At 60.8% G+C, this 56,696-nt stretch carries 53 protein-coding genes and 2 tRNA genes (1 of these 55 running past the window's edge); 25 read left to right on the top strand and 30 right to left on the bottom strand.

The window, feature by feature from the left end; all coding sequences use genetic code 11:
- Both RDL77_RS03830 and RDL77_RS03825 read left to right on the top strand, forming a co-directional pair.
- Positions 1–418 carry the 3' end of a LysR family transcriptional regulator gene (locus RDL77_RS03830; protein ID WP_288191860.1) on the top strand. The gene continues 467 nt to the left of window position 1, outside the view, so only the last 418 of its 885 coding nucleotides appear in the window; the start codon falls outside the window, past its left edge; the stop codon is at positions 416–418.
- Positions 419–486: 68 nt separating this feature from the next.
- On the top strand, positions 487–1,476 hold the full coding sequence (locus tag RDL77_RS03825) for a Gfo/Idh/MocA family protein (RefSeq protein ID WP_288191859.1): 990 nt from the start codon (positions 487–489) through the stop codon (positions 1,474–1,476).
- 1 nt (position 1,477) lies between these two features.
- Here the strand turns inward: RDL77_RS03825 and RDL77_RS03820 are convergent, their stop codons facing one another.
- Positions 1,478–2,638 carry a zinc metalloprotease HtpX gene (locus tag RDL77_RS03820; protein ID WP_223613997.1) on the bottom strand — a complete coding sequence of 387 codons (1,161 nt, stop codon included), beginning with the start codon at positions 2,636–2,638 and terminating at the stop codon, positions 1,478–1,480.
- A 226-nt stretch (positions 2,639–2,864) separates the two neighbouring features.
- On the opposite strand from RDL77_RS03820, the gene dnaK reads away from it, so the two are divergent.
- The 8 genes from dnaK to RDL77_RS03780 all read left to right on the top strand — a co-directional run bounded on the left by dnaK (position 2,865) and on the right by RDL77_RS03780 (position 11,513).
- Positions 2,865–4,781, top strand: coding sequence for a molecular chaperone DnaK (gene dnaK / locus RDL77_RS03815; protein ID WP_223613998.1), 1,917 nt, complete (start codon positions 2,865–2,867; stop codon positions 4,779–4,781).
- Positions 4,782–5,533: 752 nt separating this feature from the next.
- Positions 5,534–6,664 (top strand): molecular chaperone DnaJ, encoded by a 1,131-nt coding sequence (gene dnaJ / locus RDL77_RS03810; RefSeq protein ID WP_223613999.1) that lies wholly within the window; start codon positions 5,534–5,536, stop codon positions 6,662–6,664.
- 84 nt (positions 6,665–6,748) lie between these two features.
- Positions 6,749–7,342 carry a phospholipid N-methyltransferase PmtA gene (pmtA, locus tag RDL77_RS03805; protein WP_288191858.1) on the top strand — a complete coding sequence of 198 codons (594 nt, stop codon included), beginning with the start codon at positions 6,749–6,751 and terminating at the stop codon, positions 7,340–7,342.
- 36 nt (positions 7,343–7,378) lie between these two features.
- Positions 7,379–7,960: an NADPH-dependent FMN reductase gene (locus tag RDL77_RS03800; protein ID WP_223614000.1), complete on the top strand. Its 582-nt coding sequence runs from the start codon at positions 7,379–7,381 to the stop codon at positions 7,958–7,960.
- Between the two features lie 97 nt (positions 7,961–8,057).
- On the top strand, positions 8,058–8,753 hold the full coding sequence (pyrF, locus tag RDL77_RS03795; RefSeq protein WP_288191946.1) for an orotidine-5'-phosphate decarboxylase: 696 nt from the start codon (positions 8,058–8,060) through the stop codon (positions 8,751–8,753).
- A gap of 55 nt (positions 8,754–8,808) precedes the next feature.
- The gene (locus RDL77_RS03790; protein ID WP_288191857.1) at positions 8,809–9,096 is read left to right on the top strand and encodes a DUF1330 domain-containing protein; all 288 of its coding nucleotides are present in this window, start codon (positions 8,809–8,811) and stop codon (positions 9,094–9,096) included.
- A 193-nt stretch (positions 9,097–9,289) separates the two neighbouring features.
- A complete protein-coding gene (locus RDL77_RS03785) occupies positions 9,290–10,567 on the top strand; it encodes a polyhydroxyalkanoate depolymerase (protein WP_288191856.1) in 1,278 nt (425 codons plus the stop codon).
- A gap of 322 nt (positions 10,568–10,889) precedes the next feature.
- Positions 10,890–11,513 carry a transglutaminase-like cysteine peptidase gene (locus RDL77_RS03780; RefSeq protein ID WP_223614003.1) on the top strand — a complete coding sequence of 208 codons (624 nt, stop codon included), beginning with the start codon at positions 10,890–10,892 and terminating at the stop codon, positions 11,511–11,513.
- A 63-nt stretch (positions 11,514–11,576) separates the two neighbouring features.
- Here RDL77_RS03780 and RDL77_RS03775 read toward each other — a convergent pair whose 3' ends face one another.
- Both RDL77_RS03775 and RDL77_RS03770 read right to left on the bottom strand, forming a co-directional pair.
- Positions 11,577–13,109 (bottom strand): YifB family Mg chelatase-like AAA ATPase, encoded by a 1,533-nt coding sequence (locus tag RDL77_RS03775; RefSeq protein WP_288191855.1) that lies wholly within the window; start codon positions 13,107–13,109, stop codon positions 11,577–11,579.
- A gap of 148 nt (positions 13,110–13,257) precedes the next feature.
- Entirely contained in the window at positions 13,258–14,139 is an 882-nt protein-coding gene (locus tag RDL77_RS03770) for an MBL fold metallo-hydrolase (protein ID WP_288191945.1), read from the bottom strand.
- A gap of 145 nt (positions 14,140–14,284) precedes the next feature.
- Between RDL77_RS03770 and RDL77_RS03765 the strand changes: the two genes are divergently transcribed.
- Positions 14,285–15,184 (top strand): LysR substrate-binding domain-containing protein, encoded by a 900-nt coding sequence (locus RDL77_RS03765; RefSeq protein ID WP_288191854.1) that lies wholly within the window; start codon positions 14,285–14,287, stop codon positions 15,182–15,184.
- Here the strand turns inward: RDL77_RS03765 and gshB are convergent.
- From gshB to RDL77_RS03745, 4 genes are all read right to left on the bottom strand, one after another.
- Positions 15,181–16,122, bottom strand: a complete 942-nt coding sequence (gene gshB, locus RDL77_RS03760; RefSeq protein WP_288191853.1) for a glutathione synthase — start codon at positions 16,120–16,122, stop codon at positions 15,181–15,183. The two genes, RDL77_RS03765 and gshB, sit on opposite strands and share 4 nt — an antisense overlap.
- Before the next feature lie 155 nt (positions 16,123–16,277).
- Complete coding sequence (locus tag RDL77_RS03755) at positions 16,278–16,595, bottom strand: septal ring lytic transglycosylase RlpA family protein (protein WP_199537995.1); 318 nt, start codon at positions 16,593–16,595, stop codon at positions 16,278–16,280.
- A 473-nt stretch (positions 16,596–17,068) separates the two neighbouring features.
- Positions 17,069–18,259: a mannonate dehydratase gene (gene uxuA / locus RDL77_RS03750; RefSeq protein WP_288191852.1), complete on the bottom strand. Its 1,191-nt coding sequence runs from the start codon at positions 18,257–18,259 to the stop codon at positions 17,069–17,071.
- Positions 18,260–18,293: 34 nt separating this feature from the next.
- Positions 18,294–19,070 carry a GntR family transcriptional regulator gene (locus tag RDL77_RS03745; protein WP_308526363.1) on the bottom strand — a complete coding sequence of 259 codons (777 nt, stop codon included), beginning with the start codon at positions 19,068–19,070 and terminating at the stop codon, positions 18,294–18,296.
- A gap of 302 nt (positions 19,071–19,372) precedes the next feature.
- Between RDL77_RS03745 and uxaC the strand changes: the two genes are divergently transcribed.
- The 6 genes from uxaC to RDL77_RS03715 all read left to right on the top strand — a co-directional run bounded on the left by uxaC (position 19,373) and on the right by RDL77_RS03715 (position 26,463).
- Positions 19,373–20,773: a glucuronate isomerase gene (uxaC, locus tag RDL77_RS03740; protein WP_288191851.1), complete on the top strand. Its 1,401-nt coding sequence runs from the start codon at positions 19,373–19,375 to the stop codon at positions 20,771–20,773.
- 23 nt (positions 20,774–20,796) lie between these two features.
- Positions 20,797–22,305 (top strand): mannitol dehydrogenase family protein, encoded by a 1,509-nt coding sequence (locus RDL77_RS03735; protein ID WP_288191850.1) that lies wholly within the window; start codon positions 20,797–20,799, stop codon positions 22,303–22,305.
- Positions 22,306–22,396: 91 nt separating this feature from the next.
- Positions 22,397–23,575, top strand: a complete 1,179-nt coding sequence (locus RDL77_RS03730; RefSeq protein ID WP_223614147.1) for an ABC transporter substrate-binding protein — start codon at positions 22,397–22,399, stop codon at positions 23,573–23,575.
- 61 nt (positions 23,576–23,636) lie between these two features.
- On the top strand, positions 23,637–24,704 hold the full coding sequence (locus tag RDL77_RS03725; protein ID WP_223614010.1) for an ABC transporter ATP-binding protein: 1,068 nt from the start codon (positions 23,637–23,639) through the stop codon (positions 24,702–24,704).
- A gap of 8 nt (positions 24,705–24,712) precedes the next feature.
- Positions 24,713–25,615, top strand: coding sequence for an ABC transporter permease (locus tag RDL77_RS03720; protein WP_223614011.1), 903 nt, complete (start codon positions 24,713–24,715; stop codon positions 25,613–25,615).
- Positions 25,616–25,617: 2 nt separating this feature from the next.
- Positions 25,618–26,463, top strand: coding sequence for an ABC transporter permease (locus tag RDL77_RS03715; RefSeq protein WP_288191849.1), 846 nt, complete (start codon positions 25,618–25,620; stop codon positions 26,461–26,463).
- Positions 26,464–26,509: 46 nt separating this feature from the next.
- Here the strand turns inward: RDL77_RS03715 and RDL77_RS03710 are convergent, their stop codons facing one another.
- The 10 genes from RDL77_RS03710 to mepA form a co-directional block, all read right to left on the bottom strand.
- Complete coding sequence (locus RDL77_RS03710; RefSeq protein WP_288191848.1) at positions 26,510–28,036, bottom strand: UxaA family hydrolase; 1,527 nt, start codon at positions 28,034–28,036, stop codon at positions 26,510–26,512.
- Positions 28,037–28,119: 83 nt separating this feature from the next.
- Positions 28,120–28,299 carry a hypothetical protein gene (locus RDL77_RS03705; RefSeq protein WP_288191847.1) on the bottom strand — a complete coding sequence of 60 codons (180 nt, stop codon included), beginning with the start codon at positions 28,297–28,299 and terminating at the stop codon, positions 28,120–28,122.
- Positions 28,300–28,408: 109 nt separating this feature from the next.
- Positions 28,409–29,503 carry an agmatine/peptidylarginine deiminase gene (locus RDL77_RS03700; protein WP_288191846.1) on the bottom strand — a complete coding sequence of 365 codons (1,095 nt, stop codon included), beginning with the start codon at positions 29,501–29,503 and terminating at the stop codon, positions 28,409–28,411.
- 193 nt (positions 29,504–29,696) lie between these two features.
- A tRNA-Leu gene (locus tag RDL77_RS03695) sits at positions 29,697–29,781 on the bottom strand.
- A 192-nt stretch (positions 29,782–29,973) separates the two neighbouring features.
- Complete coding sequence (locus tag RDL77_RS03690; protein ID WP_223614016.1) at positions 29,974–30,594, bottom strand: 2,3-bisphosphoglycerate-dependent phosphoglycerate mutase; 621 nt, start codon at positions 30,592–30,594, stop codon at positions 29,974–29,976.
- A 27-nt stretch (positions 30,595–30,621) separates the two neighbouring features.
- Positions 30,622–31,446, bottom strand: a complete 825-nt coding sequence (dapB, locus tag RDL77_RS03685) for a 4-hydroxy-tetrahydrodipicolinate reductase (RefSeq protein ID WP_223614017.1) — start codon at positions 31,444–31,446, stop codon at positions 30,622–30,624.
- Positions 31,443–33,275, bottom strand: a complete 1,833-nt coding sequence (locus RDL77_RS03680) for an ABC transporter ATP-binding protein (protein WP_288191845.1) — start codon at positions 33,273–33,275, stop codon at positions 31,443–31,445. The genes dapB and RDL77_RS03680 overlap by 4 nt, the downstream gene beginning before the upstream one ends.
- Before the next feature lie 165 nt (positions 33,276–33,440).
- Positions 33,441–34,469 (bottom strand): glucokinase, encoded by a 1,029-nt coding sequence (locus RDL77_RS03675; RefSeq protein WP_105734066.1) that lies wholly within the window; start codon positions 34,467–34,469, stop codon positions 33,441–33,443.
- A 44-nt stretch (positions 34,470–34,513) separates the two neighbouring features.
- Positions 34,514–34,906, bottom strand: coding sequence for a methylglyoxal synthase (locus tag RDL77_RS03670; protein ID WP_223614019.1), 393 nt, complete (start codon positions 34,904–34,906; stop codon positions 34,514–34,516).
- 154 nt (positions 34,907–35,060) lie between these two features.
- A complete protein-coding gene (gene mepA, locus RDL77_RS03665; RefSeq protein ID WP_288191944.1) occupies positions 35,061–36,050 on the bottom strand; it encodes a penicillin-insensitive murein endopeptidase in 990 nt (329 codons plus the stop codon).
- Between the two features lie 157 nt (positions 36,051–36,207).
- On the opposite strand from mepA, the gene RDL77_RS03660 reads away from it, so the two are divergent.
- On the top strand, positions 36,208–37,248 hold the full coding sequence (locus RDL77_RS03660; RefSeq protein ID WP_288191844.1) for a zinc-dependent alcohol dehydrogenase family protein: 1,041 nt from the start codon (positions 36,208–36,210) through the stop codon (positions 37,246–37,248).
- A 7-nt stretch (positions 37,249–37,255) separates the two neighbouring features.
- Here the strand turns inward: RDL77_RS03660 and RDL77_RS03655 are convergent, their stop codons facing one another.
- Genes RDL77_RS03655 through RDL77_RS03645 form a run of 3 tightly spaced genes read right to left on the bottom strand, consistent with a single transcriptional unit; the run spans position 37,256 to position 39,995 of the window.
- Complete coding sequence (locus RDL77_RS03655) at positions 37,256–38,125, bottom strand: SDR family oxidoreductase (protein WP_223614149.1); 870 nt, start codon at positions 38,123–38,125, stop codon at positions 37,256–37,258.
- The gene (gene queG, locus RDL77_RS03650) at positions 38,125–39,303 is read right to left on the bottom strand and encodes a tRNA epoxyqueuosine(34) reductase QueG (protein ID WP_288191843.1); all 1,179 of its coding nucleotides are present in this window, start codon (positions 39,301–39,303) and stop codon (positions 38,125–38,127) included. Before queG ends, RDL77_RS03655 begins: the two co-directional genes overlap by 1 nt.
- A complete protein-coding gene (locus RDL77_RS03645; protein WP_223614022.1) occupies positions 39,303–39,995 on the bottom strand; it encodes a glutathione S-transferase family protein in 693 nt (230 codons plus the stop codon). Before RDL77_RS03645 ends, queG begins: the two co-directional genes overlap by 1 nt.
- A gap of 161 nt (positions 39,996–40,156) precedes the next feature.
- On the opposite strand from RDL77_RS03645, the gene RDL77_RS03640 reads away from it, so the two are divergent.
- Positions 40,157–40,963, top strand: coding sequence for an undecaprenyl-diphosphate phosphatase (locus tag RDL77_RS03640; protein WP_223614023.1), 807 nt, complete (start codon positions 40,157–40,159; stop codon positions 40,961–40,963).
- Between the two features lie 56 nt (positions 40,964–41,019).
- On the opposite strand, the gene RDL77_RS03635 is transcribed toward RDL77_RS03640, so the two are convergent.
- From RDL77_RS03635 to RDL77_RS03620, 4 genes are all read right to left on the bottom strand, one after another.
- On the bottom strand, positions 41,020–41,988 hold the full coding sequence (locus RDL77_RS03635; protein ID WP_223614024.1) for a complex I NDUFA9 subunit family protein: 969 nt from the start codon (positions 41,986–41,988) through the stop codon (positions 41,020–41,022).
- A gap of 134 nt (positions 41,989–42,122) precedes the next feature.
- On the bottom strand, positions 42,123–43,391 hold the full coding sequence (locus RDL77_RS03630; protein WP_288191842.1) for a D-tagatose-bisphosphate aldolase, class II, non-catalytic subunit: 1,269 nt from the start codon (positions 43,389–43,391) through the stop codon (positions 42,123–42,125).
- A gap of 1 nt (position 43,392) precedes the next feature.
- Complete coding sequence (locus RDL77_RS03625; protein ID WP_288191841.1) at positions 43,393–44,379, bottom strand: sugar kinase; 987 nt, start codon at positions 44,377–44,379, stop codon at positions 43,393–43,395.
- 113 nt (positions 44,380–44,492) lie between these two features.
- Positions 44,493–45,539 (bottom strand): LacI family DNA-binding transcriptional regulator, encoded by a 1,047-nt coding sequence (locus RDL77_RS03620; RefSeq protein WP_288191840.1) that lies wholly within the window; start codon positions 45,537–45,539, stop codon positions 44,493–44,495.
- Positions 45,540–45,972: 433 nt separating this feature from the next.
- Between RDL77_RS03620 and RDL77_RS03615 the strand changes: the two genes are divergently transcribed.
- From RDL77_RS03615 to RDL77_RS03605, 3 genes are all read left to right on the top strand, one after another.
- On the top strand, positions 45,973–47,256 hold the full coding sequence (locus RDL77_RS03615; protein ID WP_288191943.1) for a sugar ABC transporter substrate-binding protein: 1,284 nt from the start codon (positions 45,973–45,975) through the stop codon (positions 47,254–47,256).
- Between the two features lie 80 nt (positions 47,257–47,336).
- Entirely contained in the window at positions 47,337–48,335 is a 999-nt protein-coding gene (locus RDL77_RS03610) for a zinc-dependent alcohol dehydrogenase family protein (RefSeq protein WP_288191839.1), read from the top strand.
- An 85-nt stretch (positions 48,336–48,420) separates the two neighbouring features.
- The gene (locus RDL77_RS03605) at positions 48,421–49,008 is read left to right on the top strand and encodes a hypothetical protein (RefSeq protein ID WP_288191838.1); all 588 of its coding nucleotides are present in this window, start codon (positions 48,421–48,423) and stop codon (positions 49,006–49,008) included.
- Positions 49,009–49,078: 70 nt separating this feature from the next.
- Here the strand turns inward: RDL77_RS03605 and rpsA are convergent, their stop codons facing one another.
- The 4 genes from rpsA to aroA form a co-directional block, all read right to left on the bottom strand.
- Positions 49,079–50,779 carry a 30S ribosomal protein S1 gene (gene rpsA / locus RDL77_RS03600; RefSeq protein WP_091879198.1) on the bottom strand — a complete coding sequence of 567 codons (1,701 nt, stop codon included), beginning with the start codon at positions 50,777–50,779 and terminating at the stop codon, positions 49,079–49,081.
- 126 nt (positions 50,780–50,905) lie between these two features.
- Positions 50,906–51,562, bottom strand: a complete 657-nt coding sequence (cmk, locus tag RDL77_RS03595) for a (d)CMP kinase (protein WP_288191942.1) — start codon at positions 51,560–51,562, stop codon at positions 50,906–50,908.
- Between the two features lie 385 nt (positions 51,563–51,947).
- On the bottom strand, positions 51,948–52,304 hold the full coding sequence (locus RDL77_RS03590; protein WP_223614029.1) for a hypothetical protein: 357 nt from the start codon (positions 52,302–52,304) through the stop codon (positions 51,948–51,950).
- Positions 52,305–52,309: 5 nt separating this feature from the next.
- The gene (gene aroA / locus RDL77_RS03585; RefSeq protein WP_288191837.1) at positions 52,310–53,665 is read right to left on the bottom strand and encodes a 3-phosphoshikimate 1-carboxyvinyltransferase; all 1,356 of its coding nucleotides are present in this window, start codon (positions 53,663–53,665) and stop codon (positions 52,310–52,312) included.
- Positions 53,666–53,917: 252 nt separating this feature from the next.
- Between aroA and RDL77_RS03580 the strand changes: the two genes are divergently transcribed.
- Together RDL77_RS03580 and RDL77_RS03575 are read left to right on the top strand one after the other, a co-directional pair.
- Positions 53,918–54,307, top strand: coding sequence for a TIGR02300 family protein (locus RDL77_RS03580; RefSeq protein ID WP_105734052.1), 390 nt, complete (start codon positions 53,918–53,920; stop codon positions 54,305–54,307).
- A gap of 164 nt (positions 54,308–54,471) precedes the next feature.
- A tRNA-Ala gene (locus RDL77_RS03575) sits at positions 54,472–54,547 on the top strand.
- Between the two features lie 47 nt (positions 54,548–54,594).
- Here the strand turns inward: RDL77_RS03575 and RDL77_RS03570 are convergent.
- Complete coding sequence (locus RDL77_RS03570) at positions 54,595–55,368, bottom strand: NIPSNAP family protein (RefSeq protein WP_288191836.1); 774 nt, start codon at positions 55,366–55,368, stop codon at positions 54,595–54,597.
- Positions 55,369–55,475: 107 nt separating this feature from the next.
- Here RDL77_RS03570 and RDL77_RS03565 point away from each other — a divergent pair, with 107 nt between their 5' ends.
- A complete protein-coding gene (locus RDL77_RS03565; RefSeq protein WP_288191835.1) occupies positions 55,476–56,081 on the top strand; it encodes a TetR/AcrR family transcriptional regulator in 606 nt (201 codons plus the stop codon).
- Positions 56,082–56,103: 22 nt separating this feature from the next.
- Here RDL77_RS03565 and RDL77_RS03560 read toward each other — a convergent pair whose 3' ends face one another.
- Entirely contained in the window at positions 56,104–56,475 is a 372-nt protein-coding gene (locus RDL77_RS03560) for a hypothetical protein (protein ID WP_288191941.1), read from the bottom strand.
- Positions 56,476–56,696 lie beyond the last annotated feature (221 nt).

Genomic DNA, 56,696 nt, shown 5'->3' with positions numbered 1-56,696 from the left:
TGCGGTGCGCATGAGCGATCCGATCCGGGCGAACATCGTTGCAGCGCCGGACTACTTTGACAGGCACCCGATACCGCTGCACCCGGATGATCTTGCCGGTCATCTCTGTATCCGCCGCCGTTTTGCCAGCGGGCAGGTCTATCGCTGGGAGTTCGAGAAGGATGGCGAGGAAATCGTCATCGACGTGAACGGCCCGCTGATTCTCGGCGACGACCGGCTGGTCATCCAGGCAGCGCTGGACGGCGCCGGCGTGGCCTTCCTGCTGGAACATATGGCGCCGGAAGCCATTGCCGACGGGCGTTTGCTCCGTGTGCTCGATGACTGGTGTGCCCCGTTCCCCGGGGTCTATCTCTATTATCCGAGTCGCCGCCAGATGCGCCCGGCCCTGCGTGCCTTCATCGATTTTTTCAAAGTCTGAGCCTGGCGCTGCTTTCCATTCCGATTGGGCTTGTCTAGGTTGCACCACGACAAAGAGGAGAAGTCATCATGTTCCGTTGGGGTGTTCTGTCGACAGCGAAAATCGGGGTCACGGCGGTCATCCCCGCCATATGCGATGCGGAGAACTCCGTCCTGTCGGGTATCGCCAGCCGCGACCTCTTGAAAGCGCGGGCCGTCGCCGGGCGATTCGGCGCGCCGCATGCTTTCGGCTCCTATGAGGCCATGCTGGCATCAGCCGATATTGACGGCGTCTACATACCGCTTCCCACCTCGCAGCATGTGGAGTGGTCGTTGAAAGCCGCCGAAGCGGGCAAGCATGTGCTGTGCGAAAAGCCGATTTCGCTGCATGCCAGCGAAATCGCAGCCTTGCAGCGTGCCCGCGACACCCATGGCGTGCTCATCGCCGAAGCGTTCATGGTGACCTATCATCCGCAATGGTTGAAGGTGCGTGATCTGATCGCCGGCGGTGCCATCGGCCGGCTGCGCCAGGTGCAGGGTGCCTTCAGCTATTTCAACAGGGATGCGGGCAATATGCGCAACCAGCTGTCGCTCGGCGGCGGCGCGCTGCCGGATATCGGTGTCTATCCAACGGTTGTCACCCGTTTCGTCACCGGCAAGGAGCCCGTCAGGGTTTCGGCCAATGTCGAGCGCGATGCGGATTTCGGCACGGACTGCTATGCCAGCGTGCGCGCCGATTTCGATGGTTTCGAGCTGTCCTTCTATGTTGCCACACAGCTTGCCGCGCGCCAGTCCATGGTCTTCCACGGCGATGAAGGGTTTATCGAGGTGCATGGACCGTTCAACACCGGCAAGTATGACCATGCCCGCGTCACGCTGCATGACAAGACCCACACGGGTGCCACCGAATGGAGTTTCGGCGACGTGAACCATTATCGTCTGCAGATCGAGGCCTTTGCCCGCGCCGCGAAGGGCGAAGACGCGGCCGTGTTTTCGTTGGAAAGCTCGGTGCTCAACCAGAAGCTGATCGATGCGATCTATCGCGCCGGGGAAACCGGCAATTGGGAAGCAGTTTCCTAGTTCACCAATACACGCCGCCGCGTGCCACATGCACGTGCGGGTCGCCATCCGGGGTATTGAGGCTTCGCGGGCAGGCTTCGCACTCGGCTTCCGGGCCGGATACCACCGGCCTGCCGGACTGGGTGTTGAGCAGCGACAGGATTTCCAGATTGCTGGAATTCCAGCGCCCGTGCTGGCGGCCGATCTGCGGAACCGGTGAAGGGCGCGTGCGGATCCGGTCCTGCGGCTTGACCATGAGCGTCGCGAGGATGTCGTCCGGCAGTGCTTCGCCGCGGGCAACCACGCCCGATGCATCCTTCAGGGCCTTCAGTCGCGCCACGCGGGTCTCCGTCAACGGATGCGTGCGCAGGATCGACGGATCGGGAATGCGTCCGCCCGGCAGGATGAGATTTTCCCACAGCCTGCCCTGGGCCTTTTCCAGTTTCGTCAGGGCCTGGGCCAGCCCGTCCGGGTCGCCCGTCAGCAGGGATGCACCGAGATCGGCATCGAACTCCCGGGTGCGCGACAACGCCATCTGCAGCAGGCCGCCGATGGTCGGTGCAACCAAAAGCACGAGGACACCCAGCCACGGCACCTGCGCATGCGCGCCGCTGGCCAGGAATGTGATGTTGAAGAGCAGCGATACCATGCCGATCGTCGACATCAGCGAGGTGAAGCGCGACACCGTGTCGGCCAGTGCCATGACCTTCAGGTCCTCATTGCGGATATGGCTGATTTCATGCGCCAGCACGCCGGTGAGTTCGCGCGCCGTCAGCACCCGAATCAGCTGGTCCGTCACCGCGACCACGGAATTGTCTTTCCGGCCGACCGCAAAGGCATTCATCATCCGGGAAGGGATGACGTGGAGTTCGGGCGGGCGCGGCAGGCCGGCCCGGCGGGATAGTTCCTCGACGATGGCAAGCCCTTGCGGGAACTCAGCGCGCGTTACAGCCCTTGCTTTATACATTTTGAGTACCATCTGAGGACTGATGCGCCGTATGGCGACAAGGCTTATTGCGCCGAAAACAAAGGCGTAGATAATGCCGACGGGCCCCGCCAGCGTAAAAGCGCAGACGACGAGCAATGCCAGGCTTCCGGCAAGAAGCAGCCATGTATGCAGCGTATTGATCAGCTGGCTGCGCCGGTGTTCGGGAAGGTTGAAGTGGAGTGCATCATCGGTCATAGGCGATATATGGCGCTAAAAAGCCGGTTTGCCGAGTCTTTTAAGGCAATTAGGCGTGTAAATGCCGCAGCTTCTGACTTGCATGGTAATTTCAGCCTTCTTATATAGCCCACAACACGCAAGTTCGGCTCGCTGTGGTCGTCTTGTATTGTTTAACCCCCCTAGGGGCTGCTGAATGGAATGCTCGGCAGAGGTCCCGGCAGCCTGCTGAATGGAGAGAAGTATAATGGCTAAAGTTATCGGTATCGATTTGGGTACGACCAATTCCTGCGTCTCCGTCATGGACGGAAAGAACGCGAAGGTCATTGAAAATGCGGAAGGTGCGCGCACGACGCCTTCGATCATCGCTTTCACGGATAGCGATGAGCGCCTTGCTGGCCAGCCGGCCAAGCGCCAGGCTGTCACCAATCCGGAAGGAACTGTCTTTGCGGTCAAGCGTCTGATCGGACGCCGTTTTGACGATCCGACCGTTGAAAAGGACAAGAAGCTTGTGCCCTACCACATTGTCAAAGGCGACAATGGCGACGCATGGGTGGAAGTTCACAACCAGAAATATTCGCCTTCGCAGATTTCCGCGATGATTCTGCAGAAGATGAAGGAAACGGCGGAAGCCTATCTCGGTGAAAAGGTCGAGAAGGCCGTCATCACCGTTCCTGCCTACTTCAACGATGCCCAGCGTCAGGCCACCAAGGATGCCGGCAAGATCGCCGGTCTGGAAGTCCTGCGCATCATCAACGAGCCGACCGCAGCTGCCCTGGCCTATGGCCTCGACAAGAAGGAAGGCAAGACTATTGCCGTCTACGATCTGGGCGGCGGCACGTTCGACGTTTCCGTTCTGGAAATCGGCGACGGCGTTTTCGAAGTGAAGTCGACCAATGGCGATACGTTCCTTGGCGGTGAAGACTTCGACATGCGCCTGGTCGAATATTTTGCGGCCGAGTTCAAGAAGGAACAGGGCATCGACCTGAAGAACGACAAGCTTGCCCTGCAGCGCCTCAAGGAAGCTGCGGAAAAGGCCAAGATCGAACTGTCGTCGGCCCAGCAGACCGAAATCAACCTGCCATTCATCACGGCCGATGCCTCTGGTCCGAAGCACCTGACCATGAAGCTGTCGCGCGCCAAGTTCGAGAGCCTGGTTGACGATCTGGTCCAGCGTACTGTCGAGCCCTGCAAGGCAGCGCTCAAGGATGCGGGCCTGAAGGCCGGTGAAATCGATGAAGTGGTTCTCGTCGGCGGCATGACCCGTATGCCGAAGATCCAGGAAGTCGTGAAGGCCTTCTTCGGCAAGGAACCCCACAAGGGCGTGAACCCTGATGAAGTTGTCGCCATGGGCGCAGCCATTCAGGCCGGCGTTCTGCAGGGCGACGTCAAGGACGTCCTCCTGCTCGACGTTACACCGTTGTCCCTCGGCATCGAAACACTCGGCGGCGTGTTCACCCGTCTGATCGACCGCAACACGACGATCCCGACGAAGAAGTCGCAGACCTTCTCCACGGCCGAGGACAACCAGTCCGCCGTGACGATCCGCGTCTTCCAGGGCGAGCGTGAAATGGCTGCCGACAACAAGGCGCTTGGCCAGTTCGACCTCGTGGGCATTCCGCCGGCACCGCGCGGCGTTCCGCAGATCGAAGTCGGTTTCGACATCGATGCCAACGGTATCGTCAACGTTTCGGCCAAGGACAAGGGTACGGGCAAGGAACACCAGATCCGCATCCAGGCATCCGGCGGTCTTTCCGATGCCGATATCGAAAAGATGGTCAAGGACGCCGAAGCCAATGCCGAGGCGGACAAGAAGCGCCGCGAGGCGGTCGAGTCAAAGAACCAGGCGGAAGCCCTGATCCATTCGACGGAAAAGTCGCTGAAGGATTACGGCGACAAGGTTTCGGCCGAGGACAAGCAGGCAATCGAAACGGCTCTGGCCGAATTGAAGACTGCGGCCGAAGGGGATGACGCCGAAGCCATCAAGGCCAAGACACAGACCCTCGCCGAAGTCTCGATGAAGCTCGGCCAGGCCATGTATGAAGCAGCTCAGGCTGCCGAAGGCGAAGGTGAAAAGACCGAAGCCGCGGCCAAGGGCCACGAGGATGTTGTCGACGCCGATTTCGAGGAAATCGACGAAAACGGCAAGAAGAAGTCTGCATAATCCGCAGCACACAATGTGATGAAAAGCCCGGCAGAAATGCCGGGCTTTTTGTTTGTGCTAGCGGCAATGTCGTGCCTGCAAGGCAAAGTCGCATGGTGTGCCTGTCGAACCACGCACCACAGCTCAGCCAGGTCTTCATCGGAAAAAATCACACCAACTTATCCAACAGCTCCCAACCCACGTTATTCTCAACGTGTCCTTTCCGGCGGGAATGCTTCCGGAAACTTTCGAAAGTCGGGAAAGGATCGGCGCTTCGGCCTCGCGGGGAGGAAAACCTGTCGGGCCGGGGAGGTTTCACCTCTCTGCCTCTATTCCTCGCGAGGGAACGGGCAGAACAGGGCAAAAACCTCAAAATCGCCGGAGCGGGTGGTCCTTGGATCGCAAGCATAGCATACCGCATACCCCAAGACCCGCGTTCCAGGGACCGCCCGTCTTTCCCTCTTTCAACAGCCAGACGCAATTGCGGGCGTGGCAACGGGGAAGGCCGGTTATGAGCAATGACACAGGTCAACACAGGCGGATAATCGCGGTGCGCCAGCCCTTCAGACGGCGGCGGATCGGGTCATTTTGGTTTTCTCACGTGCATAAAAGCGTGGAAGGATTGCCACACAAACGCAATAATGCGCAAATATGCGCCAAGTGGAACGAATCAATCCAAGTAGACTATGGCATTCGGGGCGCTGAACACCTAAATACCGGTCTAAAACGAGCCTCTGCGTGAGGCTCTCTGATTTCATGGAACGAGTGTTTGGATGAAGGCTGACTATTACGAAACCCTCGGCGTAGCGAGAGGCGCTGATGAGAAAGAGCTGAAAAGCGCTTTCCGTAAACTGGCGATGCAATATCACCCCGACAAGAATCCGGGCGATGAGAACGCCGAGCACAAATTCAAGGAAATCGGCGAAGCCTATGAAACCTTGAAAGACCCCAACAAGCGCGCGGCCTATGACCGGTTCGGTCACGCGGCGTTTGAAAATGGCGGCATGGGCGGAGGCGGCGGCGGTTTTGGCGGCGCCGGTGGCTTTGCCGATATTTTCGAGGATATTTTTGGCGAGATGATGGGTGGCGGGCGCCAGCGCCGCTCCGGCGGACGCGAGCGCGGTGCCGATCTTCGCTACAACATGGAAATCACGCTGGAAGAGGCCTATGCGGGCAAGACGGCGCAGATTCGCGTGCCGACATCCATCACCTGCGATGAATGTTCCGGCAGCGGCGCCAAGCCGGGCACATCCCCCGTCACCTGCAACACCTGCGGCGGTTCCGGCCGTGTCCGGGCGGCGCAAGGGTTCTTTTCCATCGAGCGGACCTGCCCGACGTGCCATGGCCGCGGCCAGACCATCAAGGATCCCTGCACGAAGTGCTCCGGTCAGGGCCGAATCACCGAGGAGCGTTCGCTCTCGGTCAACATTCCCGCTGGTATCGAAGACGGCACCCGCATCCGGCTGACCGGGGAAGGCGAAGCGGGCGTGCGCGGCGGGCCATCCGGCGATCTCTATATTTTCCTGTCGCTGAAACCGCATGAATTCTTCCAGCGCGATGGATCGGACCTTTACTGCAAGGTGCCGATTTCCATGACCACAGCGGCACTGGGCGGCCAGTTCGAGGTGGCCACGCTTGATGGTACGCAGACACGGGTCAAGATCCCCGAAGGCACGCAGAACGCCAAGCAATTCCGCCTCAAGGGCAAGGGCATGCCGGTTTTGCGCCAGCCCGCCATGGGCGATCTCTATATCCAGATTGCCATCGAGACGCCGCAGAATCTCAACAAGCGCCAGCGCGAGTTGCTGGAAGAGTTCGAGCGCGTGTCGTCCCAGGACAACAGCCCGCAATCGTCAGGCTTTTTTGCCCGCATGAAGGAATTCTTCGAGGGACTCAGCGAGTAAATTTGTTACGGATTTAAGACAACTGGCCTTGCTTCCGCCACGAGTTGCGTCATAAATTTGTCTACCTGCGACGGGAGGATGGGAATGACACGACCACTGGGAAAAAAACTCGCTGAAAAATTCGGCGAGGAGATCCGGTTTTTCAAAGGCTGGATGCATGGACCGAAGGCCGTGGGCTCGATTCTGCCGACCAGTTCCATCACCGCGCGCCGGATGGCCAGCGTCGTCAATCCGCATTCCGGATTGCCGGTACTCGAACTTGGGCCCGGTACCGGCGTGATCACGCGGGCGATTCTCAATCGCGGCGTTACGCCTGACAATCTGTTCTGCGTCGAATATTCCTCGGATTTCGCCGCGCATCTGCGCGCGGATTTCCCCGGCGTGAACATTATCGAGGGCGACGCGTTCAACCTCGACAAGACGCTCGGCGGTCACAAGGACCAGATGTTTGATTCGGTCGTTTCGGCGGTGCCGTTGCTGAATTTTCCGGTCGGCGACCGAGTGAAGATCATCGAGGACCTGCTGCGCCGCGTGCCGCATGGCCGCCCGATCGTCCAGATCACCTACGGTCCGATGTCGCCGGTTCCCGCCGGCCGCGGCAATTACAAGATCGAACACCTCGATTTCATCATCCGCAATGTCCCGCCCGCCCGCCTGTGGATTTACCGCCGCGCCTGATTTGCCTTTCATTGTCTGACCCACAGAGGGAACCCCATGCTGCCGAAGATCCTCGTTTTCGCAGGTTCGAACCGTACCGGTGCTTTCAGCGGCCAGGTCGCCGATGTCGCCACCCGGACATTGGCAGCGCTGGGCGCCGAGGTGACACGCATAGCCCTCATCGACTACCCGCTGCCGATCATGGATCAGGATCTGGAGAAGGAAAAAGGCATACCGGAGAATGCCATGAAGCTCGGGCGGCTGTTTGCCGCCCATGATGGCATTCTCATTGCGTCGCCCGAATACAATTCGTCGATCCCGCCGCTCTTGAAGAACACCATCGACTGGGTCAGCCGGATTTCGCGCGATGGCGAAAAGCCTTTGCGGCCCTATGCCGGCAAGGTCGTTGCGCTTTGTTCGTCCTCCGACGGCAATTTTGCCGGTATCCGGGGGCTCTACCACCTGCGCTCCGTGCTGATGAATGTTGGAACGCTGATCATCAGCGAACAATGTTCCGTGGCCCATGCCCATGAGGCCTTCGCCAGCGATGGCTCGTTTCACGATGAACGGACTGCACGGACCATGGAACGGGTCTGCCAATCGCTGATCGACCATGCACGGCTGGCAAAATCGCGCTGACAGACGGTTTTTACCCGTCCTTTTGCCGTTGTGATCTTTCCTATCGGGCGCTGGTGTGCCATGGGATGGCGATCAACGGAAAAGGTGGTTTGTCATGATGGAAGCGGCTTTGCGCGATCGCCTCATCGTAGGCCTCGATGTGCCTGACCTGAAGGCGGCGGGCGATATCGTCGGTACGCTCGGGGATACGGTATCCTTCTACAAAATCGGCTATCAGCTCGCCTTTGCCGGTGGCCTTGGATTTGCCTCGGAACTCGTCCAGTCCGGCAAAAAAGTCTTTCTGGACATGAAGCTCCTCGATATCGACAATACCGTCGCCAAGGGCGTCGAGAATATCGTCAAGATGGGCGTTTCCATGCTGACGCTGCATGCCTACCCCAAGGCCATGAAGGCGGCCGTGGCGGCTGCGCGCGGTTCGGACCTGTGCCTGCTCGGCGTCACGGTCCTCACCTCCATGGACCAGCAGGACATGATCGATGCCGGTTACGAGCACGATCCGCACACGCTGGTACTGATCCGTGCCGAACAGGCCCTGCATGCGGGGATGGGCGGCATCGTCTGTTCGGCGGCCGAAGCCTCCGCCGTGCGCAAGATCGTCGGGCCGGATCTTGCCGTCGTCACGCCGGGTATCCGGCCGAAGGGGGCCGACGTGGGTGACCAGAAGCGGGTGATGACGCCTGCCGATGCGCTGCGCGCCGGCGCGAGCCATCTCGTGGTTGCCCGGCCCATCGTTGCCGCCGGCGATCCCAGGGCTGCGGCACAAGCGATCCTTGCCGAAATGGCGGGCGTCTGATCAAATCCGCCGCGGTCCGGGTGAGTCACCGGACAATGCATGATGTGGAGGATGTATGGCCAAGGGATATTGGATAGCGCGCATCGATGTTCGCGATGCGGAGGGCTACAAGGGTTACATAATGACGGCAAAGCCAGCCTTCGAACGGTTCGGCGCACATTTCCTGGCGCGTGGCGGCACGTTTCATGAACTGGAAGGCACGGCGCGCGGCCGCAATGTGGTGATCGAGTTTCCATCGGTGCAGCATGCCCTCGATTGCTACAACTCAGCGGAATACCAGGCGGCCAAGCTCATCCGGCAGCAATATGCCGACGGCGAAATGGTCATTGTCGAAGGCGCCTGATCTTTACCTGTGCAGTGCGCAATTCATGTTGCGCCTGCACAGGAAATTGTGAACATCTTTCTTTTCACTAATCCGTTTGTTGCATTGCAATATCGATCAAACCGGCTAGGGTCATTCTCCCATCAAGAACATTTTCATCTTTGATGATCATGTTTGTGAGATCGCCGTTGTGTTGATATGATCGGACAGTGGAATGTTTTACCAGCTTTATGAACTCAATCATGCCGCTCTCCAGCCCTTCCGGGCCCTCGCGGATGCAACCAAGCTGTTCTACGACAATCCGCTCAATCCCTTTTCGCAGACGATTATCGGCCGATCCATTACGGCGGGCTGCGAGCTGTTCGAACGAACCACGCGCACCTACGGCAAGCCCGTTTTCAATCTTCCAACGACCGTCGTGGACGGCGAGGAAGTGGAAATCCGCGAAAAGATCGTCTGGTCAAAGCCGTTCTGCAACGTGATCCACTTCAAGCGCGCGCTGTCGTCAAAGCGTGCTGCGGACCCGAAGATTCTGGTGGTTGCGCCCATGTCCGGCCACTATGCCACGCTGCTGCGCGGCACCGTCGAAGCCCTGCTGCCCCATGCGGACGTCTACATCACCGATTGGGTCGATGCGCGCACCGTGCCGCTGACCGCAGGCCGTTTCGATCTGGATGACTACATCGATTATGTCATCGACATGTTCCACGCTCTGGGCGAAGACACCCATGTGGTGGCGGTCTGCCAGCCATCAGTCCCGGTTCTCGCCGCCGTGTCGGTCATGGAAGCCAATGGCGACCGGTTTGCGCCGTCCAGCATGACGCTGATGGGCGGACCGATCGATACACGCAAGAACCCGACCGCGGTCAATATCCTGGCCGAGGAGAAGGGCATCGACTGGTTCCGCGACAATGTCATCATGTCGGTGCCATGGCCGCATGCCGGCTTCATGCGCGACGTCTATCCCGGCTTCCTGCAGCTTTCCGGTTTCATGAGCATGAATCTTGATCGCCACATCACGGCGCACAAGGAATTCTTCATGCATCTGGTCAAGGAAGATGGCGATTCCGCCGACAAGCACCGTGAGTTCTACGACGAATATCTGGCGGTGATGGATCTGACTGCGGAATTCTACCTGCAGACGGTCGATACGGTTTTTGTCCGCCACGCCCTGCCCAAGGGTGAGATGACCCACCGGGGCAAGCTGGTCGATCCCGCGTCGATCCGCACCGTTGCGCTGCTGACGGTCGAGGGCGAGAACGATGACATTTCCGGTGTCGGGCAGACCAAGGCCGCCCAAACGCTGTGTGTGAACATCCCTGACGCCATGCGCATGCATCATCTGCAGGCCAAGGTCGGCCATTACGGCGTGTTCAACGGATCGCGTTTCCGTGCTGAAATTGCACCACGTATCGTCCAATTCGTTAACGACCATGCGCAGGCCAACCGCAAGAGCAATGTCACCCCGATCGGTAAACGCGCACGCAGCTGAACACGCTGTCCGATTATCAGACAGCCATGCCGGAAGACTGAATCTTCCGGCAGTTTTCTTTCGCGCTTCAATAAAACGCAATGAATTCAAATCGCTACTGACATGACCGCGTACCTTCCGCAGGCGGTCGGCAAGGGCGTCATCGTCCTGTGGTTGTGAGCTGCCGCCGTGTACAACCTTCAAATTTTCGTCAAAATCTAGGAAGTTCAAATTTTAACCATATATTAACAATGGCGGGATCGTGGCGCCATTGTGATTGACTCATATCCCTCCCGGCCATTAACGTTTTGTTAACGAAGGCTGGTTGGGTTCGGAGTAAGGCATGTTCGGAGCGGTAAAGATTTTGAGGTCGATGGGGGTCGCTGCGGCACTTTTCGCTGGCGCACTCATCGCAAATTCCGCCTCGGCAGCTGAAGCTTTCATGCAGACCGGCGGTCTGACATCCCAGCCGATCGGCCATTACGAATTCTGCAAGCGCCTGCCGGATGAGTGCTCGATCCGCAGCCGCAATGTTGCGCCGGCCAAGATGACGCGTGATTTCTGGGAGCTGATCGTCAACGTCAACAGCCATGTGAACCAGACGGTCAAGCCATTGACGGACATGGAAATTTACGGCGTCGAGGAATATTGGGGCTATCCCGACAAGGTCGGCAATGTCGGCGATTGCGAAGACTATGTCCTGGAAAAGCGCCGTGAACTGATGCAGGCGGGCGTTTCCCCGGCTGATCTGCTGATCACGGTTGTGCGCAAGCCCGATGGCGAAGGCCATGCGGTTCTGACGGTGCGCACCGACACTGGCGATTTCATCCTCGACAACCTTGCTGACAGCGTCAAGAACTGGTCCGAAACCGGGTACACCTACCTGAAGCGCCAGGCCACCAACAACACCGGCCGCTGGGTCAGCATCGAAGCCCCAAGCAATATTCTGGTCGGGTCGGTTCACTAAACCACCGCCAAGGCAATCAAGACATGCCGGACCACCAAGGTCCGGCATTTGCTTTTGTACATTTCACGCCGCCTCGTTGGCTGCGTCCTGTGCCATCCGGTAGGAAATAGCCTCAGCCACGTGAATGCGCCCGACGGCTTCGGCCTCGTCAAGGTCGGCCAATGTCCGCGCCACCTTGAGAATCCGGTGATAGCCGCGTGCGGAAAAGCGCATCTGTTCGGCAGCCTGCTGCAGCAGTGCCTGGCCGGGCTTGTCTGGCCGGGAAACCTCCTCGATCAACGCCGCGGGGCAATGGGCGTTCACTGTCACGGCGGGCGATCCCATTTGTTCGTAGCGGCGTCTCTGCAGGTCCCGGGCGTGGGCAACGCGCAGTGCGACCGATGCGCTGCTTTCGGCAACGGGGCGGCGGATGAGATCGGCGGCGCTGACGGCGGGAACGTCGATGCGAAGGTCGATGCGGTCAAGCAGCGGCCCCGAAATGCGGGCCTGGTAATCCTGGCGGCAGCGTGGCCCCCGGGCGCAGCGGTGTCCCGGTTCTCCGGCCATGCCGCAGCGGCAGGGGTTCATGGCGGCCACGAGCTGGATTTGCGCCGGATAGGAAATACGGTGATTGGCGCGGGCGATCACGCATTCTCCGCTTTCCAGCGGCTGGCGCAGGGAGTCGAGCACCTGGGGCGCGAATTCGGGAAATTCATCCAGAAACAGCACGCCGCGATGGGCGAGGGAGACTTCACCGGGGCGGGCGCGCATGCCGCCGCCGACCATCGCCGCCATGGAGGCGGAATGGTGCGGTGCCCGGAACGGCCGCCGGTCGGTGAGCCTGCCGCCCGGCAATTCGCCAGCGACCGAAGCAATCATCGACACCTCGAGCAATTCGTGCGGCAGCAGCGGCGGCAGGATGGACGGAAGCCGCTGCGCGAGCATGGACTTTCCCGAACCGGGAGGTCCAATCATGAGAAGGTTATGACCCCCTGCCGCCGCGACTTCGAGTGCGCGCCTGGCGCCTTCCTGTCCCCTGATATCGCTCAGATCGGGCAGATCGGTTGCATTGGTCTGCAGGCACGGTTCAGGGCGCGACAGCACCTGATGACCGCGAAAATGATTGGCGAGGCTGATCAGGCTGCGCGGCGCCAGAATATCGATCTGCGCGCCCGCCCAGGCAGCCTCGGGGCCGCAGGGGGCGGGGCAGATCAGGCCGCGCTCCTGCCGGTTGGCGGAGATCGCGGCGGGAAGAACCCCGGCCACATGGGTGATCGTGCCGTCGAGCGACAGTTCCCCGAGAACGACATAGGCCTCCAGCACATCGGCGGGAATGGCGCCGAGCCCCGCCATCAGGCCCATGGCGATCGGCAGGTCATAATGGCTGCCTTCCTTGGGCAGATCCGCCGGCGCAAGATTGACGGTCACCTTTTTGGGCGGCAGGGACAGGCCGGAGGCATGCAGCGCCGCCTGCACGCGTTCGCGGCTTTCGGCCACGGCCTTGTCGGGCAGGCCCACAATATGGATTCCCATTTTGCCGGGGGCGATCATCACCTGCACATCGACAGGCTGGGCCTCAATGCCCTGAAATGCGACGGTGCGCACGCGGGTGACCATCAATCGTTCCTAAAATACCGCATCTAAAAAATGAACAGTGCCAATAACGGCACCTCATCATAATTTGTGCGGCATGACAAGAACGTTAGGAGAACGGCCGCATCGCACCGGGATGGAATTCGGCGCGATGCGGTTCAGCCGGGGACGATCAGCCCCATTTCATCTCGCCTTTGGCGACCTTGGCGCCCAGTTCAAGCGATGAGACATCGAGCAGGTCGGGGTAATGCGCCTTCATGGCGGAGATCAGTTCGCCGCTGGTCTTGGCTTTCCCGGCTTCCGTGTTGAACGTCTCGAGATAGTTCCGGGTGAATTTTACCGCCGCCGGTCCCTGCGGGGCACCGGCAACCTGATGCGACGGCACGACGATCCGGGGATTGCGCGCCGCCATTTCGTCAAGCGCGGCAATCCACTTCTTCCGGTCTTCCACGGCCGGCTCGTCCGCAACCCAGACATGGACGCCTGATGAAACCAGCACACCGCCGAAAACCGCTTCAAGCCCGGGCACCCAGAGATAGCGGCGATCCTTCATATCCTTGATGGTGACGATCTCGATCCTGTTTCCCTCCAGGTCGAGCGAAGACAGGTCTGAGGCTTCCGGAATGACGACATCCGCCAGCACCTTCGGTCCATTGTCCTTGAGCTGCGGCCCCCAGACGTCGAGCTTGCCCTGTACGTTGCCCTTGATGGCGTCCACGGTGGCGTGCGCCGCAAGGACTTTTGCCTTGGGGAAGGCATCGACGATGGGACGCAGGCCAAAATAGTAATCGGGGTCGCTGCAACTGATGTAAATCGTTGTCAGGGTCTTGCCGGTCGCCTTGATCGCATCGGCAACCGCGCGTCCATCGGAGAGTGTAAACCCGCCATCGAGCAGGATCGCTTCCTTCTCGCCGGTCAGCAGCACGGGCGTGCGGCGAAAGCCGTTCTCATCCGCCTGGAAATAGGTCCATGCCAGCGTGGAAGCGGCCCTGGCCGCAATGGCGCTGAGCGGCTGCAGGGCCGCCACGGCACCGGCTGCCAGAAGGGATTTCATCGTATCGCGTCGTGTCAGAAGGGTTCGCACGTCTGGTCCTCGCTCGGTTTCTCACTGTGGGGCATATAGTGACATGGACGGGTTTCTTGAAAAATCCCGATCAAAATGACAGACTGTATGATTATTTCGTATAATAAGGCGTGTCATGCCCGCGGTCAGTTTCAACAGGTTCATCTATTTCGTCACCGTGGTGGATATGGGATCGTTCACCGCCGCCGCCGACCGGTTGGGCGTCGCCAAGGCCGTCGTCAGCCACCAGGTGTCGAAGCTGGAGGAGGAACTGGGCACGGCGCTCTTGATCCGCACGACACGGCGGCTGCGGACGACGGAGGCGGGGCGGCGCTTCTACGAACGTTGCATCGTCGTCCTGCGCGAGGCCGAAAACGCGATCGAGGAGGTGTCGTCCGAGACCGGAACACCTGTCGGGACCCTGATGCTGACAGCGCCGCTGGATTATGGCGCAAAGGTTGTGGCGCCGGCTCTGGCGCTTTATCTTCAGCGCCATCCGCAGATGCAGGCCGATCTCACCTTCACCGATGTCAAATTCGATCTGGTCGACAATGAGCTTGATCTCTCGATCCGTGTCGGCTGGCTGGAGGATTCCAGCGCGCAGGCCCGGCGGATCGGCACGTTCGAGCAGCATCTCGTCTGTTCGCCCGCCTATGCCGGGCAGATCGGTCGCGTTGCGCATCCCGGCGCGCTCGAAGCGGCGAAATGGATCGCCAACGGGGCGCTGAAGGAACCGTTGCGCTGGCTGTTTGCAAAAGGCGATGAAAAGGTGGTTGTGACGGGCAAGTCCGTTGTCAGCGCCAATGGCACGGAGGCAAGCTATGTCTGCATCCTCGCCGGTATCGGGATCGCCGTCATGCCGGACTACCAGGTGGTGCAGGATATTGCGGCCGGCCGGCTCGTGCGCCTGCTGCCCGGCTGGTCTTTGCCGGCGGGCGGCATTCATGCGGTCTATCCGCCGGCCAAATACAGGCCGGCGCGCGTGCGCGCCTTTGTCGATATCCTTGAGGCGATGGAACGGGAACGGCGCAGTTAGCGCCGCTTGGCCTCGACAGCGTCCCAGAACAGCGCGGCGATATCGGCGCCGCCGAAGCGCTTGACTTCGCGTATGCCCGTCGGCGAGGTCACGTTGATTTCGGTCATGTAGTCGCCGATGACATCGATGCCGACGAGAATGAAGCCGCGCTCCCGCAGGGAAGGGCCGATGCGCGCGCAGATCTCGCGCTCGCGTTCCGTCAGTTCGGTCTTCTCGGCCCGCCCGCCCACATGCATGTTGGAGCGCGCATCGCTTTCCGACGGCACGCGGTTGATCGCACCGACCGGCTCGCCGTCGATCAGGATGATGCGCTTGTCACCGGCCCGCACATCCTTGAGATAGCGCTGTGCAATGATCGGCTCGCGGAACATCTGGCCGAACATTTCCAGCAGCGATGTCAGGTTGCGGTCGCCATCGGCGAGATGGAACACGCCGGCGCCGCCATTGCCGTAGAGTGGCTTGAGGATGATGTCGCCGAACTCCTTGCGGAAGGCCACGATCTCCTGCGGATCCTTGGTGATCAGCGTATCGGGCATGAGGTCGGGGAATTCGGTGACGAAGATTTTTTCCGGGCTGTTGCGCACCCACGCCGGATCGTTGACGACAAGCGTTTTCGGATGGATGCGCTCGAGCAGATGCGTTGTCGTGATATAGTTCATGTCAAAGGGCGGGTCCTGCCGGAGCAGCACCACATCCATCTCGGACAGGTCGCGGGAAACCGGTTCACCCAGGGTGAAGTGGTCGCCTTCCACGTCGCGGACCTGCAGCTCTTCCACCCGCGCGCGAACGATGCCGTCGCGCATGCTGAGCCGGTCCGGCGTGTAGTGATAGAGCGCGTGGCCGCGGGCTTGCGCCTCGAGGCACAGGGCAAAGCTCGTATCGCCTGCGATGCGGATCGAATTGATATGGTCCATCTGGACCGCGACTTTCAATGCCATGGAACGTCCCCCGACAGGATTAGGAGTGCTGACATGGCGATGTCACGTTCAATGGTCAAGGTCAATCCTGCACCGCGATCAAGATATTGTAGAGGGCAGAATGTCGCGAAGAGGACGCATCCCTGCCTTCCGGCGGGGATGCGCGGGAAGGTGTGTCAGAGCTTGGCCATGCAGATATTGGTATGGCCCGCGCCAACGAAACCCAGACGGTTTGCAGCGCCCTTGGAAAGATCGAGCACACGGCCCTTGATGAAGGGGCCGCGATCGTTGATGCGCACGACGATCGACTTGCCGTTGCGCTGATTGGTAACCTTCACCTTGGAACCGAAAGGCAGGGTCCGGTGCGCGGCGGTGAGAGCGGAGGGGTTCATGCGCTCGCCGGAAGCCGTCTTGGAATGAAGCGCGTACCAGGAGGCACCGCCACAGGCAGAACCGGCGTTCGCCGAAACGATACCAAACATCAGAAGAAGCATGGTTGCAGTAAGTACCTTACGGATACTTGCAATGGAGACCATATTGAAATTCGCACTTTAAAACGGCCCGCGGCAGGTACTGCCAGACTGAAGACGCACGCTTAAGAATGATCATGGGCAAGTAGATCATCACGTGAGTGAGTGATCCATTCTATTTTGGGTAAATGTGTCCTCGAGGTGGCCCGAAAGGGAAATATCGGTGAGCAAATCCCGCAAGATCAGCCAAGTCATTCAAAAAATTTGTCTTATTATGACTCAAAACGTGATCAAGGATGCTTGCATCCGTGGAACTATTGCCGCCGTTCCCTTTGAAATATGGCGGTAATGTGATCAATACTGAACGAAAGCCTAAACGAAGACTCTGAAATCCCCGGTTTCGGGCCAAATGTGTTAAGCGGAATTAACGATTGAAAATGAAAAACCCCGGCACGCGCATGCCGGGGTTTGCCTGGATATCGGCGCTTGATCGGAATTCAGGCGAGGGCCCCGGCATCCAGCGCGTGGATGATACCGCGCAGTTCGGCCAGGCCGCGCAGGCGGCCGATGGCGGGATAACCCGGCGTGACCTCCTTCGTCAGGTCGTCCAGCATGCGGTGGCCGTGATCTGAGCGGAAGATGATGCTGCCGGACCGGTCGCGTTTGCGGTCTTCGGCCAGCAATTCCTTCAGCACGGCGACCATGTCCACATCGCCTTCCAGATGCGCTGCCTCATGGAAGCTGCGGCCGTCGCCTTCCCGGGTGGTGGCGCGCAGGTGGGAGAAGTGGATGCGCGAGGCAAAGCGGTGGGCAATTGCAGGCAGATCATTGTCGGCCCGAACGCCAAGGCTTCCCGTGCAGAAGCACATGCCGTTGGCTGGGGAAGGAACGGCGTCGAACAGGGCAGCGTAGTCGGCCTCCGTCGAGGCAATGCGCGGCAGGCCGAAAAGCGGACGGGGCGGATCATCCGGATGCAGTGTCAGCTTGACGCCGAGATCGTCAGCCACGGGCGTGACAGCTTCGAGGAATTCGATCAGATGCTGGCGCAGTTTGCCGGCGTCGATGCCGGAATAGGCTTCGAGCTTGTCGCGGAAGGCGGGGATGGTCAGCGGCTCGGTTGTCGAGCCGGGCAGCGCGCTGGCGATATTGCGGGTGAGGTCGGCGATTTCCTGTCCGCTCATCCCGGCGTAGAGCGCCGCCGCGATAGCGCGGTCCTCCTGCGAATAGGCCGCTTCCGCATTCGTGCGCTGCAGGATGTGCAGGTCGAACACGGCAAAGGTGTTGTGGTCGAAGCGCATCGCGGTCGAACCGGTCGGCGTGACATAATCGAGGTCGGTGCGGCACCAGTCGACAACGGGCATGAAATTGTAGCAGATGACACGGATGTCATTGGCTGCGAGCGCTTCCATGCTGGCAATCCAGGCGGCGATTTCGTGCTTCGCCGCGCCGCCGAGGCGTTTGACCGCATCGGGAATCGGAATGCTCTCGACCACCGACCAGGTCAGGGGAATACGCCCGGCGGGGGTGGTTTCGATGAGCGACTTGCGTTCATGCACCTGTTTTTCGGTCCAGGCCTGACCGATCGGTACCTCGTGCAGCGCCGATACGATATCGGTCGCCCCGGCCTGGCGCACATTATCCAGCGTAACACCGGCTTTTGGCCCAAACCATCTCCATGCCTGACGCATTCAGTCCTCCGTCATTTTCTTTTAATCGCCGGGCTCAGACGAATGAGCCCGGATGGCTTTTTCTCAGTTCATCAATATCGGGAATGACGGCATTCAGATGCTGCTTCATTGCCGCGCAGGCGGCCGGTACGTCATGCATTTCGATGGCATTGCGGATGATCCTGTGCTCGGCAAGCACGTTCTCCATGCGGCCGAGGGCTGGCAGCGTCATGCGGCGGGCACGGTCGATCTGCACTTTCACCGGCTTCAGATAGTGCCAGATGCCGGGATGGCCGGCGATACCGGCAATCGCCTCGTGAAAGGCCTCGTCGGCTTCGTGGAAGGCACTCATGTTCTGCCGGTCGGCAAAAAACTGCTGGCGCGCCAGAATCTCGTCCAGCCATTCCACATCCTTGGCGGTGGCAACCGCCGCAGCCCGCTCGACGGTCGCGCCTTCCAGCGCCTGCCGGATGACCACGGCCTCCGGGATCAGCGCAACCGGGATGCGGGCAACAAAGGTGCCTGACTGCGGAAAGACATCGACGAGCCCGTCTTCCACCAGCCGGATCAGCGCTTCGCGAACCGGGGTGCGGCTGACGCCAAAGCGTTCCGTCAAAACTTTTTCGTTGAGGGCGGTGCCGGGGGTCATCTGCATGGAAACGATGGCAGCATGCAGTTCGCGGTAAATCGCCGTGGCTGTCGTCATGCGTCCGGCTGGGGCGCCGCGTGTGCCGGATTTGGCGAAACGCGTCGCATTGTCTCGTGCTGAGGCGATAGGTTCAGCCGGTGTCGCCACGGCCAAACTTTTTTCTCCCCGGTTCTGTGCTGCCATTCCAGCGCTCCATTTCCTGTGTCGCGGATGAATCCACCGTCATGAATGGTAGAATTCCGCGCGAAATCATAGTGCCAAAGCCGCGAATGAAACGATTTCAGGGCACATCGATCCAGTTGACATACTAATATATTATTATTTACTCTTCGCCAAGATCGCAAAAGCCGAATGTTCACAAGACACCCAAGGCGGCTCGCGCGGTGCGAAAAGCGCCTCGACAGGGGCAATTTCACGGCTTCGGCTCCGGTACACGCAGCGTGTGGTGTATCGGCCGGTGCGGAAGATGACAGCAAGGACCGACGATGCCTCTCCACCCAGATCGACTTTTCCCCATCGAAGCCGATGCCCGTTCCATCGCGCGGCGGCTTTTTTCGGACGTCGAGCGCCTGCCCATCATCTCGCCGCATGGCCACACGGACCCGCTGTGGTACGCCCATGACGAGGCCTTTCCCGACCCGGCCAGTCTCTTCGTCAAGCCCGACCATTATATTTTCCGCATGCTGTATTCTCAAGGTGTCAAGCTTGAGGACCTGGGTGTGCCACGTCACGATGACGGGCCTGTCGAAACCGACGGCCGCACGATCTGGCGGCTGTTTGCCAAACACTGGTACCTGTTTCGCGGCACGCCGTCGCGCCTGTGGTTCGAGCATGCCATGGAAACGGTTTTCGGCATCACGGAGCGGTTGAACGAAGGCAATGCCGACCTGCTCTATGACCGTATTGCCGACAAGCTCGGCGATCCCGCGATGCGCCCGCGCGCACTCTACAAGCAGTTCGGCATCGAGGTCATCTCGACGACCGATGCGGCGACGGATGACCTCGCGGCCCACGATATCATCCGAAAGTCGGGCTGGGACGGGCGTGTCATTCCCGCCTACCGGCCCGATGCGGTGATCGATGCGTCGCGGGCGGATTTCCGCACGAATGTGGAAAGGCTCATAGCGCTTGCTGGCACGTCGCTGAACTACAAGGGGTATCTCGAGGCGCACCGCAACCGGCGTGCCTATTTCAAGGCGCGCGGCGCCACCTCAAGCGATCACGGCCATCCCAGCGCGCGCACCGCCGATCTGCCCGTCACTGACGCCGCGGCGCTGTTCGAGCGGGTCCTGCGGCCCGATGTTTCCGATGCGGATGCCGATCTGTTCCGCGCCCAGATGCTGACCGAAATGGCGCGCATGAGCATTGATGACGGGCTGGTCATGCAGCTGCATCCGGGCTCCTTCCGCAACCACAATGCCAGGGTTTTCGCCGGTTTCGGTCCTGACAAGGGGGCGGATATTCCGCGCTCGACCGGCTATGTCGAAGAGCTCAAGCCACTGCTCGACGCGTTCGGCAACAATCCGCAACTGACCCTCATTCTCTTCACGCTGGATGAGACCAGCTACAGCCGTGAACTGGCGCCGCTTGCCGGGCACTATCCCGCCCTGCGGCTCGGACCGGCATGGTGGTTCCATGACAGCCCGGAAGGCATGCGCCGTTTCCGCGAACTGACCACCGAGACGGCCGGGTTCTACAACACCGTCGGGTTCAACGATGACACGCGGGCCTATCTCTCCATTCCCGCCCGGCACGACATGGCCCGCCGGGTGGATTGCGCTTATCTGGCACGGCTGGTCGCCGATCACCGGCTGGACGAGGATGAGGCGCACACGATTGCCCACGACCTGAGCTACCGGCTGGCCAAACAAGCCTACCGTCTTTGAAACAGAACAGACGAGATCGCCCAATGGCTCACGCCGACCAGACCTATCTTTCCCCCGCCAGCCTGCCGCAGCTTGCCGGCGGCGTTGCAACTCCGGCCTATGATCGCAGCGCGGTTGAAACCGGCATTGTGCATCTGGGCATCGGTGCCTTTCACCGCGCCCATCAGGCCGTCTATACGGACAGCGTGCTTGCATCGGGGGATACCCGGTGGGGCATTCTGGGTGCATCGCTGCGCAGCGCCGATACGCGCGACGCACTGCAGCCCCAGGGCGGGCTCTATACGGTGGCCGTGCGCGATGGCGGCGGCAGCAGCTATCGTGTGATCGGCAGCATCGGGGATGTGCTGGTCGCGCCGGAAAATCCGCAGGCCCTGCTGGACGCCATGAGCAGTCCGGCGGTGCGGATCGTCTCGCTGACGATCACGGAAAAGGGCTATTGCTACTCCCCCGCCTCCGCCTCGCTCGATGAAAATCATCCGGATATCGTCCATGACCTTGCCCATCCCGCGACGCCGCGCTCGGCCATCGGCTTTATCGTCGAGGCCCTGGCCCGGCGCCGCGCCAGCGGCACCGCACCCTTCACGCTTCTGTCCTGCGACAACCTTCCGGCCAACGGGCAGACGCTGAAGCGGGTGGTCACGCGCTTCGCCGCATTGCGGGATGCGGAACTGGGTGCCTTCATCGGGGATAGCGTGGCCTTTCCCTCGACGATGGTCGACCGGATCGTGCCCGCCACGACCGATGCGGACCGCGATGCTGTCGCCCGGGACACCGGGCTTGCCGACCGCTGGCCGATCATGACGGAACCGTTCAGCCAATGGGTGGTGGAGGATCATTTTCCATCCGGGCGCCCGGCCTGGGAAAAGGCGGGTGTCACCTTCGTTACCGATGTCGACGCGTTCGAACTGATGAAACTGCGCCTGCTCAATGGCAGCCATTCGACGCTGGCCTATCTCGGCTATCTCGCCGGCCATGAAACCGTGTCCGACGCCATGGCGGGAGAAGGTTTTGCCGCGCTGATCGAACAAATGATGGATGAGGAGATCACCCCGACGCTGCCGGGGCTGCCCGGCTTCGACCTTGACGCCTACAAGAAGCAGCTGCGCGAGCGCTTCCGCAATCCGGCGCTGCGGCACCGGACATGGCAGATCGCCATGGACGGGTCGCAAAAGCTGCCGCAGCGGCTGCTCAACACCATTCGCGTGCGGCTGCGGGAGAATGCCCCCTTTGACCGGCTGGCGCTGGGTGTTGCCGGCTGGATGCGCTATGCGACCGGAACCGATGAACGGGGCAATCCGATCGATGTGCGCGACCCGCTGGCCGGCGAATTCAAGGCCCGTACCGCCGGCAAGACATCGGTACCCGCTCTTTTGCAGGCCTATCTCGGCATGGAGCAGATTTTCGGCAGCGATCTGCCCGAAAGCACGGCGTTTTGCCAAGCCGTCGGCAGGGCTTTGACGGAATTGATGGATGAGGGCGCAGCCCGGACGGTGGCCGGGTTTTGCGGCGGGGCGAAAGCGCTTGCTATCTGAAACTGATAGATTAATATATCAAGTGACAAAATGAGTGGCTGGAGGATGGCCACCGATCGCTAAACCGGGAACAATTGGGAGGAAGACAATGATCCGCATCACGCGCAGGCAAGCCATTGGCGGTTTGGCCGTTCTGGCAACGCTACCGGCAACACGTCTCTTTGCACAGGGGAAGCTGGCATTGCCGACATCCCCGGTGACGCTCAATGTTGCCGACGTCGCGGGCAATCTCGCCCTGACGCAGAAGGCCATCGAGAACTATGCGGCTGCCAAGCCCAACCTCGTTTCCAAGATCACCTTCACCAAGGCGCCTGCGCCGGAACTTCCGGGGAAGCTGAAGGCGCAGCAGGCGGCCAACCGGCTCGATATCGATCTGGTGCTGACCGGAACCGACGCCCTGTCCGCCGGACTGGAGCAGGATCTGTGGGTCAAGCTGCTGCCGGATCATTCCGCGTCGCTGCCCGATCTGAAGGCCATCTACCAGGAGCCGGCGCACCGCATGCTGGCGCTGGGCAAGGATCACGGCGTCGTCGTGACCTATTATCCCTCCGGGCCGCTGCTTGAATACATGCCGGACCGGGTGAAGAAGGTCCCAACGACCGTCGAGGAGCTTCTGGCCTGGGCCAAGGAAAATCCGAACAAGTTCCTCTATGCCCGTCCGGCCAATTCCGGTCCGGGACGGACTTTCCTGATGGGGCTGCCCTATCTGCTCGGTGACAGCAATCCGCATGATCCGGTCAAGGGCTGGGACAAGACCTGGGCCTATCTGAAGGAGCTGCACAAATATATCGAGTATTACCCGACCGGCACCGGCGCGCTGATGAAGGAACTCGGCGAAGGCACGCGTGACATGACGGTCTCCACCACCGGCTGGGACATCAATCCGCGCGTGCTCGGCGTGGTGCCGAAGGAAGCTGCCGTCGCACCGCTGAAGGGTTTCCATTGGGTTGCCGATGCGCATTACATGTGCGTGCCGAAGGGCATTGCCGAGGAAAAGCTCGCCGTGCTGCTCGACCTCATGAGCTTCCTGCTCACGCCGGAACAGCAGGCCTATACTTACGATCAGGGTTATTTCTACCCGGGTCCCGCAGTCAAGGATGTGCCGCTTTCCATGGCGCCGAAGGAAAGCCAGGATGCCTTGGCCGAATTCGGCCGCAAGGAATATGCCGACTGGATTGCCAACAACCCGATCGAGGTTCCGCTCGATCCCGCCGCCATGGTTGTCGCCTTCCGCCGCTGGGACGAAGAAGTCGCCGGCAAGAAGTCCTGATCGATCCATACAATAGCGCCATCCGGGGGAACCCGGATGGCGCGCAATTATGAGGTATCCAATGCTGCTGGCGTCATCGCCATTCCAGGAAATCCGTCTTGACCGCATGAGCCGCGCCTTCGGTTCGCACAATGCGTTGAAGGACGTGTCGCTTTCCATCCGCAAGGGCGAGTTCATCGCTTTGCTCGGCCCTTCCGGCTGTGGCAAATCCACAGCGCTCAATTGCATCGCCGGTCTGCTCGCCACGACGGGCGGCGGCATATTCATCGATGACAAGCGCATCGACACGCTGAAGCCCGAGGATCGCGGTTTCGGTATGGTGTTCCAGAACTATGCGCTGTTTCCGCACATGACGGTGCGCCAGAACATCGGCTTCGGCCTGAAGATGCGCAATGTCGCCAAGGCTGAAGCCGACAAGCGGGTCGAGGAAGCGCTCAATCTGGTGCGCCTGCAGGGTCAGGGGCATAAACTGCCGGGCCAGCTCTCCGGCGGCCAGCAACAGCGCGTGGCCATCGCCCGCGCCATCGTCATCGAGCCGCCGCTGGTGCTGATGGATGAGCCCCTGTCCAATCTGGATGCCAAACTGCGGCTGGAGATGCGTGCCGAAATCCGCCGCATCCACAATCAGCTCGGGGCAACGACGATCTATGTCACCCACGATCAGGACGAGGCCCTGTCGCTGGCCGACCGTATCGTTGTCCTGCGCGATGGCGAAATCCGGCAGGTGGGGGCGCCGAGCGATCTCTATGAACGGCCGGATCATCTCGATGTCGCCGAGTTCATGGGCTACCGCAACCGGCTGACTGGAAAGGTTGTCTCTGTCGACGGCGCGCGCGTCAGCGTTTCCGTGGGCAAAGCCACGCTCAGCGGCACTGCGCGCGACAGTCTGAAAATCGGCGACGCGGCTGTCGTCGCTGCTCGCGCCGACGATGTGGAAGCAGGCCAGCGCTCGGAACACACGGTGGAAGCTGTGGTCGAGACCATCGAATATCGCGGCCGCGAATTCGTCGGCACGGCCCGCACCGCCGAAGGGCTGGAACTGGTGTTCCATGCGCCGCAAACGGCAGCGCTCGGCAGTTCCATCTGGCTCGCAATCGATCCGGCGCGCGCGCTGGCCTTCGCCGCGTGAGGCCCGGCATGGCTGTCTCCGCTCCCCCCGTCTATAACCGGTTGTCGCTGCGCCAGCGCCTCGCCCTGCGCGGCATTGACGGCGTGACGATCCTCGTTCTCCCGGCCGTGCTGTTCCTGCTGGCCGTGTTTGTCTATCCCTTCATTTACGGGCTGGTCCTGTCCTTCACGCCGAAGGAAGGCGGGATCTTTGCCAACTACCAGAAGTTCTTCTCCGATCCCTTCCTCTACGACACCATCCTGACCACGCTCTGGCTCGCCGTTCCCGTGACGGTCATCAGCATCGCCCTGGCGCTGCCCATTGCCTTCCGCGTGCGCCTGATGACCCGCCAGCGGCTGCTGACGACCATTCTGGTTCTTCCCGTGACGCTTGGCACGGTGCTCGTTGCCGAGGGGCTTCTCAACTATCTGGGGCCGCAGGGCTGGTTCAGCCGGACGCTGATGCTGCTGGGGATGATCGACCGGCCCTTGAAGCTAACCAACAATTACTGGGGTGTGTTTTCCTCGCTGATCATCACCGGCTTTCCCTTCACCTTTCTCCTGACCCTGTCCTACGTCACCGGCATCGATCCGGCGCTGGAACAGGCAGCGGCGACGCACGGCGCAAAGAGCTGGCAGCGCTTCCGTTTTGTCCTGCTGCCGCTGCTCATACCGGGATTGGCCATCGCCTTCTGCCTGTCCTTCGTGCAGGCCTTTGCCGTGTTCCCGTCGGCGGTTCTGCTCGGCGCTCCGGCTGGCCCGACCCGCGTCATCTCCATCGCCGCCTATCAGGCGGCCTTCGAGCAGTATGATTATTCCATGGCCTCGGCCATCGCCATGATCATGGCAACCGTACAGCTCACCATCGTCGTGGCGATCCTTGCCATTCGCAATCTCTTCTATCGCGGCTCGACCGCCGGCGGAAAGGGCTGACCATGATCCGCGATACAACCATTGGCGCCAAGCTTTGGATCACCGCTGTCTGGATGGTGGTCGGCTTCTTCATCGTCAACCTGCTGGCGATGATCGCAACCGTGATCATCTCCTCCTTCGGAACCCGCTGGCTCGGCACCTGGCTGCCGGCCGGCTGGACGACGAAATGGTATTTTACCGCCTGGGCCGAATTCCAGCTCAGTGACGTCCTGATCGTGACGTTCCAGATCGTCTTCACGGTCGTCGCCCTCTCCGGCCTGCTCGGGGTCACGGCGGCCTATGCGCTGGCGCGGCGCGAATTTCCGGGCAAGAAGCTCATCATGCTGCTGTTCCTCCTGCCGCTGCTGGTGCCGCCGATCACCTTCGGCATTCCGCTGGCCACGGTTCTCTATCAGGCGGGGGTCGGCGGTACGTTCTGGGGCGTGGTTCTCGCCAATCTGGTGCCGACGGTTCCCTTCGTCATCCTGGTGATGATTCCGTTCATCGAGCAGATCGATCCCAAGGTGGAGGCGGCGGCCCGCGTCTTCGGCGCCGGCACGTTCCGTCTGTTCCTGCACGTGCTCATGCCGATGCTGCTGCCGGGTATTCTCGCCTCGCTCCTGCTGGTTCTCGTGCGCACGGTGGCGATGTTCGAGCTGACCTTCCTCACCGCCGGCCCGACAAGCCAGACGCTGGTGGTTGCGCTGTACTATTCGGTCTTCGCATCCGGCGTGCGCGCCGTGCAGTCCATCGATGCCATGGCGGTGGTCTATATGGTGACGACGCTCGTCTGGCTACTCATCGCGCTGCGCTTCGTCAATCCGACGCAGATCGTCGCCCGGGCCAAGCAGCAGCAATCGGCGGCCTGATCATGGTCTGAATATGAAAACGGGAGCCATTGGCTCCCGTTTCGGATTACATCGTCGCGCCGATCTGCCATGGCACGAATTCCGCATCGCCATAGCCAAGCAGTTCGGACTTGCTGCGCTCGCCCGAGGCCACCCGCAGCACCTGCTCGAAGATTTCGCGGCCCTTGTCCTCGATCGACACGCCGTCGAGCACATCGCCGCAATTGATGTCCATGTCCTCGATCATCTGGGTATACATCGGGGTGTTGGTGGCAAGCTTGATCGACGGCGTCGGCTTGCAGCCATAGGCCGAACCGCGCCCGGTGGTGAAGCAGAGGATGTTGGCGCCGCCCGCCACCTGTCCCGTGGCGGAGACGGGATCGTAGCCGGGCGTATCCATGAACACGAGGCCGCGCGCCGTCACCGGCTCCGCATAGCCATAGACCGCCTCCAGCGGGGTGGTGCCCGACTTGGCGACGGCGCCCAGCGATTTTTCCAGAATGGTGGTCAATCCGCCCGCCTTGTTGCCGGGGGAGGGATTGTTGTTCATCTCCATCCTGTTGCGGGCGGTGTAATCCTCCCACCAGGCAATGATGGATTGCAGCCGCGCCACCGCTTCCGGGTTGGAGGCGCGTTCGATCAAAAGATGCTCGGCCCCGTAAATTTCCGGCGTTTCCGACAGGATGGCGGTGCCGCCCTGCTTGACCAGAAGGTCGACCGCCGCGCCCAGCGCCGGATTGGCGGTGATGCCGGAATAGCCGTCCGACCCGCCGCACTGCAGCGCCAGCATCAGTTCCGAAGCGGGGATGGTCTCGCGCTTCACATTGGCCGCGGTCGGCAGCATGTCGCGCACCGCGGCAATGCCCGCTTCCATGGTCTTGCGCGTACCGCCCACTTCCTGAATGGTCAGGCTGCGGAACGTATCGCTTTCAACGATGTTGTAGGCTTCCTTCCAGCGGCCGATCTGGAATCCCTCGCAGCCAAGGCCGACCATCAACACGGCGGCGATGTTCGGGTTGGTGGCATAGCCCCACTGGGTGCGCTTGAGCACCTCATAGCCTTCGCCCTTGACGTCGAGCGCGCAGCCGCCGCCATGCACCAGCGGAATGATCCCGTCGATCATCGGATAGTCGTCAAGCAGCCCGGAGCGCTGCACCGCTTCGGCGATGAAGCGGGCGACCGATGCCGAGCAGTTGACCGAGGTCAGAACGCCGATGTAGTTGCGGGTGCCCGCGCGGCCATTGGCCCGGCGGAATCCCTGGAATGTCGCCTGCTGTTCAACCGGCAGAATGCCGCCCGCATGGGTTTCGTGGCTGCTGTCCGGCTGGCGGGCAAAGCTGCTGAAATCGAGATTGTGTTCGTGCACCCATTCGCCCGGGGCAATGGGTTTCGATGCCGAGCCGATGATCTGGCCGAATTTGCGCACCGGCTCCCCAAGCGCGATGGGTTTTGACGCCAGCTTGTGGCCGCGCGGCACGCGGTCTTTGACGGTCACGTCCTCCACGTGCTGTCCGGCCTGAAAGGCGTCCACCGCCACCACCACATTGTCGGAGGTGTGCAGGCGCAGATGGCGTGGGGATGTAAGCGTGTCCATGAAAGTCTCCTGAGTGGACTGATATATTAATTCGCCGGACGAGAGGTTGCAATGTGTCAAGGTGACCACAAAGCACGCGATTTTCAGAAACCGACGCCGCCGATACCCGTCACGCCGCGCAGATAGAGGGCAAGCATGATCAAGGCGAGCGTGACGCCGATGCCGGTCCAGTCGATGTGCTTCGTGCGGATGCTGTTGACGATGCTGTAGATCAGGAACAGGACGAGAATGAGCAGTGCGAGAATGATGACAAGCCGGATCATGCGTTGATACTCCGCTGAAACCTTTGAGGCCAGTGTACCGCATGCCGGCGATCTTGCGAAAACAGATTTGCAGGGAATACAGCGTGCGCCTGCGGGCGCCGGAATGCCGTCACGCAGGCTGCTGCTGGGTCGTGCAGTGGATGCCACCACCGCCGGCGGCGATCGCATCGATGTTGAGCTGCACGATCTCGCGCCCCGGCAGGACATCCCGCAACGCGTCACGGCAGAAACCGTCAGCCTTTGCATCGCCGAATTCAGGAGCGATGACAGCGCCGTTGCACAGGTAGAAGTTGATATAGCCCGCTGCGAATTCCTTGTTCTCGAACCGCGGCCGCACGCTGCCGGGGCCGGGGATGACGACCACCTGCAATTTCTGCCCGGAGCTGTCGGTCGCTTCCTTGAGCAGTTCAAGATGCCGCTTGGTCACCGCGTGATCATAGGACGTCGGATCAGTGTCGAGGCCGGCAACAACGACGCCCGGACTGACGAAACGGGCGTAAAAATCCGTATGGCCATCGGTGATGTCCTTGCCCTTGATACCCGGCAGCCAGATGATCTTCTTCAGTCCGAGAAGGCGTCCCAGCTCCTCCTCACACTGTTCCCTGCGCACGCCGGGATTGCGGTTCTTGTTCAAAACGCAGCTCTCGGTGATGATTGCCGTGCCCTTGCCATCGACCTCGATGCCGCCGCCTTCCAGTATCAGCCTGGTGCGCAGTGTCTCCACCTTCGTCTTGCCGGTGACAAATTCCGCAACTTCCGCGTCGCCGCCGTGTTCCTGCTTGTTGCCCCAGCCGTTGAAGTTGAAGTCAACCCCGGCCAGCTGGCCGGCGCTGTTCTTGACGAACACCGGTCCGGTGTCGCGCATCCACAGATCGTCGATTTCGTGCACGAACAATGTCACCGCGTCGCCGCACAGGCGCTCGGCCGTCTCCCGGTCTTCCGCCCGCACAAGCATGTTCACCGGTTCGTGCGCGGAGATCGCCTTGGCGATCGCCGCAAGGTTGTTCTGCGCGCCGCGCTGGAGTTTCTTGCCCCATACGTCTTCACTGGGCCCAAACGCCATCCACGTCGCCCTATGCGGATCGCCCTCGTCGGGCATGTGCCAGGTGTTGTCGGCGGCAAATGCCATGGTTGCGCCCCTGCCGATCATTCCGGTGAATCCGATAGCGACGGCCGCTTTCAATAGGTTGCGACGGACTGCCATGTTTATCCCCTTCGGTTCCATTCACACTGTCAGACCGCGTCTATCGGAGCCATGTGTGGCCTTTTGGTGATGCGGATGAGGGCGGTTGCCGAAGCATCATGAACGCGGGTGAACGATAGACAAGAAAAAACCCCGGAAAACCGGGGCTTTTCTGATCATCCATGGACGTTGGTGTACGTCGGGAGAATGGAAATGGTGCCCAGAAGAGGACTCGAACCTCCACGCCTTGCGGCACACGGACCTGAACCGTGCGCGTCTACCAATTCCGCCATCTGGGCAGCGGGGTCTCATGTAAGGGGCGGGCGGAACTCTGTCAATCCATTTGTCGGGTATTTATCGACCTATTCTCATTCCGTTGCGCTTGTTGCGGCAAAGACCGGCAAATAAGGGTGAAAAGACCAGCACAAACAACAAACCCGCACCGGTGTTGCGGCGCGGGTTCATGCGAATCACAGGGAAACAGCGGCCGATCAGGCGGTCAGGATTTCCTTGGATGCGACCGTCGAATCAGCGTTGAGCTTGTAGATGATCGGAACGCCCGTCGCCAGCTCCTGCGCGATGATCTCTTCGCTGGTCAGGCCTTCCAGCGCCATGATGAGGGCGCGCAGCGAATTGCCGTGCGCTGCCACCAGAACCGTCTCGCCGCGCAGCACATGCGGCTGCACGTCGTGCAGGTAGTAGGGCCAGACGCGGGCGCCCGTATCGCGCAGGCTCTCGCCGCCGGGCGGCGGCACGTCGTAGGAGCGGCGCCAGATATGCACCTGGTCCTCGCCCCACTTGGCGCGCGCATCGTCCTTGTTGAGGCCGGAAAGGTCGCCATAGTCGCGTTCGTTCAGCGCCTGGTCGCGGATCGTCTCGAGCGCCGGCTGGCCAACCTCGTCAAGGATGTGCTGCAGGGTCACCTGGGCGCGCGACAGCACCGATGTGTAGGCGATGTCGAAATGCAGGCCCTTCGCCTTCAGCCGCTGGCCTGCGGCCTTGGCTTCGCTGTGGCCAAGCTCGGTCAGGCCCGGATCGCGCCAGCCGGTAAACAGATTCTTCAAATTCCATTCGCTCTGGCCATGACGGACAAGGACGAGGGTTCCGGACATTGCAATACTCCTGTTGAACGGGAAAAGTCAGGTGTTGAGGCCAAGCACGTCGAGCATGGAATAGAGGCCCGGCTTGCGGCCCTTGCCCCAGAGCGCCGCCTTGACGGCGCCGCGGGCAAAAATCGTGCGGTCTTCCGCGTGGTGGGACAGGGTGATCCGCTCGCCCGGTCCGGCCAGGATGACCGAATGATCGCCGACGACGGAACCGCCGCGCAGCGAGGCAAAGCCGATCGTGCCGTCTTCGCGCGGTCCGGTATGCCCGTCCCGCACGCGCACGCTGTGATCGGCGAGCGAAACATTGCGGCCTGCGACGGCCGCCTCGCCCAAAAGCAATGCCGTGCCGGACGGGGCATCGACCTTGTGCTTGTGGTGCATTTCCAGAATTTCGATGTCGAAATCATCCGCGCCCAGCGCCCTGGCGGCCTGCTTGACCAGCACGCCGAGGAGATTGACGCCGAGGCTCATATTGCCCGATTTGATCACGGCCGCATGCCGCGCCGCAGCACGGATCTTGGCATCGTCCTCCGGCGAACAGCCTGTTGTGCCGATCACGTGGACGATGCGCGCCTGGGCTGCGAGTTCGGCAAAGGCGACCGTCGCGGCCGGAGCGGTGAAATCAAGCACGCCTTCAACCCCGACAAAGACCGACAGGGCGTCGTCGGTGACGGGGATGCCGAGATGGCCGACCCCGGCGAGTTCGCCCGCATCGAGACCGATATGCGGTGAACCGGGGCGCTCGATCGCACCGGCAAGCACGGCCCCGTCGATGGCCTGGATCGCGCGGATCAGCGTCTGGCCCATGCGGCCGCCGGCGCCGACAACTGCAAGCTTCATTTCCGATGTCCCGCTCATTCGGCTGTTCCTGTCACTGGTGCTGGCTGCATGTCATTGCCGTCGATGATGGTCGACTCTTCCTTGCCCTGCAACTGATAGAAACGCGCATAGATGCCGTTCGGTACCCCGAGCAGGGTTTCGTGCACGCCTTCCTCGACGATGCGCCCCGCTTCCATGACCACGATATGGTCGGCATTGACGATGGTCGACAGGCGATGGGCGATGACGATGGTCGTGCGGCCCTGCATCACGTGTTCCAGCGCCTGCTGCACGCGCTTTTCCGATTCATTGTCGAGGGCCGAGGTGGCCTCGTCGAGCAGGAGAATGGACGCATTGCGGACAAGGGCGCGGGCAATGGACAGGCGCTGGCGCTGGCCGCCGGAAAGGGTCGCGCCGTTCTCGCCGACCTCGGTGCCGTAGCTCTGCGGCTGCAGGCGGATGAATTCGTCGGCATTGGCCAGCTTTGCCGCCTCGATCACCTCGTCATCGGTGGCATCGGGACGGCCATAGCGGATGTTGTCGGCAATGGTGCCCTCGAACAGGTAGGGCTGCTGCGAGACATAGGCGATCGACTGGCGCAGGGATTTCTTGCTGACATAGGCAATGTCCTGCCCGTCGATGAGAATACGGCCGCTGTCGATATCGTAGAAGCGCTGGATGAGGCCGATCAGAGTCGATTTGCCCGCCCCGGAAGCGCCGATGATGGCCGTGGTCTTGCCGGCTTCGGCGGTAAAGCTGATGCCGTGCAGCACGGGCACGTCGTTGCCGTAGCTGAAGCGCACATTGTCGAACTGGACTTCGCCCGTCGGGACGGTAATGGGCACCGCGCCGATGCTGTCCGCCTGACGCGGCTCCACATCGAGAATCTCGAAGAACATGCGCGCATTGACCAGGGATCGTTCCAGGCCTACCTGGACCCGCGCCAGGCGCCGAACCGGGTCATAGGCCAATAGCACGGCGGTCATGAAACCGAACATGGCACCGGGCGGCTCCATGTTGATGACGGCGCGGTAGCCGGTGTAGATGATCATCGATCCGATGGCGATGCCGGCAATCAGCTCGGTGATCGGCGTCGTGCGCTCGGAAACCCGCGCAATCTTGTTGGCCCGCTCTTCGGCACGGGTGATCAGGTGGCTGATCTTGTTGCGCAACTGGTCTTCCATCGTGAATGCCTTCACGATGGCGATGCCCTGTGTCGCCTCCTGCATGGCGCCAAGGAGATGCGAATTCACCTGCACGGATTCACGATGGATGCTGCGCAGGCGCTTGGCCAGATAGCGCACGGTCAAAATCACCGGCGGTCCGATCAGCAGCGCAAACAGCGACAGGAGCGGATCGAGGATGACCATGGTGCTCACCAGGGCGATCAGCGTTGGAATGTCCTTGCCGATCGTCGTCACGGTGATGTCCATGAGCTCGCGAACCCCGGCGACGTTCTGGTTGATCCGCGCGGCAAGCTGGGCCGACCGCGTATCGTGATAGAAATCGAGGCCGAGCTTCATCAGGTGATCGAAAATACGATGCTGGTAGCGCGCGATGATATTGTTGCCGATCTTCGCCATGACGACCGACTGGGTGTAGGTCGCAATACCGCGGATGATGAAGGCGGCCAGAATGCCGAAGCTGATCGGGAGGATCAGATCCTCGCGCCGCTCGTAGTAGATTTTGTTGATCACGTCCTTGAAGATATAGGCCACGAACGCCGTGGTGAGTGCAACGGCCAGCATCGCGGCAAGGGCGATGGCATAGGATGATCTGTGGTCCCGAAGATTTTCGCTCAAAACACGCCCGATGACTCGGCGCGCTTCGTTCGGATCGATTTTCTTCTTCTTGGTCTGATCATTCATGACGGACGGCAACTCGTTCGTATCAAGCGTTCAGGCAACGGTTTCGAGTGGTCGCGCCCTTCTTCAAGCTGACCCTATAACCTTATTGATCCGCCTTGCCTATCGGTTTTGGCCATCGTCGTGAACGGACAGGGCGGGTGTTGCCCTTCTGTCTCCGCGAAAAGTCTAATCCTTGCGCCAGCGGCGGCCCTCGGTTGCCACGCCGAAGCGGGTCGGCGTGCGCGAGAAGGCGGACAGTCCGCTGAGTGCCGCAAGCGGATGCGTGATGATATAGACCGGCGTCTCGGTCAGGATCTGGCGATGCGGTGCCTTGTCTTCGAAGGCTTCACGGAAAGACGGGTGTTTCAGCGGCTCCACGATTTTCTGGACGATGCCGCCCGCGAGATAGACACCGCCGCGCGCCATGAAGGTCAGCGCAAAGTCACCGGCAAGACGGCCGAGATAGGTGACGAACAGCGACAGGGTTTCCTTTGCCTCGGCGGATTCGCCGGAAAGGCCGGCCGCGGTGATGTCGGCAGGGCTCTGCAATGTGGCCGGAGTTCCGGCAACCTTGCAGATCGCGCGGTAAATGTTCTGCAGGCCGCGGCCGCAGAGCAGCTGTTCGCCGGAAATGCGTCCCTCGATGTGTTCGATGTGCGGGAAGAGCTCGAGATCGCGCGCCGTGCGCGGGCCGATGTCCACATGGCCGCCTTCACCCGGTACGGGAACCCAGCTGTTGCGCGAGCGCACCATGCCGGCAACGCCAAGGCCGGTGCCGGGTCCGAGGACCGCGCGGCTGCCATGCGGGTCTCCGGCGCCGCCGCCCAGTTTTTCCAGATGCTTGGGTTCCAGCGAGACGACGGCCAGCGCCTGCGCCTCGAAATCGTTGAGCACGGTGATGTCGGAAAGACCGAGCGTTTCCATCATCTGGCGCGGCTTGACCACCCAGGCGCAGTTGGTCAGGTCAATCTCGTCGCCTTCCACCGGTCCGGCAATGGCCAGGACCGCCGAGCGCGGCTGGATCGATGTATGGTCGAGGATGGCGTTCTGGATGGCCTCGTCGATGGTCTCGAAATCAGCCGTCTGGATGATGGGGAACTCTTTCGGTTCCGCATAGGCATCGACAAGAATGGCGAAACGCGCATTGGTGCCACCGATATCTCCAACCAGGATTGGAAATTTCATGATGCAATCGGTGTCTGCAGAAGTAACCATAAATTCCGTCCCCAATCTCAATCGTGCTGCGCCATGCTTAACCGTCAATCGGCGCGCAGCAAACCCTTCTTTTGCACGAGAACCTCGGCGGTTGCCCGGTTCAAGGCCATAGGAATGTCATAGACGATGCCGAGCCGCATCAGCGCCTTCACGTCCACGTCGTGCGGCATGGGCGACAACGGGTCGACAAAGAAAATCAGACCGTCGATCAGGCCTTCGGCAATGAGCGCACCGATCTGCTGGTCACCGCCGAGCGGGCCGCTTTTGACCCGCGTGATCTGCAATGACGGGCAGGCCTCCATGATCAGTCCGCCAGTGGTTCCGGTGGCGACGATGGTGCAGGGCGCGAGCAGGCTCTCATAGGCGCGCGCGAAAGCCACCATGTCATCCTTTTTCTGGTCATGGGCGATCAGCGCGAGGCGAAAAGGCTGCTGCATCAAGGAGTGCTCTGGTCCTGAACCTAAATCGATTGAAACCCTATACTCAATTCGTGCCCGCCTGAAAAGACCGCAGACAAAAAAGACCTGAACCGGTGCCGCCTTGCCACTATCGCCGCCCGGCCTGCATGCCGGCTGGCGGCGGTCCGGACGCCTATTTCGTCTTTGTCCGCTGCTTGGGCAGGGGTACGGCCGATGGCTGGTCCGGCACGACCGCCGGGACATCGCTGCCCGCTGCGGCCTTTGCCCCGAGCCCATAGGTGACCTGATCCACCGATTGCGGTCCCGGCGCATCCAGAATCTGCGCGCAGGCCTTCGGCAGGTCCGACAGCATCATGATCTTGGGCTTGACCGGCTTCTCCGGTTCGGGCGCCTTGCGCCACGGTTCGTCGGTGAACCACCAGGCCAGCGATTTGTCACAACCGTCGGATGTGCCGATGGGCTCCTGCGGCTTGCAGTTGGGTGAGCCGGGCTGACATTTGATGCGGACATGGAAGTGATAGAAGTGTCCCCAATAGGGGCGGATCTTGGCCATCCAGCTGCGATCGCCCTGCACGGTCTCGCAGAGTTTTTTCTTGATCCCCGGATGAACGAAGATGCGCTCGACCTCGTCATAGCTCGCGGCCCGTTTCAAAAGCGCCGCATGGGCGGGCGTCCATCTGTCCGGGTCGACATAGAGCGTGTCGCCCTTCAGCATGGACCTGGCTTCCACCTTCTCGCGCTGGTCGTTGGTGAAGCGGTAATTCGGCATGGGTGTGAGCCAGATATCCGCATCGAGACCGACCTGATGCGAGGCGTGGCCTGTCAGCATCGGGCCGCCGCGCGGCTGCGAGATGTCGCCGACCAGCAGACCCGGCCAGCCGTCCTTGGCGGCGGCGTCATGCGACAGCCGCTCCAGCAGGGCGATCATGCGGGGATGCCCCCAATTGCGGTTGCGCGACAGGCGCATGACCTGCCAGGTCGGGCCGTTGACCGGCAGCGCCACGCCGCCGGCAAGGCAGCCCTTGGCGTAGAATCCCGTCGATTGCGCGGTGCCGAGCGTCGGCAGCTTGACCGCGCCGAAGAGCTGTTTGGCCGGACCGTCCTCGGCAAAAACGGTCGTCGCTGCGGAAAAAGACAGGAGCGCCGTTAGTGCAAGACGCATCAGGGTTCTTGATTTCATGACCACTGTCCACCAAACGAGAGGCAATTCCCGCAAATTTGCGGCGGGAATCCGGGCTTTATGATGGCCAGATTCGCGCGAAAGTCGCAATATGCTACCGAGGCATCCGCCTCATCCCGATTCGAATGGAAGCCATGTCATGAAAGCAGTCGTCTTCGAGCAATTCGGCCAAGCCCCGTCAATCCGCACGGTGGCTGATCCGGTCCCGGCCTCGGCGGGCGTTGTCATCAAGGTCGAAGCAACGGGACTGTGCCGCAGCGACTGGCATGGCTGGATGGGTCATGATCCCGATATCCAGTTGCCGCACGTGCCCGGCCATGAGCTTGCCGGAACGGTTCAGGCTCTCGGCAGCCATGTCACCCAGTGGAAGATCGGCGACCGGGTCACCGTACCGTTTGTCGGCGGATGCGGCCATTGTTTCGAGTGCAACTCCGGCAATCATCAGGTGTGCGAACATCAGTTCCAGCCCGGTTTCACCGCCTGGGGTTCCTTTGCCGAATATGTCGCGGTGGATTTTGCCGATACCAATCTGGTCAGCCTGCCCGATACGCTGGATTTCGCCACGGCGGCGAGCCTCGGCTGCCGGTTCGTGACCTCATTCCGGGCGGTGGTCGATCAGGCCAGGGTGAAGCCCGGCGAATGGGTGGCTGTCCACGGTTGCGGCGGTGTCGGCCTGTCGGCGATCATGATCGCGACGGCCATGGGCGCCAATGTGATCGCGGTCGACCTGACCGAGGAAAAGCTTGCCTTCGCCCGGGAACTGGGCGCCGTCGCCACGGTGAACGGGTCGCAGCAGCGGGATATCGTCGGGGCCGTCAAGGAGATCACCAAGGGCGGGGCTCACGTCTCCATCGATGCGCTTGGCCATCCCTCGACCTGTTTCAATTCCATCGCCAATCTGCGCCGTCGCGGCCGCCACGTACAGGTCGGCCTGATGCTGGGCGATCACGCCCGCGCGCCGATCCCGATGGACAAGGTCATCGCCTATGAGCTGGAAATCCTTGGCAGCCATGGCATGCAGGCCTTTCGCTACAAGGCGCTGATGGACATGCTGGAGCAGGGAAAACTTGCCCCGCAAAAGCTGATCGGCAAGCGGATCGCCCTCGATGAAGCGCCGTCGGCCCTGATGGCGATGGACCGGTTCGAGGGAACCGGCATCAGCGTGGTCACGAAGTTTTAGAGCGTGGCTAGCGCCAGCTTCCGTCGCGCCACATCATCGAAAAAGCCGTTCCATAGTCGGGATAGCGGAAGGCAAAACCCAGTTTCTTGATGCGTGCATTGGAGACGCGTTTGTTCTCGCCGTAGAAGGAGCGCGCCATGGGGGTCAGTTCCGCGGTCTCGAAATGGGTTTCGGCCGGCGGTTCGATGCCCATCAGCTCGGCGGCATAGGCGACCACCTCCTGTGGCGGTGCGGGTTCGTCGTCGGTGATGTTGAACAGGCCGCCCTCGTTGCGCTCGGCAAGAAAGCGCAAAGCTCTGGCGATATCGTCCACATGAATGCGGTTGAACACCTGTCCCGTCTTGTTGAGGCGGCGCGCCGTGCCATTGGCAAGATTGACGAACGCATTGCGTCCCGGCCCGTAAATGCCTCCGAGCCGCAGGATCGCCAGCGGCACCTTGTGTTCATCGGCCAGTTTCTGCCAGTCATTTTCCGCATCGACCCGTTCGACGGAGCGCGCCGACACCGGATGGCACGGCGTGGTTTCATCGACCCAGGCGCCGCCATAATCACCATAGACGCCGACGGTGGAGAGATAGCCGATCCATTGGAGTTTCGGCATGCCGGAGCGGATCGTCTCGCCGAACTGCGCATGAACGGGATCGCCGGTCTGCCCCGGCGACGTCGAAATGACGATGTGGGTCACCTGTTCCAGGGCGCCGACGATTTCCTGCGATGCATGGGTGCCTTGAAACAGGAACGGCGTGATGCCGTCCTGTTTGAGTGCCGCGAATTTGTCGTTGTCGCGTGTCGTCCCGCCGATGAAATCCGTTGTGTCGGCCATGATCCGGGCAAAAGCCCGGGCGGAATAACCGGCCCCGAAGAGAAAAATCCGCATCATTGTTTCTTTCCTGCATTGCGCCATTCGGTCAGTACGCTGGCATCGCCTTCCTGCGCAGCATAGCGTATTTGCAGCGTAGCAAAATGCGCCGCATCGACAAGCTCCCCGAGCGCCCAGACGGCGGCACCGCGCACGATGGGCGCGGGATCGTCGAGATGCCGCTCGACCAGCGCAACCAGATCGGGTTGTCCGGAGTTGCCGCTGGCGATGAGCACGTTGCGCAGGAAGCGATCCCGGCCGATGCGCTTGACCGGCGAGCCGGAGAAGAGCGTGCGGAAGGCGGCGTCATCAAGCATGAGGAAGGTTGCCAGGTCCGGGGCTTTCAGATCGTCGCGCGCCTGCAGCCTGGCTTCCCGCGCCATCCCGGCAAATTTGTTCCAGGGGCAGACCGCGAGGCAATCGTCGCAGCCGTAGATGCGGTTGCCCATGGCCTTGCGGAATTCCGGCGCAATGGGCTCCTTGTGTTCGATAGTCAGATACGAAATGCAGCGCCGGGCATCCAGCTGATAGGGCGCCGGGAAGGCATTGGTCGGGCAGATGTCGAGACAGGCATGACAGGTGCCGCAATGATCCGTTTCGCGTCCATCCGGCTCGAGTTCCGCCGTGGTGAAGATCGTGCCCAGGAACAGCCAGGAACCATGGCTGCGGCTGACGAGATTGGTGTGTTTGCCCTGCCAGCCCAGACCGGCCGCCTCGGCAAGCGGCTTTTCCATCACCGGTGCCGTATCGACGAACACCTTGACGTTTTCGCCCGCGGCCCGCGAAGCAAACCGGCTGGCGACGCCCTTCAGCTTGCCCTTGATGATATCGTGGTAGTCACGGTTCTGCGCATAGACGGAGATGGCTGCCTTGTCCTTCCGGGCGAGGATGTCCAGGGGATTGCTGTCCGGGCCGTAGTTCATCGCCAGCACGATGATCGAGCGCACATCGGGCCACAGCGTCCGGGGGTCGGCGCGGCGCTCGGCGGTTTCCGCCATCCACGCCATGCTGGCGTGGCGGCCTTTTTCCAGATAGTGGCGCAAGCGCTCCTCGGCGAGCGGAATGGCATCCGGCCGTGTAATCGCGACAAGGTCGAAGCCTGCGGCCCGCGCCTCCTCAATGATGAATTGTTTCAGCCGCTGCGGCTGCGCCTTTGGCCCTGAACGTGTCGCGGCTTTTGCATCCGCGGGCAGCATCAGAAATCCAGATCGCCGTAATGCGATGATGGCGGCAGGCCGCGCACGCGGTCCGACAGCAACGGGCGGAAGGACGGGCGCGATTTCATGCGCGTGTACCAGTCCCGGGCGGCCTTGTATTCCGACCACTTGATCTCGCCGAGATAGTCGAGAATGGAAATCGACGCGGCCGCGGCCATGTCGGCATAGCTCGGCGTCGGGCCGGCCAGCCAGTTGCGCGTCGCGGTCAGCCAGTCGATATATTTCATGTGCTGGGTGATATTGGCACGGGCGGCCCGGATGGCGGTGGAATCCGGTGCGCCTCCGCCCTGTTCGGCGGTCATGTGCAGCTTGAAAATGCGCTCGCGCGCCATGTGCCGCGTCACTTCGTTTTCGAACTTGATCAGAAACCAGTCGACGAGACGGCGCACTTCGGCGCGGTTGAGCGAATCCTCGGGAAACAGGCGGCGGCTGCGCTTCAGGGCGCCGCGCGTCTCATCGATATATTCGGAAATCACCGTGGCGCCGGCAACCGGAACATCGCCTTCCGCCAGCAGCACAGGCAGCGTCCCGGCAGGGTTGAGCGCCAGAAACTCCTTGCGTCTCGACCAGCTGTTTTCCTCAATCAGCTCAACTTCAATATCATATTCGTTGAGGATAAGCCGGGCATAGCGCGAACCGGTGGACATCGGATGATGGAAAAGCGTCAACATGGCAGGTGTTTCATAAATCTTTCGAACTGGCATTTTATCGGGGGGCAGCGTATTGCTCGGCCGCCCTTGAGTCTATGCGAACCTATAGGCGCAACTGCGGCGTGAGACAAGCAAACAGCATGTGATCATCCTGACCGGGATCACCATCGGAAGTCATAATCATGGAATCGCAGACAATTGTCGAAGCCCTTTTTCTCGGATTGCTGGAAGGGTTAACAGAGTTTATACCGGTCTCCTCCACAGGGCATCTGCTGCTGGCCGGACGCTTCCTCGGCTTTGAATCAAACGGCAAGACATTCGAGGTTCTGATCCAGCTTGGCGCGATCCTGGCCATTCTCACCGTCTATTTCGGCCGCCTGCTGAAAATTGCCCGGGACCTTCCCGGCGATGCGGGCACCCGGCGTTTCGTCGCCGGCATTCTCGTCGCGTTCCTGCCGGCCGTCGTCATCGGCGTGCTGGCGCATGGGTTCATCAAGGCGGTGCTGTTTGAATCGCCGATGCTGATCTGCATCATGCTGATTGTCGGCGGAATCATTCTGCTCTGGGTGGACCGGCTGGACCTGAAGCCGCGCTACACCAATGTGATGGACTATCCGTTGTCGCTGTGCCTGAAGATCGGTTTCATCCAGTGCCTCGCCATGATCCCCGGAACGTCGCGTTCCGGCTCGACCATCGTCGGTGCGCTCCTGCTTGGCGCGGACAAGCGCTCGGCGGCCGAGTTCTCGTTCTTCCTGGCGATGCCGACCATGGCGGGCGCCTTTGCCTACGACCTCTTCAAGAACCGCGATGTGCTGACGCTCAACGATGCATCGCTGATCGCCATCGGCTTTGTCGCAGCCTTCATATCGGGCGTCTTCGTCGTGCGGTATCTTCTGGACTATGTCTCGCGGCACGGCTTTGCATTGTTTGCCTACTGGCGGGTGATCGTCGGTACGGTCGGCCTGATCGCGCTTATCCTGGCGAAGTAGGAAGACAAAAAACCCCGGTCGAAGCCGGGGTTTTGTTTGGAACTGTACCGCCGGAATCAGGCGGGTTTCTGGCTCGAATACTGGCCCTGCGCACGGAAGCGCCAGAGATAGGACGGCAGGATCGTCTCGATTGTCTGCGGCTGGATGCCGAGGCCTTCCAACGTGCGATTTTCCCTCTTTGCCGCTTCGGACACAACGGAGTCCTTCTGCAGCAGCACCACCTGATCCTTGGTCAGAAGCGGTTTCGGCAGAAGGCCGAGAACAGAGCCCTGAAGCTTGGCAACCCACCATGGAATGGAGACCAGGATGCGCTTGCGTCCGATGATGCGCAGGGTTTCCTGCAGGCACTGGCGGAACGTCAGCACTTCGGCACCGCCGAGTTCATAGACCTGTCCGGCATTGAGCGAGCCATCGACGGAGCGGGCAAACACCTCCGCGAGATCGCCGACATAAACCGGCTGGAACCGGGTCTTGCCGCCACCGATCAGCGGCAGGAAGGGCGAGATGCGCGCCATGCCGGCAAAGCGGTTGAAGAAATCATCTTCCGGTCCGAACACGATGGACGGGCGGATGATCACCGCATCGGGCAATGTCTCGTGCACGGCCGCTTCGGCGCGGCCCTTGGTGCTGGCATAAAGCGAGGACGAGTGCTTATCCGCACCGAGCGCGGACATGTGGGTCAGCGGAACGCCGGCAGCGCGCGCAGCTTCGGCCACGGCACGGGCACCGAATTCATGCACGGTGCTGAAGCGCTGGGCGCCGCTTTCATAGGCAATCCCGACGAGATTGATGACGTGATCGGACCCGGCAACGGCGCGGTCGATCGACCAGCGGTAACGCAGATTGGCCTGAACGGCCTGGATCTGGCCAACGCCGCCGAGGGGTTGCAGATGGAAAGCAAGGTCGGGCCGGCGCACGGCGACGCGAACACGATAGCCGCGCTTGGTCAGGGCCCGCACGACGTGACGACCGACAAAACCCGAACCCCCGAAAATCGTGACAAGTTTTGGCTTCGTGATTGTCATCTGGCACTCCTATGGAAATCGTCCAATATTCCCCTGCTGTTTAAAGCCTTTTGCCGCGAAGGCAAAGGGTGGATCGACAGCAGGTCTCGCGGCGCGTTGCCGCGCTTGGCCGGACGGAATAGTGCCGGGCGCCGTTACCAGCCGCAGGCAGCGGAATAATCCGCAAGCACGCGGTCGACGGCGGCAATCAGGATGGCTTCCGGATTGCTGCGGTCCGCGGGATGAACGGCAAGATCGGGCAAAAACTGCCGCAGCAGCGTTTCGGGAATGTCACGCCCGGCCAGAGCAGCCATGAGCGTGCTGACGGCCTGCATGGCTTCCGGCTCGGTCCAGTAATAGCGGATGCGGTCGCTGTAGCTGTAGTGGCGCTGAATATGCAGTGCATCGTCCGCTCCGCTGTAATGCGACGCCCAATGCCCCGGCTTTTCCAGCATCAGGCGTTCCATGGCGCGGGCGAGAGAGCGTTCGCCATAGGATGTGTCCAGTTCCGACGCGATCAGGTCGAGCCCGTAGAGCGCTTCGCGCAGTGCAAAGGTCAGGCCGGGGCCGACTTTGAGAATCGGGAACCCGTCGCGCACGAGCGCGGAAAGCGACTGCACCGTCTGGTAGTCGGTGGAATGGGCTTCGAACACGAATTGCGGTTCATGCGCCAGCAGTTTCGCCAGTGCCACAGCCTGATCCGGCCTGTATTCGACGACATTCTCATTGCCGAACTCGACGCCGGGCTGCACGACAATACCGATGACGCGGTCGAAGGCAGCCTGAAGTCCTTCGCTGGCAAAGCGTGCGCGGTGAACTGCAATGGTGTGGCGTGCCGCATCCGGGCTGGTGGGCGTGACCTCGGTGAGTTCATGGTCCGCGCCGCCCGGAACCGGTACTTCCGTGCCGATGATGTAATTGGGCAGAGCAAAGCCGCTTGCCGCTGCCGCCTGCTCGGCGGCCTTGGCGAGCCGTGCGGCACGCTGGGCCGTGACCTCGTCATCGAGCGCCGGCGGCTCACCGGCGCAGCCCATGCTGGCGTCCAGATGGATCTTGGTGAAGCCGGCCTGGATATAGTCGATGACCATGGCTTCCGCCTTGGCCATGGCCTCTTCCGCCGGCAGCTTGCGCCATGGATTGGGGCCGAGATGATCGCCGCCGAAGATGAGATTGTTGCGGTCAAAGTCTTCTTCGCGGGCAATCGCTTCGACGAAGACGACGAAGTCGACCGGCGTCATGCCGGTATAGCCGCCATATTGGTTGACCTGATTGCATGTCGCCTCGATGAGGACGATCTGTCCGTGCTTTTTGCCGCGCCGCAGGGCCGCCCTGATGACAAGGGGATGGGCAGAGCAGACGGATGTGATACCGGCATTGTCACCATTGCGGTGCGCCGTGGCCAATTGGGCGAGGGACTTGAACATCTTACTTCCTTGGTGTCGCGGCGATGAACTGGTCGAGTTCCGGGAAGGTCGATGTGCCTTCCATGGGGCCGCGGTGGGTCACGTTGCGGGCGCCGGCGGCATTGGCATAATCGAGCGCCTGCGCCGCTGCATGGCCGAGACGGCGGCAGGTGAGATAGGTGGCGCCGAAGCAGTCGCCGGCGCCGGTCGGGTCGATTTCATCAACGAGGAATGCCGGGCGGCTGACACTGCCCGCCTCGGTGTACAGCGCCGAGCCATGCTGGCCGCGCTTCACCACGATTTCCGCAATGCCGGAGGCGAGGAGCTCTTTGATCGCTTCGTCTTCGGTGGCCGCCGGGCAGGCCACGAAAAGCTCGTCGCCCGATGGCAGGAGCAGGTCGCTCGCCGCCACGAGGGTCTTGAACTGGCGTCCGGTCTCTTCGCCGGCGGCCAGTTCCTTGCGCATATTGGGGTCGAGCGAGAGCGTGCCGCCGCGCTGCTTGATCTCCCGGAGGGTATAGTCGATGATCGGCCAAACCGCCGGGATCGACAGGGCGGATCCCATGACGTGCAAATGACCGGCGCGCGCAATCAGGGCCCTGGCGTTGTCGTTCAGGTCGATGTTACCTGCGGCACTGCGGGCGATGTTGTAGACGAAATCGCGCGTGCCATCATCGGCATAACGGACAAAGGCGCTGCCCGTGGGATAATCGGGGCTGACGGCGATGGCCGAGACATCTGCACCGTCCCGGCGCAGCCGTTCAACGTTCAGGCGCCCGAAATCGTCATTGCCGACCGTGGCAATGATACCGGCCTGTCCGCCGAGTTTGGCCACCTGGTCGATAAAGATAGCCGGCGCACCACTTGGAAAAGGTCCGATCAGCGGCTGAGCGCCGAGGAATCCTTTGCCGATGGTGGTGGCCATGATCTCGACGAGGATTTCGCCAACAGTGATCGTCGGGCCAAGGCCCTCCGGGGCCAGGGAGGAAGGGGTCACGTCAACCGTCATGTCGCTGTCTGCCTGTTGTCTCGCGCTTGAATCGTCATTGCGCTCGGCACAAACAGATAAGCCCTATTATTTCCGTGTCAACAAATAAATCTTTACGCGCGACAAGTTTTGCATCAGGCTGACATGCGCAGCATGATCTCGGCGTTCAGCAATATCCGTTCATTGGCAGGCAGTTCGAACTTCGAGTCCTGATGCTCGCCGAGCTTGTGGAACAGCAGGGCCGCCGCCAGCCTGCCGATCTCGTTGTAGTTCTGGGCGACCGTCGTCAGGGGTGGGCACATGTAGCGCGACAGGGGCTGATCGTCATGGCCGGCAACACGCAGATCACAGTCCTCCCCGCGCCCCACCTTCACGCCGGCCTGGAAGGCGGCGGCAATCACGCCGAAAGCCACACGGTCATTGGCGCAGAGCACGGTTCTGGTGGGAAAGCCGCCATCGCGCAGGATCTGCGTCGTGGCGTCGAACGCGGATTTCTCGAAATCCCAGTCGGCGGCCTGCTCCACTTCGATGACGCGCGGCTCAAGCTTCAGGCTGTCCATTGCTTCGCAATAGGCCTCGCGCCGTTCAAATGCGTTGCTGTTGACCGGCGGCATGCCGAAATAGCACGGCGCATCGCCGGAACGGGTGAGATAATCGACAATAAGCTGGAAGCTCTGCCGGTTGTTGGTGCCGACGAAGGGCGAAACCGTATCCAGGGGTGAGTCCACATAGATCATGGGAATGGACTCGCCCAGTTTCAGCAGTTTTTCCTGGTGCGACTGCACGCCGAGCGGCGCGATGATCGACCCGGCGACATTCATCGACTTGAAGGTTTCGATGGCGCGCTCTTCCAGTTCGGGTTTGCCGTCGGAGCTGAGAACGAAAGCGAGATAACCCGCCTGTTCGGCGATGCCTTCGATCCGGCGGGTCAGGGCCGTGTAGAACGGATCGGTTGAATTCGGGATGATGATGCCGAGAATATTGGTGCGGCGGCGATTGAGATTGACCGCGAAAATATTCGGGCGGAAGCCGGATTGCTTGACGGCGGCCTCGATGATGTCGCGGGTCTTCTTGCGCACGGAGTTGGGGTCGTTGAAGTATTTCGACACGGTGGGCCGCGACAGGCCGACAAACGCGGAAAAGTCTTCCATTGTTCTGATCGTCTTTTTCACCGCGTGCATTCCCTTTTCACGACCGATTCGCCTGTTTTAGGAGACATCGCCGTGCTTGTGAAGAAAATGTCCTGAGACAATTTCATCGGTCTTTCCGTTTGCATGCCTGGCACCCGCAACCCGCGAGGCCAATCAAAAATTTACAGAGCCGATCACATGCGTCAAGTTTTTGATTGAGCCACAACAATTCTGGATCATGTCAAACTTTCGCTCCTGTAACGTCCGGTACCCGGCAATGTTCCCTACCGGCGATAGTGGAAGCACGCCGGCCATGGGGAAGGTCACTGCTTCGGCAGAAATCCGCCCTGCAGATTCTTGTATACAGACCTGCAAATATTTTGGTATGACTTATTTTAAGTTTACGTGCGTAAAGTTCGTGGACTTAACCTTGGAGGAGGAGAGAATGAGCGTTACCTTGAGGAGGGCAACGCACCTGCTGCTCATGACCGCCGCCACCGGCGCTCTTGCCAGCACTGCGTCTGCAGAAGAATTGACCATCGCGACCGTCAACAATGCCGATATGATCGTGATGCAGAAATTGTCGCCCGAATGGGAGAAGGCGACCGGCAACAAGCTCAACTGGGTGGTCCTGGAAGAAAACGTGCTGCGTCAGCGTGTGACCACCGATATTGCCACCAAAAGCGGCCAGTTCGATATCCTGACCATCGGCGGCTACGAGGAGCCGATCTGGGGCAAGTCCGGATGGCTGGCGTCGGTGGATGACCTCGGCGACGATTATGATTACGCTGATCTGCTCGATCCGATCAAAAAGGGCCTGACGGTCGACGGCAAGCTCTATGCGGTCCCGTTCTATACGGAAAGCTCGTTCACGCTCTACCGCAAGGATCTCTTCGATGCGGCGGGCCTGACCATGCCGGATCAGCCCACCTATGACCAGATCAAGCAGTTTGCCGCCAAGCTGACCGACACGTCGAAAGAGCAGTATGGCATCTGCCTGCGCGGCAAGGCCGGGTGGGGCGAGAACATGGCGTTCCTCGGAACCATGATCAACACCTATGGCGGGCGCTGGTTCGACATGGACTGGAAACCGCAGATCAACTCGGCGCCGTGGAAAGAGGCCATCACGACCTATGTCGACCTGATGAAGAAGTACGGCCCGCCCGGTGCGACCTCGAACGGCTTCAATGAAAACCAGGCGCTGTTTGCCACCGGCCACTGCGCCATGTGGATCGATGCGACATCGGCGGCCGGCCGTGTTTTCGATCCCAAGCAAAGCAAGGTGGCGGACAAGGTGGCGTTCACGCGGGCACCCGTTCAGGTGACACCCAACGGCGCCGGCTGGTCCTGGGCCTGGACCCTGGCCATTCCCGCCACGTCGAAGAAAGTCGACGCGGCGAAATCCTTCCTGAAATGGGCGACGTCGAAGGAGTACGTCAAGCGGGTTGCCGCCAGTGAAGGCTGGGTTGCGGTTCCGCCGGGAACACGCAAATCCACCTATGACAATCCGGACTATCAGAAGGCCGCGCCGTTTGCCGCAACGGTCCTGAAATCCATCATGGCGGCCGACCCGACAAAGCCGACGAAAGACCCTGTGCCCTATACCGGCGTGCAGTTCGTGGCCATTCCCGAGTTCCAGGCGTTCGGTACGACGGTCGGCCAGCTGATATCGTCGGCGCTCGCGGGCACGCAAACCGTCGACCAGGCGCTGGATTCCGGGCAGCGGCAGGTGGAGCAGATCATGACCCGCGCCGGCTACATCAAATAGCCTCTTGCCGTGGCCCGCATGGGATGTGCGGGCCACGGAACACTGCAAGCCAGCGCTCCCTGCAACAGGATGGATTTGCCATGAAAGCCATTCAATTCACCGGCCTGGGCATTGCCGGTCTCGCCGATCTTGATGAGCCGGAACTTGCGCCCGGCCATGCGCTGGTCCGGGTGATGGCATCCGGTCTGTGCCATACGGATATCGACGTGCTGCATGGACGATACGGCAACGGCGCCTTTCCGCTTGTTCCCGGCCACGAATATGCCGGTATCGTCGAAATGGTCGCAGACGATGTCACGGATGTGCATCCCGGCGACCGTGTGGCCATCGATCCCAACATTCCCTGCGGCACCTGCCGGTCCTGCCGCAAGGGATTGACCAATCTGTGCGACAGCCTGGAAGCCTATGGCGTCTCGCGCAACGGCGGCTTCGCGCAGTACAGTACCGTCAACTCCGCGCACCTGCATGGCATCGGCCATCTGCCTTTTCACATTGCAGCGCTTGCCGAACCGCTGGCCTGCGTGCTCAACGGGCTCGGCAATGCTCATGCCGTGCGTGCCAAAAACGCCCTTGTCTTCGGCGCGGGCCCGATCGGCTTGCTGATGGCCCTGTCGCTGCAAGCGGAGGGCGTCGAGGATGTCAGCGTTGCCGACATCAATGAGGACCGGTTGAGCTTTGCCCAATCGCTTGGCCTCAAGCCGATGGTATCCGGCTCGACTGCGCTTGGGAAACAGGCGAAGGCGTTTGATTTTGTCGCCGATGCAACGGGTATCGCCAGGGTGGTGGAAGAGATGATCGCCTACACGGCCGATGGCGGAACGGCGCTGGTTTTCGGGGTCAGCGCGCCGGACGCACGCATTCAGATCGCCCCGTTCGAAATTTTCCGCCGCCAGATCAGTCTCGTCGGCTCCCATTCGCTCAACCGCAATATTCCCGACGCCTTGGCCATATTGCAGCGCGACAACGGAACCATGGCAAGGCTTGTCTCCCATCGCCTGCCGCTGGATGACATTCTTCCCTATCTCGCGAAAGGCGCAGCAACGCCGCAGACCATGAAAGTACAATTCTCGGCCGAATAAATCTTCCCGAGGTTTGCTTCGGGTTAAGACTTGGGTAGCATAACCCCGGACCGGTCAGAATCGGTCAATTGCGGGGGAGCATACAATGGACGGCAATATTCCGAGCCCGGAAGTCTTTACCCATGTGCGTGTGATCATCGGTATCATTTTGGGCCTGAGTATTTCCCGGCTGCTCACCGGTGTCGCCCGCATCATTCAGCATCCGCTGCGCAAGAATATTTATCCGATTCATCTTGGCTGGGTATTCTTCACCTTTCTGACCGTGGTGCATTTCTGGTGGTTTGAATTTTACCTGCATCAGACTTTGGTGTGGAAGTTCGAGGCCTACCTCTTCGTCATTTTTTACGCCAGCCTGCACTTTCTGGCCTGCGGTATGCTTTTTCCCGACAGCATGGACGGGTATTCCGGCTACGAAAACTACTTCATGTCGCGGCGTGCCTGGTTCTTCGGCCTGTTGATGGCGATCTTCCTGGTCGATTTCGCCGACACGGCGATGAAGGGCCGGGAGCATTTTCATTCGCTCGGGCCGGTCTATCCCCTGCGCAATCTTTTCCTGATCGCTGTCTGCGGTGCCGCTGCCTATCTGCGCGAGCAGAGGATGCAGTGGCTGTTCCTCAGCCTGGCGCTTGTCTGTCAGCTCGTCTTCATCCTGATCCAGTTCGACACGATCTGAAAACGGCAAAGAAAAACCCGCCGGTCCTGGGACCGGCGGGTTTCGTTTCAGTCAGAACGTCAGGAGAAGCTTAGTTCTTTTCCTGCTTCTTCAGAGCGGCACCGAGGATGTCGCCCAGCGAAGCGCCGGAGTCGGACGAACCGTACTGTGCAACGGCTTCCTTCTCTTCAGCGATTTCCAGTGCCTTGATGGAGACCTGCAGCTTGCGGGTCTTCTTGTCGAAGGCGATGACGCGGGCGTCGACCTTCTGGCCAACCGTGAAGCGTTCCGGACGCTGTTCGTCACGATCGCGGGACAGATCCGCACGACGGATGAACGAGTCGAGATCGTGGTCAACCAGACGGACTTCGAGGCCGCCATCGGTGATGCCGGTGACTTCAACGGTTACAACGGCGTTCTTGCGCAGTTCGCCCGAGGTTGCTGCTTCACCGACCTTGTCGCCTGTGAGCTGCTTGATGCCGAGCGAGATGCGTTCCTTCTCGACGTCAACATCGAGAACCTGCGCCTTGACGACGTCACCCTTGTTGTACTCTTCGATGACCTGTTCGCCCGGACGGTTCCAGTCGAGGTCGGAGAGGTGAACCATGCCGTCCACATCGCCGTCGAGGCCAATGAACAGGCCGAATTCGGTCTTGTTCTTGACTTCGCCTTCGACGATCGTGCCGACAGGGAACTTGTCTGCGAAGGTCGTCCATGGGTTGTCGAGGGTCTGCTTGAGGCCCAGCGAGATGCGGCGCTTGACCGGATCCACTTCGAGAACAACGACTTCGACTTCCTGTGTGGTCGAGAGCAGCTTGCCCGGATGCACGTTCTTCTTTGTCCAGGACATTTCGGAAACGTGGATAAGGCCTTCGATGCCTGGCTCGATTTCGACGAATGCACCGTAGTCGGTGATGTTCGTAACCGTACCGGTGATCTTTTTGCCGATCGGGTACTTTGCACCGATACCATCCCAAGGATCGCTTTCGAGCTGCTTCATGCCGAGCGAAATACGATGTGTTTCCTGGTTGATGCGGATGATCTGAACCTTGACCGTCTGGCCGATGTTCAGGATTTCCGACGGATGGTTGACGCGGCGCCATGCCATGTCGGTCACGTGCAGCAGACCATCGATACCGCCGAGGTCAACGAACGCACCATAATCGGTGATGTTCTTGACGACGCCTTCAACGACCTGACCTTCTTCAAGGTTCTGGACGATTTCAGAGCGCTGTTCAGCACGGCTCTCTTCAAGAACGGTACGACGCGAAACAACGATGTTGCCGCGACGCTTGTCCATCTTGAGGATTTCGAAGGGCTGCGGGTTGTGCATCAGCGGGGTAACGTCGCGGATCGGACGGATGTCGACCTGCGAACGCGGCAGGAAGGCGACGGCGCCGTCGAGATCGACGGTGAAACCACCCTTGACCTGATTGAAGATGACACCATCGACGCGCTCGCCGCGGTTGAACTTCTCTTCAAGACGGACCCAGCTCTCTTCGCGGCGTGCTTTTTCACGCGACAGAACAGCTTCGCCGAGGGCGTTTTCGATACGCTCGACGTAGACTTCAACGATATCGCCCGGCTTCAGCGAGCCGTCTTTGGCTTTCGCGCCGAATTCCTTGAGCGGTACGCGGCCTTCAACCTTGAGGCCGGCGTCAATGATCGCCATGTCTTTTTCGATGGCGACGATACGGCCCTTGACGACATAACCTTCAGCAAGGTCATTGGTGGCAAAGGACTCGGCGAGAAGAGCTTCGAAATCTTCGCGCGTTGGATTGGCTTGAGACATAAATACTCCTGGTGTGTCCGGACATCGTCATCGGACACAGCACCGGTGGTTCGTGTTGCGGTTCATCTGCGGGCCAATCCGCCCTATGCGGGCAATCCGGTGCATGGACTGGTAGCAGATGCTGGTTTAATACCTGTTTCCCACCAAAGCCTGATCAATCAGTTTTTTGGCAGCAAGAAACGCGGTCTCTATATCCATTTCCGTCGTATCTAGCAAGTGCGCGTCGGCAGCGGGCTTCAATGGCGAGTCCGTGCGGCCCATATCGCGGGCGTCGCGGCGGGTAAGATCGGCCAGAATCTCCTCATACAGGACGGCCGCGCCCGAGGATTTGATTTCGTCAAACCGCCGCTTCGCCCGTGCTTGCGGGGAGGCGGTGATGTAAAGTTTAACTGGCGCGTCCGGGCAGACCACCGTGCCGATATCGCGCCCGTCGAGAACGGTGCCGGGGGAGCGCTGGGCAAACGCCTGCTGCGCCGCAACCAGCGCCCGCCGGACCGCGGGCATGACGGCAACCTTGGAAGCCGCTTCGCCCACATCATGCGTGGACAGGGCTGCCCGGTCGAGTTTGGACAGATCGATGCCGCGTGCCGCCTTTTCCGCCAGAAATTCGTCGTCGAGCGCCATGTTCTGGTCGAGCAGCGCCTTGGCAACCGCGCGGTATGTCAGCCCGGTATCAAGATGATGATAGCCGTAATAATCGGCAATCCGCCGGGCCAGCGTGCCTTTGCCCGACGCAGCCGGTCCGTCGATAGCAATGGTGAAAGACGGCGCCGGCGCGTGGATATCGTCCTTTTCATCGCGGTCAAACAGCCAGTTGCCAAGGGCGAACAGCAGATAGGCCGCGGCAAGGACGAGCGTGATCAGCGGCGTGATGCCGATCGTGACGAACGCGAACCCGCCTACCGTGGTCGCCAGTGCGGAAAGCCATGCCGGCAGATAGGCGGACATGTTCTGCAGCAGCGCATCGATGGCGAATATCAGGGCAAACTGGAAGACGAACAGCCAGAACAGCAGGGCGAAGAGCCCGAAGCGAATTTTCAGCGCAAACCGTTCAATGGCGTAGGCAACGCCAACAATGACCAGGGAGGTGAGCAGGAAAAACATCAGGCACTCCCTGCCTGCAGGGGAGCCGTTGTCAACGCAGTCTGCAAATGGACAGCAGGTTCGATCATCGCTCTCTGTTTCTTGCCTTTGCGCCCATGAGGAAGCCTATGCCATAACCGACGATTGATCCAAACGCGGGCGGCAGAAGCAGAAACTGATAGGGCATCCAATCGCTTGTTCCCGCAGCCTCAGGCACGGACACATCCGGCCGGGAACCATCGGAGACATTCCACGCATAGAGGAAGATCAGGAGCAAAGGAAGAACGACCCGCATGATCGAACTCAAAATGCCGGGCCATGGCTGCGATGATCCACTGGAAATTGTGCCGCGATAGGCGCTTCGTCCCGCCCAGACGACGAACGGAACGCTCGACATCATATAAAGGGCGTAAACCGTCAGGGCGGAAAAAAGCGCGCTCATCGGTATCAGGCTGGTGTTTCCTGCACGGAAATCTCGGCACCCATGCCGCTCATCATGTCCATGAATTCCGGAAAGCTCGTGGCAATCATGGTGGAGTCATCGACGGTAACGGGTTTTTCCGCGACGAGGCCCATGACGAGGAAGCTCATCGCAATGCGATGATCGAGATGGGTCTCTACCGTGCCGCCGCCGAGGTTCTTGCCATCCGGGCGGCCGCGCACGCTTAGGGTTTCCGGGCCTTCCGTGCAATCGACGCCGTTGGCCTTGAGGCCGTTGGCAACGGCTGACAGGCGGTCCGATTCCTTGACCCGCAATTCCTCGAGGCCGTTCATCACGGTCTCGCCGGTGGCGAAGGCGGCCGCGACGGCGAGCACGGGATATTCATCGATCATCGAGGGCGCCCGGTCAGCCGGGACGATCACGCCTTTCAGCTCGGAGGCGCGCACGCGCAGGTCCGCGACATCCTCGCCGCCGGCAAGGCGGGCATTGAGGATCTCGATGCTGGCACCCATGTCCTGCAAGGTCAGAATGAGGCCCGTACGGGTCGGGTTCATCAGCACATTGCGGATGGTGATATCGGAGCCGGGCACGAGCAGTGCCGCCACCAGCGGAAACGCCGTCGACGACGGGTCGCCGGGCACGTCGATGATCTGGCCGGTGAGCTTGCCCTGGCCCTCGATGCGGATGTGCCGGACATTGTCCTTGTCGGTTTCGACGGAAAGATTGGCGCCAAACCCCTGCAGCATCTTTTCCGTGTGGTCGCGCGTCATGACCGGTTCGATGACCGTCGTTATGCCTGGTGTGTTGAGGCCCGCCAGCAACACGGCTGATTTGACCTGTGCCGAAGCCATCGGAACCCGGTAGGTGATGGGGGCGGCAACCTTGGGGCCGCGCAGTGTCAGCGGCATGCGGTCGCCGTCTGATGCGGTCACCTGAACGCCCATTTCCCGCAGGGGATTGAGCACGCGGCCCATGGGGCGCTTGGACAGGGAGGCGTCGCCAATGAAGGTGGTTTCCATCGCGTAGACGCCGACAAGGCCCATGGTCAGGCGGGCACCCGTGCCGGCATTGCCGAAATCGAGCGGCGCTTCCGGCTGCAGCAGGCAGCCATTGCCGGTGCCCTGAATGATCCACACATCGCCTTCCCTCGCGATTTTCGCACCCATGGCCTGCATGGCGCGGCCGGTGTTGATCACGTCCTCACCTTCCAGCAGTCCGGTGATGCGGGTCTCGCCCGAGGCAAGGCCGCCAAACATGAAGGAGCGATGCGATATCGATTTGTCTCCGGGAATCCGGATATCTCCGGACAGGGCCTTGGAACGGCGGGCGGGGGCGGGCTTGGGCAATGCGGAATGGGACATGAGTACGATCAATCACAAGGAAAATTGGTGTTTCATCTCGAGCCTGTAGGCGTCGGCGTTCCTAACACAGCTTGTTCGTCCGGTCATCTCGCAAATGCATAGTTCGGCCGAACGGCAATCTCGCGTCGTTTTGGCTTTGACAAATGCGCTGAATTGCGTTTATGGGACCAGAAATCCATTTGATGAGCGCTGGCATAAACGGTTGGACGATGGCATACCGGATGCAGGCGCAGCCAGAAGACGAGGCATAACGTGGTAAATCCAAAACTTGGTACCAAGCGAGTTGACCCTGAAACAGGTCAGAAATTCTACGATCTGAACCGCGATCCGATCGTCTCCCCTTATACGGGCAAGAGCTATCCGCTCAGCTATTTTGATTCGACTGTTCCTTCCGCGCGTGAGGAAGAGGAAGAGGTCGAGACCGAAGAACTCGATGTCGTTCTGGAAAAGCCGGAATTCGTTTCGCTTGAAGAAGCCGATGGCGATGTCGATGGCGACGTGCCGGATCTGGGCGATGACGTCGATGTGGATGTCGACGATGCCGATGATGATGACACGTTCCTTGCCGAAGACGAGGAAGACGAAGATGACGACGTTACCGATATCCTCGGCGGCGGCATCGGCGAAGACGACGAAAACTGATTTTGAACAAGGTCTTTCGCTCTTCCGAAAAATAACGGAAATATCCGGCGAATAGACCTTGATCTTCTCTGCGGCGGGCGATATGTACCCGCCTCGGAACGGTTCCCAACCGTTCGACTGTCCAGCCGGATTTATCCGGCTTAGCCGAAACCGGCTAATGGAATGGGGCCATAGCTCAGCTGGGAGAGCGCTTGCATGGCATGCAAGAGGTCAGCGGTTCGATCCCGCTTGGCTCCACCAAATCTTCAGTGATTTCAGAATTTTGTCCACGGCACATGGTTGCCGCTTCAGCGCAGCTGCGAGCGCGCAGTCGGCAGCAGGCGTGTCGCCAGTGGCTTGCCGGTGAGATAGGCTGCAAGCCGTGTCTGCTCCGACAGCCATGCCGCGTCGTTCTCCAGTACCGCCCTATGGGTTTTGTGTGCGGACTCATCGTCAAACCGGGAAAAGACCGCCAGGACATTTTCATTTTGCCGCACGGGGAGCCGGGTGAACGTGTTCTCGCCGTGCTCGGATGTGAAGACGGCAACCGGATTGTCGCCCCGTCCTTGCAGGAGCGGCGCGACGGACGTGCTGTAGTAGCTGTGGAAGCCCTGGTCCGCAGGCCGCTTGAGTTGATAGGTGACCACTTGAAACACCGCCGGTGAAGCGGCTTCCGTCGGGGATGCCGGCCGGGCGGCGGGAAGTGCAAACCCGCTGGATGATTCGGCGGGGTGAAGCAGCAGTACATTGTCGGAATCGATCATGGTGCCGTTTGCCCTGTCGCGGTGCGCGCTCCAGACCGGGCCGTCATAGAACGCGGTCAACGCCGCGTGCCGGGTTACCATATCTTCAAAACCACGCAGCCAGACAAAGGCGTCGGGATCATCCGGATCGCGGAACTGGCCGATGACGGTCATGCCGCAGGCTTCCTGGCTTTCCAGAAAATGGGTGTCGAACAGGTCGATGAGGTCGTCACGGCGGCCGGGATGAAGCGTATAGCGCCTGAGTTCGACGATGGAACTGAAATGCCTGCCCGCCGCCTCGGTCCGCTGAACAGCCTTTGGTTGCATCAATTCAGGCATCTCGTTCAATCCTTCCCCATAAAACAGACCGGTCATCCTGTTTTTAATAAAACCGGTTGTCCTGTTTTTGTCAACTTGTTAGTCTGCGGCGGCATGAAGGGGCTGACATGGCACAGGATTCGATCGGAAAGCCGAAGAGGGTCAATGATCCGCAGGGAATGCGTTCACGCATCCTCGATGTGGCAGCGGACCTTTTCCAAAGGCGCGGCTATCATTCGACGAGCGTTCAGGATGTCGTTCAGGCAGCCGGGGCGACAGGCGGCGCCCTGCATCATCATTTCCCCACCAAGAAGGCGCTGGGGCTTGCCGTCATAGAAGAACGGGTGGCGCGCGAGGTCAACGCAACCGCGATCGAGCCCGTGCTGCGGGCAGACCGATCGAAGACCGGCGTCCTGGCGTTTTTTTCCGCGGTGGCCGGCGAACTGGAGCGTAATCAGGCGGTGACGGGATGCCCGCTCAACAATCTCGCCATGGAGCTTTCGCTGGCTGATCCTGATTTTCGCCATGCGTCCAACGCCATCTTTGAGCGTTGGGTCGGGGTGCTTGCACAGAGATTCCAGGATGACGATCCGGCACTCGCACCCCGACAGGCCGGGGCGCTGGCCACACTGGTGATCGCCGCCTATTCCGGCGCCATGGCGATGGCCAAGGCCAGCCAGAGCGCGCTGCCGCTGCGCGATTGCGCGGCGCAGCTGGAAAAGCTTTTGCCCTAGGGTCCAGACCCTGGGCTGCTTGTCAGGCCTGCCGTGAGAAAACCACCGCCGTGAACAAAAGCACGCCCGCAAACACGATCATCGAGCCGATGCCAACAAGCGGTTCCATCGCGGCATTGCCAAGCGACAGGAAATACAGCGGCGGTATCATCACAACGATACCCACGGTGTAGACGATGAACTGAAGCATTGGCAGGCGTCCGGTGGCCTTTGCCGGGTTGAGCGCATAGTAGGTGCCGAATATCGCGCTGCTGACCCAACCGAGAAGATTGAGATGGGCATGGGCGGGAAAGGCAGTATGATCGCCCGATAGCCCCATTTGCAGTCCCATGATGATACCCAGTAAAAACAAGATCGTCGCGGATTTGAAGAACAGCTGCGAAACCTGTGGCATGAGCGCATTCTTTCTCTGAACAGACAAGACAGTCTGCGAAAATCTATAGTCTCGAATTGGGTTTGGTGCCAGAGCACCGCCGCTAGCAAAAATAGGTAGGTTGTCCTCGCCGGAGACTAGTTCGCGGGCGCGGGCGGCGATTGCTGTTTTCGACTGGATTAGCGCGAGAAAATCGATCAAACCATTCTGAAAAAGATCAGAATCGAGGAATCTCCCATGCC

Origin of the sequence: uncultured Phyllobacterium sp. (genome assembly GCF_902479695.1) — a bacterium.
Classification (GTDB): domain Bacteria; phylum Pseudomonadota; class Alphaproteobacteria; order Rhizobiales; family Rhizobiaceae; genus Phyllobacterium; species Phyllobacterium calauticae.
This window is presented reverse-complemented; position numbering and strand designations above follow the sequence as displayed.

Coding starts and splice junctions, on each gene's coding strand:
- RDL77_RS03660 (WP_288191844.1), top strand. CDS start 36,208: ATGAAAGCAGTCGTCTTCGAGCAATTCGGCCAAGCCCCGTCAATCCGC.
- gshB (WP_288191853.1), bottom strand. CDS start 16,122: ATGGCATTGAAAGTCGCGGTCCAGATGGACCATATCAATTCGATCCGC.
- uxuA (WP_288191852.1), bottom strand. CDS start 18,259: ATGCGTCAGGCATGGAGATGGTTTGGGCCAAAAGCCGGTGTTACGCTG.
- RDL77_RS03680 (WP_288191845.1), bottom strand. CDS start 33,275: ATGAATGATCAGACCAAGAAGAAGAAAATCGATCCGAACGAAGCGCGC.
- RDL77_RS03690 (WP_223614016.1), bottom strand. CDS start 30,594: ATGTCCGGAACCCTCGTCCTTGTCCGTCATGGCCAGAGCGAATGGAAT.
- RDL77_RS03785 (WP_288191856.1), top strand. CDS start 9,290: ATGTTTTACCAGCTTTATGAACTCAATCATGCCGCTCTCCAGCCCTTC.
- RDL77_RS03820 (WP_223613997.1), bottom strand. CDS start 2,638: ATGACCGATGATGCACTCCACTTCAACCTTCCCGAACACCGGCGCAGC.
- RDL77_RS03710 (WP_288191848.1), bottom strand. CDS start 28,036: ATGGACACGCTTACATCCCCACGCCATCTGCGCCTGCACACCTCCGAC.
- dapB (WP_223614017.1), bottom strand. CDS start 31,446: ATGAGCGGGACATCGGAAATGAAGCTTGCAGTTGTCGGCGCCGGCGGC.
- rpsA (WP_091879198.1), bottom strand. CDS start 50,779: ATGTCTCAAGCCAATCCAACGCGCGAAGATTTCGAAGCTCTTCTCGCC.
- RDL77_RS03675 (WP_105734066.1), bottom strand. CDS start 34,469: ATGGTTACTTCTGCAGACACCGATTGCATCATGAAATTTCCAATCCTG.
- RDL77_RS03615 (WP_288191943.1), top strand. CDS start 45,973: ATGACCGCCGCCACCGGCGCTCTTGCCAGCACTGCGTCTGCAGAAGAA.
- RDL77_RS03590 (WP_223614029.1), bottom strand. CDS start 52,304: ATGAGCGCGCTTTTTTCCGCCCTGACGGTTTACGCCCTTTATATGATG.
- RDL77_RS03770 (WP_288191945.1), bottom strand. CDS start 14,139: ATGAAATCCCTTCTGGCAGCCGGTGCCGTGGCGGCCCTGCAGCCGCTC.
- RDL77_RS03610 (WP_288191839.1), top strand. CDS start 47,337: ATGAAAGCCATTCAATTCACCGGCCTGGGCATTGCCGGTCTCGCCGAT.
- RDL77_RS03825 (WP_288191859.1), top strand. CDS start 487: ATGTTCCGTTGGGGTGTTCTGTCGACAGCGAAAATCGGGGTCACGGCG.
- RDL77_RS03735 (WP_288191850.1), top strand. CDS start 20,797: ATGGCTCACGCCGACCAGACCTATCTTTCCCCCGCCAGCCTGCCGCAG.
- RDL77_RS03655 (WP_223614149.1), bottom strand. CDS start 38,125: ATGCGGATTTTTCTCTTCGGGGCCGGTTATTCCGCCCGGGCTTTTGCC.
- uxaC (WP_288191851.1), top strand. CDS start 19,373: ATGCCTCTCCACCCAGATCGACTTTTCCCCATCGAAGCCGATGCCCGT.
- RDL77_RS03755 (WP_199537995.1), bottom strand. CDS start 16,595: ATGCTTCTTCTGATGTTTGGTATCGTTTCGGCGAACGCCGGTTCTGCC.
- RDL77_RS03570 (WP_288191836.1), bottom strand. CDS start 55,368: ATGCCTGAATTGATGCAACCAAAGGCTGTTCAGCGGACCGAGGCGGCG.
- RDL77_RS03620 (WP_288191840.1), bottom strand. CDS start 45,539: ATGCACGCGGTGAAAAAGACGATCAGAACAATGGAAGACTTTTCCGCG.
- RDL77_RS03790 (WP_288191857.1), top strand. CDS start 8,809: ATGGCCAAGGGATATTGGATAGCGCGCATCGATGTTCGCGATGCGGAG.
- RDL77_RS03720 (WP_223614011.1), top strand. CDS start 24,713: ATGGCTGTCTCCGCTCCCCCCGTCTATAACCGGTTGTCGCTGCGCCAG.
- pyrF (WP_288191946.1), top strand. CDS start 8,058: ATGGAAGCGGCTTTGCGCGATCGCCTCATCGTAGGCCTCGATGTGCCT.
- pmtA (WP_288191858.1), top strand. CDS start 6,749: ATGACACGACCACTGGGAAAAAAACTCGCTGAAAAATTCGGCGAGGAG.
- RDL77_RS03745 (WP_308526363.1), bottom strand. CDS start 19,070: ATGGCAGCACAGAACCGGGGAGAAAAAAGTTTGGCCGTGGCGACACCG.
- RDL77_RS03800 (WP_223614000.1), top strand. CDS start 7,379: ATGCTGCCGAAGATCCTCGTTTTCGCAGGTTCGAACCGTACCGGTGCT.
- aroA (WP_288191837.1), bottom strand. CDS start 53,665: ATGTCCCATTCCGCATTGCCCAAGCCCGCCCCCGCCCGCCGTTCCAAG.
- RDL77_RS03635 (WP_223614024.1), bottom strand. CDS start 41,988: ATGACAATCACGAAGCCAAAACTTGTCACGATTTTCGGGGGTTCGGGT.
- RDL77_RS03705 (WP_288191847.1), bottom strand. CDS start 28,299: ATGATCCGGCTTGTCATCATTCTCGCACTGCTCATTCTCGTCCTGTTC.
- RDL77_RS03670 (WP_223614019.1), bottom strand. CDS start 34,906: ATGCAGCAGCCTTTTCGCCTCGCGCTGATCGCCCATGACCAGAAAAAG.
- dnaJ (WP_223613999.1), top strand. CDS start 5,534: ATGAAGGCTGACTATTACGAAACCCTCGGCGTAGCGAGAGGCGCTGAT.
- RDL77_RS03780 (WP_223614003.1), top strand. CDS start 10,890: ATGTTCGGAGCGGTAAAGATTTTGAGGTCGATGGGGGTCGCTGCGGCA.
- queG (WP_288191843.1), bottom strand. CDS start 39,303: ATGCTGCCCGCGGATGCAAAAGCCGCGACACGTTCAGGGCCAAAGGCG.
- RDL77_RS03725 (WP_223614010.1), top strand. CDS start 23,637: ATGCTGCTGGCGTCATCGCCATTCCAGGAAATCCGTCTTGACCGCATG.
- RDL77_RS03565 (WP_288191835.1), top strand. CDS start 55,476: ATGGCACAGGATTCGATCGGAAAGCCGAAGAGGGTCAATGATCCGCAG.
- RDL77_RS03765 (WP_288191854.1), top strand. CDS start 14,285: ATGCCCGCGGTCAGTTTCAACAGGTTCATCTATTTCGTCACCGTGGTG.
- RDL77_RS03645 (WP_223614022.1), bottom strand. CDS start 39,995: ATGTTGACGCTTTTCCATCATCCGATGTCCACCGGTTCGCGCTATGCC.
- RDL77_RS03715 (WP_288191849.1), top strand. CDS start 25,618: ATGATCCGCGATACAACCATTGGCGCCAAGCTTTGGATCACCGCTGTC.
- RDL77_RS03700 (WP_288191846.1), bottom strand. CDS start 29,503: ATGGCAGTCCGTCGCAACCTATTGAAAGCGGCCGTCGCTATCGGATTC.
- RDL77_RS03605 (WP_288191838.1), top strand. CDS start 48,421: ATGGACGGCAATATTCCGAGCCCGGAAGTCTTTACCCATGTGCGTGTG.
- RDL77_RS03560 (WP_288191941.1), bottom strand. CDS start 56,475: ATGCCACAGGTTTCGCAGCTGTTCTTCAAATCCGCGACGATCTTGTTT.
- dnaK (WP_223613998.1), top strand. CDS start 2,865: ATGGCTAAAGTTATCGGTATCGATTTGGGTACGACCAATTCCTGCGTC.
- RDL77_RS03640 (WP_223614023.1), top strand. CDS start 40,157: ATGGAATCGCAGACAATTGTCGAAGCCCTTTTTCTCGGATTGCTGGAA.
- RDL77_RS03630 (WP_288191842.1), bottom strand. CDS start 43,391: ATGTTCAAGTCCCTCGCCCAATTGGCCACGGCGCACCGCAATGGTGAC.
- RDL77_RS03625 (WP_288191841.1), bottom strand. CDS start 44,379: ATGACGGTTGACGTGACCCCTTCCTCCCTGGCCCCGGAGGGCCTTGGC.
- mepA (WP_288191944.1), bottom strand. CDS start 36,050: ATGCGTCTTGCACTAACGGCGCTCCTGTCTTTTTCCGCAGCGACGACC.
- RDL77_RS03775 (WP_288191855.1), bottom strand. CDS start 13,109: ATGGTCACCCGCGTGCGCACCGTCGCATTTCAGGGCATTGAGGCCCAG.